We start from the raw sequence: 57671 nt of genomic DNA on the forward strand, positions 1-57671 counted from the left end.
ACACAACGGTGACCTTGGGGTACCTGCCGGGCACTGTCACCTTGGATATTTACGACGACGGAGACGGCTTCGACCCAGGCGGCACCGCCCCGCCGTCGAAGACCGGTGGTTACGGGCTGCGGGCCATGCGGGCACGCGTGGAGCAGCTGGGCGGGGTATTCTCGGTGGAAAGCACGCCCGGCGAGGGAACCATCGTGGCTGCGCAGCTTCCCACGGAGGATATCGACGCATGACTTCCATTTCTGTTCTCTTGGTGGACGACCATATGGTGGTCCGCAGCGGGCTCAAGGCCCTGCTGGGCACCCAGCCGGACATCAGCGTTGTTGCCGAGGCCGCCTCGGGGGAAGCGGCCCTGCTGGCCATGGCGGAGCACAGTCCCTCGGTGATCGTCATGGACCTCGCCATGGGTGCCGGCATCGACGGCATAGAGACCATCAAGCAGGTGCGGCGGATCAACAGCCGGCAGGCCATTCTTGTGTTCACCACCTACGATTCCGACGCCGATATTGTGCGGGCCGTGGACGCAGGCGCCATGGGGTATCTGCTCAAGGACGCCACGCCCGAGGAGATTTTTGCCGCAGTCCGGGGCGCGGTGCAGGGGAAAAGTGTCATGAGCGCTCCTGTTGCATCCCGGCTGTTTCAGCAGCTGCGCAATCCCGACGAGGTGCTGACACCCCGGGAAGCCGAGCTGTTGAGCCTGTTGACGGAGGGGCTGAGCAACAAGGCGCTGGGGCAGCGGCTGTTCATCTCCGAGGCCACCGTCAAGACACACCTGGCCCATATTTACGCCAAGCTCGGAGTCGAAACGAGGGCGGCTGCCATTTCCACCGCCATCCGGCGCGAGGGCATGCGCTAAGCGTCCCGGATACTGGCAGCTGCGTGCCCTCTCCCGCGAGAGGCGGTGCTAGTTGAGGATGAGGACGAGCTTTCCAATGGTCCCGGCGCTGAAGTCAGCCAGTGCGGCCGGGACGTCTTCCAGCCGATAGGTCCGCTGAATGCTGACGGATGATGTGCCTGCCGCCTGATTGTCAGCAAGCCGGGCCAGGATGTCCGGCGTCGGGTTCGCGACGACGGGCACCACCTCGGCGGATCCAGCAGGCACCTGATCCGGGGAGCCGATCAAGAGAGACACCAGACGGCCTCCCTTGCGCACCACGGGCAGCAAAGCCGCAAGGTCGCCGGCGAGATGGACGACGGCGTCGACCCCGTCAGGATGGCGGGCCAGCACCGAGGCGGCCACGTCCTCGCGGTAATCCACCGTCTCCGCCGCGCCGAGCGTGGAAACATGGGCCTTTCCCGCGGCGGTGTGAAATGTGGCGATCACCCGGACCCCGGCGGCGCTGGCAAGCTGGATCGCCTGGCTGCCCACCCCGCCGGTGGCGCCGACAATCAGGACGGTGGATCCGGAGGGCGGTCCGGCGGCGGCGAGCGAATCCATGGCGGCGGTCCCGGCCAGGCCAAGTGTGGCACCCTCCGCGAAGCCCACATTATCCGGCAGCTTCGCCAGTCCCACAGCGACGGGGACCGTGACGAAATCACCAAAGGTACCATCGCCCAGGAAAGACTTGGTCACCACGCCAAAGACGCGGTCCCCCACCGTCTAGCCGTTGACGGCGGCCGCACTCACCCGGACGCGGACTTCGCCCTCAGCGGGTTCAGGGGTGTCGATGTCGATGAGGGCCGGGGCGGATCCAAACCCGGGAAGGACTACTGCACGCGTGGGCTTTCTCCTAGGGCTATTGCTTCTTGCAGGTGGCAACTGTGGGTTGATGGCCGGCTGGGATCTATTCTTTCGGCGAATGTGGGTGGCGGCAAACAAAACCTTGAAGCGGCGGCGCCACAGCGACAAACGGGGTCAGGATCCAGGCTGCTGAGCATGGCTGCTGAGCTACCAAAACCTGGGCGGGGTTCAACGCCTTGCCCGCGCTGCCACAAGAGGAGCCTCCCCAGTACAGGCAATATGTGACCCGGGTTACAACGATTCGGTAACGGCGCCGCGGCAGATTCCCCATAATATGCGAAAATCGTGGGATCGCTTCCACGGCGGTCATTCGCTTCCCTTGACAGCGCTCCCACACCCATTGCAGGATGGGATCATCTTCGTGGAAGCGCTCCCGCATCTCGATCAGAGTGTTGTTCAATCACACCTTGTTTCGTTGATGCGACGCCATGCTCGTCAGCGCTTTGAAGGATCTTTATCGGGACAGACAACAAGGTCAGTCCCACGACAAAGGAGTCAACATGCGTTTACATACCCGCAGGAATTGGGCCGCGGTAGCTTCCCTGGCCACAATTGCTTTGCTTGCTTCAGGATGTACCAGCACCGATACGCCTTCAGCGGACGCTGAAGCAGGCGGGGATGTCACTCTCACCATTGCGACGTTCAATAACTTTGGTTACACCGATGAACTCCTCAAGGAGTACACCGATGCCAACCCGAACGTCACCATCAAGCACCAGCAGGCTGCCACCGCCCCGGATGCACGCACCAACCTCACCACCCGCCTAGCAGCAGGAGGGGAAGGACTCGCCGACATCGAGGCCATCGAGATTGACTGGATGCCGGAGCTTTCTCAGCTCCCGAACGCATTCCAGGACTTGGCTTCCGCTGAGGTCGAAGGACGCTGGCTTCCTTGGAAGGAAGATCAGGGACGCACCACGGACGGCACCCTGATCGGCTATGGAACCGACATTGGGCCCCAGGCTGTCTGCTACCGCGAAGATCTAGTCAAGGCTGCAGGCCTGCCTTCCGATCCTGCAGGATTCGCCGAATTCCTCGGTGGCAAGGACGCCACGTGGGACGATTACTTCAAAGCTGGTCACACCTTTGCAGACAAGTCCGACAGCGCCTGGTTCGACTCCGCCAACGCCGTCTACCACAGCATGGTTGGCCAGGTTGCGAACGCCTATGAAGATCCCAAAACCAGTGAGCCCATCAAGCTCGCGGACAACAAGACCATCAAGGATCTGTTCACGAAGGTGTTGAGCGAATCTCCTGATCTCTCTGCTGGCCTGACCCAGTGGGAAGCCGATTGGGATTCCGCATTCCAGAAAAACGGATTCGCAACCATGTTGTGCCCCGCTTGGATGACCGGCCCCATCGAAGAGCGTGCTGGTGGAGTCACGGGTTGGAACATCGCTGATGTCTACCCCGGCGGCGGCAGCAACTGGGGTGGCTCGTTCCTGACGGTGCCCGCTTCCGGCAAGAACACTGTTGAAGCCCAGAAGCTCGCTACGTGGCTGACCGCGCCGGAGCAGCAGACCAAGGCCTTCGAAAACGCTGGCACCTTCCCGAGCCAGATCGAGGCACAAAGCTCACAGGCTCTCCTGGATTCCAAGAATGATTTCTTCAACAACGCTCCGACCGGCCAAATCTTCTCGGCCCGGGCGATTGCCCTCAATGAATCAGCACAGATCTTCCGCGGCCCGAACTACTTCGCGATCCACACGGCCGTACAAAACGGGATCACTCGTGTGGACGTGAACAAGTCTCAAGATGCTGAGGCCTCCTGGAATGGCGTGCTGTCCGAATTCTCAGAGCTCGGCTTCTGACCTCATCATTCCTGAGCTCGCCTAGGCGAGATTCGCTGCTTCGCTCGGGCGCCGTCGAGGTATCCACGGCGCCCGGCACAGCTCACCAATCTTCCGAAGGAATCTTTCATGTCAGTCCAAACGACTCCTAAGCCTGTGCTTGAGAAGGAGAAGGATCCCCGCCGAATCGCGTTCAGTCAGAAGCGCGGCAAGTGGGACGTCCAGCTTTCCCCCTACCTGTATATTTCACCGTTCTTCATACTTTTCGCCATCACGGGGCTCTTCCCTCTTGTTTACACGGCTTACGTTTCGGTTCATGAATGGCACCTGTTGCTCGGACAGGGAGAATTCGTTGGACTGCAAAACTATGTGGATGTTTTCAACCAGCCCACCTTCTGGAAGGCGCTGCGCAACACTTTCTCGATCTTCCTGCTCTCTTCAGTCCCGCAGGTCATCGTCGCGCTTTTGCTCGCGGCGGTACTCAATGCCAACCTTCGCGCCAAGACGTTCTGGCGCATGGGTGTTCTTTTGCCCTACGTTGTTGCCCCAGTTGCCGTTGGCCTCATCTTCTCGCGCCTTTTCGGCGACCAGTACGGCTTCATCAACGCCATCGTAGAAGCCCTCGGCATGGACCCGATCGCTTGGCATTCCGATGTCATCCCCAGCCACATCGCCATCGCCAGCATGGTGAACTTTCGGTGGACCGGCTACAACACCCTGATTTTCCTTGCCGCAATGCAGACCATCCCCAGGGAACTCTATGAGGCTGCGATCATCGACGGCGCTGGACGATACCGGCAGTTTATTTCCATCACCGTTCCTCAGCTGCGCGCCACCCTGATCTTCATCATCGTGACCGCCACCATTGGTGGCCTGCAAATCTTCGACGAGCCGCGTGTCTTCGACGCCGCTGGCACCGGTGGTGCGAGCAAACAGTGGATTACCGTGACGATGTACCTCTACGACCTCGGTTGGGGCAACCAAAAGAACTTCGGTCGAGCCTCAGCCGTCGCGCTGATCCTGTTCTGCATCATCATTTTGATCGGCATCATCAACTTCGCCATCACCCGCCGCATCTCGGACTCCGGCAGCACACGAGCCGGCAAGAACAAATCTAAACCCACTATCTCCAAAGCAACGAGGACAAAATGACTTCGCTTCCCGTCATTGCCCAGACCTCCGGTAAGGGTGCTGCGCGTTCAGCTGCACGCAAACGTCGCCGCCAAGCTGGCGGTGCCGACCGCCGTCCAGGGTGGGTCACCTACGCAATCCTCGGCGCTGTCCTGCTCATCTCGATCTACCCGCTCTACTACACATTCTTGCTGGCCTCCTCGGACCAGCTCACGATCTCGAAGACTGCAATTCCGAGCCTGATCCCTGGTGGGGAACTGTTCGCGAACTTCCAACGCATTTTGGCCTCGGACATCCCGCTTTTGAAGGGTTTGCTGAATTCCACGATCGTCGCTGTTCTGCAGTCCTTGTCGGTCGTCATCTTTTCGACTTTGGCCGGCTTCTCCTTTGCGAAGTTGCGTTTTAGGGGCCGTGGACCGCTCTTGGTTTTTGTTATTGCCACCATGGCGGTGCCCACCCAGCTCGGCGTGATTCCGCTCTTCGTCGTCATGTCCAACATCGGCTGGTCCGGAAAGCTAGTCGCCGTCATCGTGCCCGGCATGGTGACAGCGTTCGGAGTTTTTTGGATGACCCAGTACCTCGAGAACGCACTCCCCTACGAACTGATCGAAGCCGCCAGGGTCGACGGCGCTTCCATGATTCAGACGTTCTGGCACATTGCGCTACCCGCTGCCCGTCCCGCGGCCGCGATGCTCGCCTTATTCACTTTTATCGGCAGCTGGACCAACTTCTTCTGGCCCTCGATTATTCTCACCAATCAAAACCCGACCCTGCCCATGGTGGTACGCCAATTGCAGGCGGGCTATTTCCAGGATTACTCGCTCATCATGGCCGGCGTAATCCTGTCGACGATCCCGTTGGTCGTCGTGTTTATCTTCGCGGGCAAGCAGCTCGTCACCGGAATCATGGCAGGAGCAGTCAAGGGATGACCAGTAATTTGAACCTCAACAGCAGCGCAGGGATCGTGTTCCCAGAGGGTTTCCTTTGGGGAGCTGCCACGGCAGCGTTTCAGGTCGAGGGCGCAAGCCAGCAAGATGGCCGCAAGGACTCTGTGTGGGACACGTTCGCCCGAGTTCCGGGCGCCGTTCTGGGTGGCGACAACGGAGATGTAGCCTGCGATCAATACAACCGTTATGAAGACGATGTTGCCTTGATGAAGTCGTTGAATCTGGACGCGTACCGGTTCTCCATTTCATGGGCCCGGGTACGTCCGGATGCAGTTTCGGGGCCCGCCGGAGTCAACCAGCTCGGCGTCGACTACTACTCACGCCTGGTTGATGAACTGCTCGCCAATGACATTCTGCCCTGGGTGACCTTATTCCATTGGGATCACCCGGCCGCTTTGGAAGATAACGGGGGCTGGGCCAACCGCGACTCGGCCTACCGTTTCACCGAGTACGCGTTGACCATGCATGAGGCTCTCGCTGACCGTGTATCCATTTGGACTACTCTCAACGAGCCGTGGTGCTCATCGTTCCTCAGCTATGGTGCCGGCGTTCATGCTCCCGGTAAACGGTCTTACCCGGATGCGCTTGCTGCCGCGCATCACCAGATGCTCGGACATGGTCTTGTCACGCAGGAAATCCGGAAGCGCCAGCCGGAAGCGAACCTTGGGATTACCCTCAACTTCACAGTCGCCGATCCGGTAGATCCCAGCAACCCGCAGGACGTTGATGCAGCACGCCGCATCGACTGCCAAATGAACAGGGTCTTCACCGACCCGATTCTCTTGGGTGAATACCCCAAGGATCTGTTCACTGACTTGGCAGATGCAGGGCTCGGCGGCGTTCTCGAATCGTGCATCAAGGACGGCGATCTGGAGACTATCTCTGCTCCAATCAACACGCTTGGCGTGAACTATTACCACGGCGAGGAAGTTTCCTACCGTGAGTATCCTGACGCCGTCGACGGCAGCGCACCGGTCGCCCGAACCACCCAGTCACCCTTTCCCGCTGCGGAAGGTGTCAAGGTTCGCAACCGCGGACTGCCGATGACTGACCAGAACTGGGAGATCCAGCCCGAAGGTTTGACCAGGCTCCTCACTCGCCTGCAAAAGGACTACACCGGCCCCAAGGGCATCGCTTTGTACGTCACGGAAAACGGTTGCGCCTTCGACGACGTCCCGGACGAAAACGGCTATGTCGATGACCAGAACCGGCTAAACTTTTATGACAGTCACCTTCGGGCGATCAAGGACGCACTCGATGCTGGTGTTGATGTCCGCGGCTACTTCGCATGGTCCCTTCTGGATAATTACGAATGGGCCTGGGGTTATAGCAAACGTTTTGGCATTGTCGGAGTCGATTTCGAAACCCAGAAACGTACTGTTAAAGCTAGCGGCCATTGGTACGGGCAGGTCGCCAAGGACAATGCGGTTCCCGCCGTACTGGAAACAGTAAAGTAACCAGCAACATCACTGGAAAGTTAGCTTTGTGATCATACCGAACCGAAATTTGCTCGCAGAGACCCCGCCGCCAACTCTCGATGAGGTAGCGGCAGCCGCCGGAGTCTCCCGTTCGACCGCGTCTCGCGCGATCAACGGGGGGCTCCGGGTCTCCCCCGAGGCCCAGGCATCTGTTGACGCTGCAGCGAAGCTACTGGGATATATCCCCAACCGTGCGGCGCGCTCCTTGGTCACTCGCCGCACTGATTCAATCGCTTTGGTTATTCCGGAGCCCGACGAGCGGGTACTTTCGGATCCGTTCATCGGCGCCACTTTGCGTGGCATCAGTGCTGCGCTCGCCCCGACAGATATGCAGCTGGTTCTTTTGCTTGCCCGCCCGGATGAGGACGGGGGACGGATCGCGAAGTACCTGCGCAGCGGGCACGTCGATGGTGCCGTTATCGTCTCGCACCACCGTCAAGACGGACTGGAAGATGCTGTCCTTGGCTCGCGTATTCCTGCTGTTTTTGTGGGCCGCCCCTTCCACGATGCAGATCTGCTGCATTACGTTGACGTCGACAGCGTCGCTGCTGGCCGACTGGCGACCCAGCACCTCATTGACCTTGGCCGCCGTCGTATTGCCCACATCGCAGGGCCGCAGGACATGACCGCAGGATTGGACCGCGCAAAAGGCTGGCGCGAGGCCCTGCAGGGTGCAAATCTGTCGTCGGATCTGATTGTCCAGGGTGACTTCACAACCGCGGTCGCCTACCAGGCCATGACCGATCTGCTACGCCAAGATCCCGACATCGATGCCTTGTTCGTGGCATCGGATCTCATGGCGGTTGGCGCACTGACTGCGCTGCGGGAGCATGGAAAATCCGTGCCTCATGATGTTGCCGTTGTTGGCTTTGATGATCTGGGCGCTGCCGCGAATGCCAGTCCCCCGCTGACCACTGTGCGCAACCCCGTGGTCGAGATGGCCACATCAGCGGTTGAGCAGCTGCTGCATCTTCTGGGCCAGGGCGCGGCGTTCAGTGAAATCCCTGATCCGCTGGTCCTCGCCCCCGAGCTCGTTGTCCGGGCCAGCACTCGCGCCAACTGACGGCGTAGCGTTTCCATGTAGCAGACGTTGTTCGTTTGAATGCCTGGTCCCAATCACAAGGAATTAGAACGATGACCATCCCGGCACGGCTCCTGACTCTCCCGTTCCGGGCCTCTGGGCCTCTGTCGGATTCGAACCGACGACCCCCGCTTGACCGACAAAGGGCTATTTTGAGTTGCCCATAGGCAGTTTTGGCCTTTTTCTATATGGCCCGACTGGAACAACGAGTGGTACTAAATACTCTCCACTTTGCAGTGATATGGATGAGTTTTGTATGACGTGGTGGGAATTCCCGCCCGACCGCTGGACGGCTCGCGCATGGCCAGTAAACCATCGCATCGTTCTTGTCATTTTACTCTTGAATCGACACGTATCAGCATGCGAGCCGCTCTATTCACGAAACAGATCTTCAGGGTCCTGACACGGGCGTGCTCGTTGGTTTGCACGCCTCACGCTGATCATGGACACGTTGCGGCCATCGATAGGACCGTTGGCTCCACAGGCGAAAGCACGACCAGAAAATCGGCGGCATGATTCCCGGGACGGTTCATGCCCCACCGTGGCTGCATGATGCGCTAAGAACGGCCGGAGCACATGGCCCCGGCCGTTGCTGGACTCAGTTCGCGGTCGGACCGCCGGCGCGAAGGAAGCGCACAATGGCTTCAGCCTCGGCACCGCCGATCTCCTTGCTAATTGCAGCGCCCAATTCGGCCCACGTTGCTGGCTTCCAGATAAACTTGGCTTTTTCCTGAAGCTTGAAAGCGACATCGTAGCCCGGGATCCTATTTTTATCTGCTGAGTAGAGACCTCTGCGACCCCAGGGCCCCACATTGTCGACGTCAGGGTTACCCTCCCCGAGCCACACGAAACGAACGCCCTTCGCGGAGTCCAGGCGTTTGTCTATGCACCCGTGGGGGTAGCAGATTGCTTGGCTTGAATATGGCAAATGGCCGTCCTCATGGCGGTCCTTCTCCTTGGTGAAGCCGCAGTAGCCGTTGCCGGCATTTACCCATGCACCGTACTTGGCCTCAACCGCGACAACCGGTAGCCAATGCTGACTTCCAGGGGACGGTACCTGGTCATCGTTACGGTCAACGACCACAAGATCAATGCTCCTTCGGGCCTTAGTGACGGAATCGTCCCGGAACTCCCCTCCGGAAATCAATTGCAACTGGGATCGGTAGTCCTTGTCGAAATCTGCCCCGGCCACAGCGCAGAGGTATTCGATAACTACCTGCTCTAGCCGTCCGGTAAACATCGTCATGAACGTCGTTACTTGCGATTCGATGGCATGATTTCTTTCGCCGCCCAGCAGGAGCTGGTCGAACCGCTCCAGCTTTCGACGATGCTTCTTGACGGTGTCAGAATGGAGAAGTTCCTTCTCGACCAGATACTCGATGGTGATTTCTGTGCTGTCCATTTTTTCTTCCTTTGATTAAGTTGAGGCGTGTTGGTTTCTCGTTTGCTAGAGCCACATGACTGAGCCGCCGGCACGTGGTTCGTACCGTTTCCCAACCAAGCTTTGAGCGAAGAGCAGGTCCTCATCAGATGAGCTCTCCTGGAATGATTTCTGGAAGGACCGCAGATCGCTTGTGAGTCGGCCCAGCAGCTCGAGCTCGAAGCGGGCTTTTCGGGAATCCCCAGACGGGACGGCCTTGATCACCTTAGTGACGCCGGTGATAACCCCGCCGAGCCCGACAAGCAGGTAGCCAACCTTGACGATGCGTTCCGGGCCGGCGCCGGTCCAGTCGCCGCACTGGGCGTTCAGCCAGTCTTCATCGCTGAGCGCCGGAGCATCTCCCCACCACTTGCGCCAGTTGGGATCTTCGACCGCTGCTTCGGCCGGTGCCGTCTGGACCAGAGGGATCTGCTTGCCCGCGGAGACGAAGTCAGCCCTGCGGATCGGCTCCAAGGAAGACATCGACAGGTCTTGCAGATAACCGGCGTCTAGGAGCTTGGCGATGTTACGGCGGGCAGTTCCGAGGTGTGACGCCGCAGCGTTCGGCGTGAGCACCTCATCGATGAACGGTGCAGCGGGAGTGAAGGTGAATTCCGGGATGGTCATTTCTTCCTGCTTTCAGTGTTGTTATTGTAACCATATACAACAATGTGCACATGTGTCAATGACTCAGTGAGCGTTCATCTGTACGCCACACACATATTCATGGCACATCCGTTTCAAATAGCGACGCCCTCACAAGTATCGCCATTGACGCCCGCCATCCGCGAGTCCGCATAGGGGCAGACCAACAGCCAGGATCGCTGGTCGACAATGAGGGATGGTGTTGGCTTGGGGACTGCCCCGGGTTTCCTTGGCTCTCTTTCGGCACACCTCGGTACGAGTTGCTTCATGAGCCCGGAACGGATCGCCGAATGTGCAGCGCACGCGAGTGGGCCGAATAGCTGGCCCGAACTCGACGAGCCCACAAGGGTCGGCTCGTGTAAGCGGGTCCATGAATTCACCGTCGCGCATAGCGTGTATGCTTCACCTCTGGTGGCCGGGCGTGCAAAGGGGTGTTGAGTGTCGACCTTGTTTGTGTTCGGCAATGGTTTCGACCTGCAGCATGATCTGCCGACCAGGTACGACCCTGACCTGAAAATACTTGCCATCGCAGCGGAGCGATTCTCCGGGGAATGGGAGAGCTATAGTGTTGGAGGCGATCTCTGGTCAGACGTGGAAGAGCAACTTGCATACCCCGATGTCGACCTGGTCTTGGAGCACTTGGGCGCGTTCAGCCCGGATCTCTTGTCGGATCGGGAGAGCGACCGGGACGGGATCATTCACGAAGCGGAACAGCTCCTCACTTTTCCCTTAGAAGAATTCGCACAAAACGCAGACGACAAGCTCGAGGATGTTCTGCCGAAGGCGATGTTCAGCGACTTGTTCGGCCCAGATGACTATTTTCTGACGTTCAACTACACCCACACTCTTCAACATCTATACGACGTAGATCCTTCGCGGATCCTGCACCTGCACGGAGAGGTTGGGGTGAGCCGACTCATCCTTGGCTACGCACCTGGCTCGCTTACGGGGACTGAGATCTTGCGCCAGTACGATGACGAGGAGAATTACGAGTACTATCATTCGAAGGCTTACGGGGCGTTTGCACAACTCCTGGCTGGCTTCGAAAAGGAATACCAGCACGAGGCCGTGATTCAGTTCATCAATCAGATTGCGCAGCCCCCGAATCGAATCTTCGTATACGGACACTCCTTCGGAAGCGTCGACAGGCCGTACTTCGAGCAATTGGTGCGGAGTTTCAAGGATGTGCCTTGGACGGTTTGCGCATACAACGATGACGCACTCGATGACGTCTGCAGCGCTCTGGATGCCTATGCTTTGGGGATCGTACGCGAGCGTCACGTCTTGTGAAAGCGGAGGGATTCGCACGCGTGTCAGCCGCCTTCGGCTCGTCGACCATCCCGAGCGCGTTGCTTTCGAGCAGAGATCCCGCGCGGGACTCATCTAGCCCCTACCCGCCCTTGGACACTCCCTCGAGGCGGAGAGCAAGAGAATCGACAACGTGTTCGAGCGACCTGCGGACAACTGGCGAAGCAGTCTAGTTCCCATGGAATCAAGGGACTCGACGGCCACGGATGGAGTGTGGTGCACTTATGGGCATCCCGACTTTGGTCCCGCTGCGCGGGAGTCGTATTCGTGACCTCAACCTCGCCGCGCCGTCTTGTATCCCTTGGGTTTCGAGGCACTCAGGTCATGAGACAGTTGCCATGGAAGGCAGTCGGCAAATAGCGGAACATGAACAGTCCCGGGAATCATGCCGCCCCTAACAACAAGAGGCATGGATCGGAGCATTGATCCCCACGGCACCACGACAAGGCCATCTACCCGATCAGACTCACTCAAAGTACGCGGGCACTGTGACCAGGTACTCCATTCGAACCGAAACAGTAAGAGGGCCGGGAACCCTGTCATTCGAACCGTTATTGCCAGCTGGAATATACGGGCGAAATTGTGCGATCCAGTTCAGGCTGAAAACTATCGCCGCAGGTCAGAGGCATATTTGGCGCCTGACACTTATCAATAGTTATCAACGTTCCTTAGCCCCGCTTGATCTACAAAGGGCCATTTTGGGTTGCCGGTGGTCCGTTTTGACCTGTTCCTGCATGGGACGATTGCAACAACGAGTGATACTAAACACTCTCCACTTTGCACTAATAAGGATGAGTTTTGTGTGACGTGGTGGGAACTCCCGCCCGGCTGATGTACGCCCTCAGCCAAATCAATCAAACCTCAATACTCCACTTTTCATTTTACTCTTGAATCGCCGCTATCCGCTCTGACGTCGTCAAGCTCAAAATCCAGCTAGGGTACACGCCCATGGTTTCTCGCAAGTTGATTCTGAACGGTTTGCGTCCTTGGGTCGTCCTGGTTGACCACGCGCGTCAACGCTAGTGAAACAGCTGCGCCAGACCCGGGGCGGTTCAATCTCCGCAGTTGAATCAACGCACACCCCCTGCGCTACAGCCCAGGGGGTGTTTTTTCTGACAAAAATCACCTCCACGCCAACAGAGGCAACATGGCTTAGTTGCCTCTTTCGGGTTGCATGTGTATATTTGAAATTGTTGAGAGGAAACTTGCAAGAGTTGCCTCTCTGTAGGGCAAGAAGTCGATCGCAACCACAAGAGCTGCGAAGAGGCCCGGAAATGAAAAGGATCAACAATGAGCTATCCAAATCGCGGCGAGGCCCGTGAAACCTTCATTAATCTTGCCCGAATGACAACGCCTCCGGGGATCAGCATTGAACCCTCACCTTTGACCCTCACGCAGGGTGATGATGTGTATGCCTTGTCAATCACTAGTCGAACCTCGGCTACTGACTCACGGCAGATACCCATCACGCAAGCTGCCGTGGAAAAGGCAATTGGGGCCTCCCCGGATGCCAACGGGGCAGCACTGCTATTTACCTGGATTGTTGCCAATAATGCCATCGGCATGGTCGCCCTGACGGTCGAGCAGCATGATGAGCTGGCCAAGTACGTCAACAGTGGATTTTCGACGACCATCCGTGACAACGGGCAAAAGTATTACTACCTGCAGCGCGCTGTACCGGGCTCTGAAGAAATGGCCGCGTTCGCTGAGCTGGAAACCCAGGGGAAAATTTTGTTCTATACCTCACTTCAGAACAGCTTCAAGGCCTAGCTGGCGCCTTGTACCTGGCACCCCTGTCGGTCCCGTCCACACACGTGGCGGTGATCAACGGGGGTGTTATTGTGCCCTGTCTAAACTGCCTTTAAAAAACATCGAGATCCGCAGGTAGCCCAGCAAAACTGAGCCCGAGTGTGGCGTCAGGCTGCCAAAGAGGATGCCCACAGCGAGTTCAACGAGCTCGTCCAGGAGCAGCGTGATCTAGCTGCCTAAGAGGCTCGGCAGTCAGCACTGTTAACGCCAACCGAAAATAGGGCCGATAGCGCTATTTGAAAACAGGGTCGTTGGTTGTGCCTGCTATGTACGGTCCGGACACAAACGTTCAGAACATGTGGCTCACCTTGCGACCCCCTGCACCCATAACTTAGCGATCCTCCGGGTCAGAAGCTTCCATCCCCCGCATTCACTGCTCTGGTTACGACGTTCGATTCTTGTGCAATGGGAACGGCCCGGGATTAGGATCGACGCATGACTAACGAGCCAGAGCCACCCCAGCAGGGAGAGCAAAACCGGGCATCGGCACACCTTGAATGGCTCGCAAAGGTCAGCGAAGACATTCAGGCGGAGTACCTCGCCTTGTACCAACGTCTGTCGGCGGGACCACAGAACATTCAGATGGCAGGGCACAGCGGGGAGGACTCGTGGATCAGGCTCCTTCAAGACTGGCTCCCGCCCCACTACGAGGTGGCCAAACGCAAGTACATCGTCCCCGAGGTAGGGGATTACAACCCCAAAGAAACCGACATCGTCATCCTCCGCCCGGGATATCCCAAAAGTCTGCGCAGCCGAACTGATATACTTGCGTCAGGCGTTGCTGCAGCATTCTCGGTCAAGTTATCACTGGATTCCTCTGGAATCCGCGAGGCGGCATTCGAAGCATCGCAATTGAGGCGCGCAATATATTCTCGCGATGGTGATCCTCGGTCTGAGCTCCAAAGCCCAGTTGCGTTTGGGATCTTAGCTCACACACATAGTTGGCGGGGTCGAAATTCTAGGCCTGCGTACAACGTTCTTAGCAATCTAAGTAGCTTTGACCGACAGTACTCCCAACATCCGAGAGAGACCCTCGACTTCACCTGCATCGCTGACCTAGGCACGTGGACCAAACATATAGTTCCCTATCATGGCCCGAACATGCGGCAATTTCGCCATGAAGCGCAATGGGCAAACTACACAAATGGATTCGTTGAAACTTCAGTTTCCGCAGGCCCTAGTCCATACGATGGACGCCCTCCCACTCCGCCCATTGCAAGATTCCTGGCGGCTCTTTATCGCAGGCTGGCACAGACTGATCCAGAGCTTTCAGCATTGGCTGATGGCTTCCTCTACAACCAGTCCGGGGGCCCGACCACTGGATTCCGACGAATCTGGGATGTCAAAGACGTCTACTCTCCGCATGTTCTCGACAAGATCCCGTTCACTCCAGGACCGCCCAATTCACGATGGGCACAATTCTATTCGTAGATTGTGCGCTGGAGCCCGTGGGGTGGTCTGTCCCGGATTTGCTTGACTATCACCCAAAACCGGGTCAGTCCCCAACGACCGCCTTCATTCCGCCCTGGAGCATCAAACGCCAGAGGAATACGAGCAGCCCTACTATGATTTACAAATCGGCTCTTTACCCGACGACGCCGCCCACAAAACGGCGGCATGATTCCCGGGGCGATTCAATCTGCGCCGACCTACGAACACGTGGGCTACGATAGCGCGAAGGGGGTATTGAATCGACAATGGACGATCACAAGGTTTCTCGCAAGACAAGTCACGAGTCTCGCATGACGCTGTATCGGCTGACTGGGCTAAGAAATCTCAAGGACGCAATCCGCGAGAAATATCTTGAATCCGAAGGCTTTACCGAACAGAGCGTTACCGTGGGTGATCGAGCCGCACTCCTCATCACCGGAAAGACAGATGAAAAAGACCCCGGGTGGAGCAAGGTACTCGCCGGAATCAGCGGCAAGCCCGTAGTCCTAAAAAACTCCGTGGCCGCTGCCGCCCTCATTATCGAAGACAGCAGGGGCCCTGAGCCATCCACTACTGATCCCCACGCCCATGTCGGTTCCGATGAGAACCTAGAACTCACAGCGTGGGCGCTAACCTTTGGCATGGGGTTTCAACTGCTTGATCAGCGTCACGTTGACAACGGTTTCGGTCAGCGAATAGCTGTCCGTTGCGCTGATCCCTTAGGGCTGAACTCCATCAGCAAAACGACGCTCGATGAGCGTCCTCGTATCGAGCGATCAACCATTCCTTCGGGTGCGCCGCTGCGAAGCTTCGGTTTCCAAGACCTGGGCGACCTTGCCACGCGTCTCGTCGTCGACGGACGAGTCGATGGGATCGGAACTACAACCAGAGCTGTTAAAATTCGCGGTGCAGATGCATTGAGCCTGCCCCTGTCTAAGGAAGCTGACCGCCTCATACGCGACCTCGACCAGGTCAAGGCTGCCTTGGCCAAGAAGCCTGCTACTGAAGAACTGGCTGCGCTCGAACAACTTGCGCAAGTGAAAGACAAAGACAAAATTGCAGAACTCGATGCAAAACTTATGGAAGCCATTGGTGCAGACGATAGCCCGCTACTGACATTGTCCTTCCCTCACGAGCTGATTGACGAGTATGGATCCGTCGGAGCATACAAACTTTTGGGCACTCGCGAACGTAAGGCGCGCGACTACCTACCGACCCTTCAAGACATACTCGAACCTGTTAGAGAAGTTGTTGGAGTCGAGCGGCTACAGAAACTCGATCGCCTGGCAGTTCTTCTTTTCGAGAACGCCGATGATGACGCTCCGAGTAGTCCGAAAATCCCGGCCAAGAAGTGGCTCGCGTTCCAGACTGAACTGGAGGAAAGAAGATTCTTCCTCCACAACGGTCGTTGGTTTCTAATGGACCGGGCATATGCCGAAGTTGTAAAACGTCGAACCCGCGCAATTTTCGACCGCGGTCCCTACCTAAGTGAGCTGCCCGATTGGGAGTTGGTAGAGGTTCCCGGCGACGAAAAGGAACAGAAGAAACGAAATGCGGAGCTCAGTTATAACCAGAAGCTAGCGCAGTCGCTCGGCGGCCTGTGTCTTGATCAGAAGCTCGTCAGAAGTGAAATCCACAAGCACGGAATCGAAGCTTGCGACGTGCTCCTCAATGATGGAACGTTCATCCACGTCAAGCATGTAGATGCTTCTTCCCCAGCCAGTCACCTGCTGGCTCAAGCGCTTGTATCGACGGAGGTTCTCACCTACGACAAAACCGCACAAAGCAACCTCGCTGCGCGGATCTCAGAACAGGGAGGCGCCCCCGAAGAGTTCCAGCTCAAGCCTTCACGAGTTGTGATCGTAATGGCACGTGAAGGAAAACTTCTAGATGCGGACTCGCTCTTCACATTCACGCAGGTGAATCTATCTCGGCAGGTCGCCCAGCTCGAGCAGCAACACGTCGACGTATTCATCGCACCAATCTTGCGTACTCGCCAATTGGTTTCCAAAGAATGAACCTGTTGAAGTAGGTCGCGTAGACCACGGCCCTCGGTTTTTGTCTGGGTCAGGCAAGATGTACTGAACCGTTCCAGGTCTCATGCCGCTCACGGACAAGAGTTCAGTATTGTTGTGCGCATCGTATTAGACACACCTACAAGCCTCCCGTCTCCCAATGAGTTTTGACGAATAGGGCTGAGGAACACGCGCCGGAGATTTCACGAGCGCTATATAGGATTCGCGTCGTTGTCTAGTCAGCCGTCCACTTGGAGTTCTAGGAAACAACCCACTTCTTCTGCCGGCGGCCGCCAGTACAGGGAGACGTAGGTGACAACAGAGACGGGAGGTTTTCAGTGCCCATGAACCCCAGCCTCACCGCGTCCGCCCGCCACCAGTCGGCGGCCGCCGCTGCAAATTGGGAATCCATGTACCGCCCGATGGTCCTCTATGACCTCGCCGCGGACACCGAGCTCGGCTTCTTCCTCGCCTACTACCGCAACTTCGCCATCCCCAGCATCGCCATCACCCTGCAGCACAACGGCGAAATCATCGAACGCCCCATGAAGCGCTCCCACGACACCGCCATCGTCACCTACTAGCTCATCACCTGCGGCTTGAACAGCGACCGTGGCCGCCACATGATCCGCCTCCTCAACCACGCCCACCGCCACGTCCCCGGCAACCAGGACTTCTTCCTCTACGTTCTCCTCACCCTGCTCGTCGTCCCCATCCGCTGGGCACGCGCACATGCCTGGTGGGCACCAATACCGGCAGAGGAAACCGCAGCAACCCGCTTCTGCCAGGAGCTTGGCACTCGCACGAACATCGCCGGCATCCCCACAAAATTCCAACACGCAGAACAATTCTTCGACAGCTACGAGCACGACAACATCGTGGACTCCCCCGCCGGCGCACAGCTGATGGCAAGCACTCTCCAAGTCCGGAGATCCAGGCTGCCTGCCCCCACCCGGCCGTTCACCAGAACGATGTTCGCCGCCATGTTCGACGACGAGCACCTCACCGATGCCCTCGGCCTCCTGCCTGGCAACGCAATAATTTGCTGTGAAACCAGAAGGTAAAGAATGGACCGTCTTGGCCACGCCCGAGTAAATACCTTCGCCCAACCATCCTGTGCTGGACTGCTCCAGACCCGGCCCATTCAGCAAATGAATGAGTAGAACAGACCGGATCCCGCACGATACCTACGGAGCAACATGAGACAAGGTCAGCGCACTCTCGGCAAACCGGGCCACTGGACATTCGAACCGATATTACTTGTCGGGATAGGCAGTCTAAATTCTCCGGTCCAATGCATGCAGAAAAACGTCGTCGCAGGTCAGGGGCACATTCGGCGCCTGACACTTATCAATAGTTTTCAACGTTTTACTCCCCGCTTCACCAACAAGCGGCCATTTTGAGTTGCCTATAGGCCCTTTTGGCCTGTTCCTGCATGGGGTGATTGCAACAATGAGTGATACTAAATACTCTCCACTTTGCACTGATAAGGATGAGTTCTGTATGACGCGGTGGGAACTCCCGCAGGACTGCTGCGCGGCCTCGAGTTTGGCAAGTCAGCCACGAATGCTCTGCTCCTAATTTTACTCCTGATTCATCCAGGCTGCCCGACGGGTTAGGTGCACTCGTAGTGTGAGAGATTTCAGAAATGGTTGCTCGCATCAGTAGTACACCTCTCAGGTTGCCCTGTAGCCAATGGGCTGGTTGCGGAGTAGTAGTGCGGAGGACTAAAGGTCCAGAATCTGATGACCGTCACAGGGCTCCTCGACAGGACCAGTTGACCAACTGACTTGTTGTCAGGGCCTCCAACTACCCTAGGACTCAGACACGAGCAACGTGCACCACGACATGCAAGCACGCGGACAGGACGACGAGATGCCACGGACTAGGGTTTTCGCAGGCAATAGCTGCGAGATTTGCGAGCAAACGATCCCCGCCAACGGAACCAGAGTCGCGCAGCAGCGCAAAGCGCGATTCTGCTCAATGACCTGTCGCCGCGCCGCATCAACCCGGCATGATTCAACCTGTGAACAATGTAGCAAGAGCTTCAGTGTGACAGCCTCACATAGTAATCAACGATTCTGTTCCGTCGCATGCCGCAGCGCTTCCGGCTGGAGCGACGTCGTATGCGAGCATTGCGGAAAAACGTCGCGCTTCAAAGCCAACCGGGCAAGAACACGACGATTCTGCAACCGGGCCTGTATGTTTGCGGCCTTGGGGTGCACAGTATGCTCCAAGATTCGCCCCTCGGCTCGGCAAACCGAAGGAGATAAGTACTGCTCGGACGGATGTACCATGACGGCGATGCTCGAGGAACTCGCCACTCGAACCGGAAAGCTCCTCGCTGTGTGCAGTGGATGCAACATGCTGCATCCGGCTGACCACTTCACCAAAGAGCAGGGTACCCGAAATGGGCTATCCGGAACTTGCAAGGATTGCGCTCGTGGATACTACGAACAAAACAAGGATAGTTACCGGCTCCGACGCTACAGCTATCAGGCTGCACCGGGTGGCGTTGTTGTCCAATTCGCTCCAGCCGAAAAATTGGCCCGATTCGCCCTTTGGGGCGGACGCTGCTGGATCTGCGGTATCGAGGGCGCAACCCAAGAAGACCATGTGAAGCCCATCTCGAAAGGCGGGTCCCATTGCCTGGCCAATTTGAGGCCTATCTGCCACTCATGCAACGCGTCTAAGGGCGGCCGCTGGCCACTCACACAGACAGAGCTAGTCGCCAATTTCGTCCGCCTAAACCCGCGGGCCGGCCAGGACAAGAAAATCGTTCGTCGGCCCCGAGTCGAATGGACCTGCCCGCAGTGCAGGTCCACTTCACGCATCAGAGCTCACCTGATAGCAACCATCAAACACTGCTCGAAAGCCTGCAGCATCGAGGCCCGACGCGCTCGACTGCTAGTCAAGACATGCCAAAATACACAGTGCGCTAAGCAGTTTCAATTGCCGGACCAAAAAGGGAATAGAGAGAGAAAGTTCTGCTGCATTGAGTGTGCGTGGATTGCGCGGGACCGTCCAGCGCAATGGGGCCCGGCTGCCACCGGTCAGCTAAAGCTGTTCTAGGAAGCGCGTATTCTTGCCGAATGAGTAAAGACCCAGGCGATATCTTCCGGCATCAAGAACAAGACCTTCCAGTGACCTTATACACTCAAGCAGACTGGGACGACGCCGATGCTAACGGCCTGATCACCGCGGCCCATGTATTAGACCGCTTGCATAGAATGCTCGAATTTGCATTGGGAAACGAAAATCCGAACGCCCGCTTTGATGAAGAAGGTTTCGTCGTCGCCTTGGTGGCGGCAAGTATCAAGCAGGACAAGATCAAATTGACCGTCTACACCAACGACCACAACCCTCCGCACTGCCACGTTGATGTCAAAGGAGAGAGCCACGGAAAACTGCGAATTGACTTATCTACCGGTGAGTTCATGGAAGATGTTCCGAAAAAAATAAAGTCACAGCAAACTCGAATAATGACCTTGTTCACTCAAAACCAGGAGGCTTTGAGCAAGCTATGGGACGGCTACCAAAGCAACCAATCTTAGCGGACGTATAAAAGGCCCAATCAAGAACCGCCAACCGGATTGAGCCCTCTCTAGCCGATGGCGCTCTTCTATATTCTCAACATCACAGAGACTCATCAGATATCGAGACACGGCAATGGAAAAACCATTCGTATTGACCACCTGCGAGTGCGGGCGTCCCCAGGCACAATCGGCCGCCAACGGCGACCCCTGCCGAGAGATGCCAATTGACTGCCCCCACCAGAACATGCTTCTTCTGGTGCCCGCGGGGCACTACATAAGCCCACGTCGGAGCAACATTCCACCGGCAGCAACCCAGAGACCTTCGAACCGATATTGCTTCATGGGATAGACGTGTGAAATTATGCGATCCAGGTTGGGCTGAAGACTATCGCCGCAGGTCAGAAGCATATTCGAAGCCTGACGCTCATCAACAGTTTTCAACGCTTATTAGCCCCGCTGTCCTGCCATAGGTCCATTTCGGGCTGTCAATAGGCCGTTTTGACCTTTTTCTGCATAGTGGGATTGCAACAACGAGTGATACTAAATACTCTCCACTTTGCACTGATTAGGATGAGTTTTGTATGACGTGGTGGGAACTCCTGCCTCGGCCGCTGCACGACCTCGAGTAGAGCTATTGAGTCACCCATACCATGGGTAACATTTTACTCTTGGCTCATACCGGCTTGACAGCCCGAGCCAATATGTCATGAAAGAGCCTACGAACAAGGCCTCGTGAGGCCAATAGCGAGCACCTGGCAGCCTTTGGGGATTCTCCCAAGTCAGGAGTCAAGTAAAGCCGGGGCAGCCCCGACTAGACTCGCCAGAATAGCTGAGCATCAACCACAAGAAACCCTACGTAAGGTTAGAACGTGAAACCGCTTGAACAGACTTTGCAAGCTGTCGACTGGATCGACAGCACGGTCCAGGGACCACACGGGCCTATACCTGTCCGATGGTATTCACCGCAAACCGACACTAATCCAGTCAGTACCACGCCGATCGTTTGGATCCACGGGGGAGGATTTTTCAAAGGTAACCTGGACCAATCGGAGTCTCACGACGTCGGCCAAGCCATGGCCGCAGCGGGATTCCGAGTCATCACCGTTGCGTATCAACTCGCAAGCGTCTCGAGATTTCGCCGGTCGACCAGTGGGTCGCGGTGGAGCCCTCCCGTCCACTATCCGGTGCCGGTGGATGAAGTCGTTGCCGTAGTCCGGGAAGTGCAACGTGGGGCGCCCAACGGGGTGATTCTGGGCGGCGCAAGCGCCGGTGCTTGTTTATCGGCCGCAACCGTGCTTCGTTTGGTGCACGATGGCGCTGACGCTCTAGCAGGCGTCTTTTTTGCGTATGGACTTTTCCACGCTGCGCTGCCAACTCGGTCGCGCGAATTGAGGCGCCGCCTCCGTGGCCTGCGCCGATTTGCCCACGCACCGGCGGTACTCAACCTGATGAATCTCCACTACGCAGGCCGGCCATCCGCGCTCTCGGAACCCGATGCATTTCCCGGCGGACACCCGTTGCGAGGATTCCCGCCAACGCTCATGATTGATGCCGATCACGACTCAATGCGCGCATCTGGCGGTAAGTTTGCTCAGGAACTTTCCGCAGCCAGGATCGAAGTGGACTACCACGTGCTGCAAGGGGCATTCCATTCCTTCCTTAACCGACCACACGACCCTAGCTTTGCAGATAGTCTAGATTTGATTGTCGATTGGGCCCGGCGACTATAGCCTTGATTCCGCGCCGACCAAGGCTGGCACCAGAGCCAAGGTCGCGCCGCTGCGCCGGTGTTGGGCGCCGACGACAACAGCCTGCTCAGAGCGGCAACTCGAGTTAGTTGTAAGTTGCACCCGGAAAGCTGCATGAGCAATCACCACAGCAGCCCATTTCCTAGGAAGTTTGATGATCCAGCTTCGCGCCAACGAAAGTGACTTTTCCGACGCCCTTCAGGCACTCAGCAAGCTGCAAGTTCCATGTAGAGTCCTGTCATGAAACGAGTCCTAATCACTGGAGCTTCAAGTGGAATCGGTGAAGCTACCGCACTTCTTTTCGCTAAAAAAGGGTACGAGATTGTCCTCGCATCACGTTCGACAGCCAGACTTGATGCCCTTGTTGAGAGTCTACGTACTGTCGGAGGGATTGCCCATTCACTTGCCTGCGATCTATCGACTCCAGAGGGCTGCGAGCGACTAGTACCTGAGGCTATGAGCCTCATGGGCGGCATAGACGCCTTGGTCAACTGCGCAGGGGCGACTGGAGCGCACTCGATCGAATCAAGCACGCAAGAGGTTCAGTATCTAATAAACCTGAATTTGATTGCACCGATTGTCCTCATGCGTGACGCTATCACCGCGTTCAAAATTCAGGGTCACGGAACGATTGTAAACGTCGGATCGATGGCAGGCGAAATTGGAATCCGAGGAACATACTCGGCTTCCAAATTTGGCCTAAGAGGAATTACAGACTCCGTCCGGAGGGAAGTTGCCGGGGACAACATCAACGTCTCACTCGTAGTTCCGAACAGGGTCCTAACATCCATGAGTTCAGGGCGAGGCCGCGGACTAGTTGGTGCGGAAGTCGTTGCCCAGGCTATTGAGCGGGGAATGCAACGCACGGCTCGCCGCATAGTGATTCCCCGTTCAAGGCGCCTTCAGATTCTTGTAGAAGCTGTTTGCCCCTGGCTAATCGACCTCGTCACCAACACGAGACCCACCAGAAAAACGCTAAGTCAATCCGACTAGTAGACGGAGGGATTTGTCAGACCTCCCTCCAATACTGCCGGTATGAGGGTGTCACTACCGACCGACAGAGAAAAATCTGCACAAGGCCGACAGAGTGGCTGCGTCCTCGATCGCGCCAGCGGCTATCAGCCGGTGCACTTCGGCAACAGAAAGTAACTCGCTTTGCCAGTTCTCACCAGTTTCAAGGGCAGACGATCCATGAGAAGTGATTTTTGCCTGGAAGATGTGGCACCGGGTAGAACTTATGGCAGGTACTTGTAATACGTGCCCTAACGAGTGTGTTTCCGCCACGCTGTATCCGGTCTCCTCCCGGCATTCACGAATTGCGGCATCCTCGGGGATCTCTCCCGGTTCCACTATTCCGCCTGGCAATTCATAGGAAGCCCGAGACCCACGGCCACGATGCCCTCGTATGAAGAGGATCTTCTCGCTGTTCGTCGTGGCCAATACGACTGCAGTATCAGCGGCGTGAATTCGGAACCACGATCGATCCCCCTTTGATTGTTCGGTCACCCTGAACCAGGGATTTTGATGTACGACAATTTCCATTGAAATGTCTCCTTTGCGTTGTATCGGGCGCGAGACGCGCCCTGCTCTAGGCGTCCCAGTGGACTAGACGTTGTCAGACCGCTATCCGAGGGTCGCTTGTCGGAGTGGTTTGAGGGTGAGCGCGTAGCAACCGGTCAGCGATACTAGAACCCCACTGCACAGAAAAGCAAAGCTTGCCCCTGCGAAATGCGCAATAAGGCCCGTTGCGGCGTACGCAACTGGCGCACCTCCGATGCTTGCAAGTGTTACAACGCTCAAGACCCTGCCGAGTTGGGCAGGGTCCGACATCGTGATGACGAAAGTTTGGATCAAAGTCCCACAGATTCCACCGCAAAAGCCCAAAACTAATCCTGCTCCAGCTGCTAGCCAAATTTCCGCCGCAGCTCCAACAACGATAAGTGCCGGGCCCATGAGCACTACAGAACCTAGTGCGTAGAGCCCTGGATGGGGTAACTTTGGTCCGAATGTTATGTAAAGTGCAGTTGTCATCGCCCCAAGGCCAACGCAGGCCAGGACAGTGCCTACTCCTTGCGCCCCCCAACCACGGTCATCCACAAGCACTGGTATTCCGGCCGTGATAGGGCCTGCAATGGCAAGCTCCGAAAGGGCGATGATCAGAAGCATTGGCCTTAGTACGGGATGGTCATACACATATTCCAGGCCCGTCCTGGCGTCGAGGAGGAGGCTGATGCGCAGCATTCTTAGCGTGTTTTTATTGCTTTGGGAACGGGCTGATCCGCCCGGTCTGTCCCCGGGATCTACATCAGCTTCCAACTTAACTGCAGGCGAAGAAACGCGCGTGTAGAAGAGTAGACACGTCGAAATCGCGAGGATCGCTGTAAGTATGGCGAACGTAGCTCCCGCGTTAATATGCGCCAGTAGATAACCAACCAAAGGAGGGCCCGTCACCATGGCTAGCCGCTGAAGAAGTGACCGCGCGCCTTGTAGGCGGCTTAAAGACGACCTATCAGCAATGTAGGCAGGGAGTGCTGCGACAGCAGGCAGAAAGAGTGCGTCAGCGATTCCGAAAGCGATTGTAAGCAGAACCAGCAGCCATATATCAGAAGCGCCAGACGAAAGGCAAATTGACATGGCTGCAATTACAACCGCACGTCCCACGGAACTGGCGATTGCCGTCCTTTTCGGACCGTATCGATCGGCGATGGCACCGCCGAAGAGGAGCAGGAGTGCACGCGGCACCGCTCCAGCAGCAAGGAGAAAACCCACCTGAGCTGGCGTTGCGAATCGAGTCGCAGTCCAGGCTAGAGCCACGAAGTACATCTGATCACCAAGGACGCCGCTTCCATAGCCGGCCAACCAGAGCACGATGTTGGCTCGCCGTGATCGCTTCCTCACTTCAATATCTTGGTCCCTAGTGATACGTGACCTCGCCCATCCTACTAAGTTGACTCGTTCTTCGGTTTCTTTTAGTTTTAGTGACTGCAAGCGCGTCTGGGGCCTTCACTTCGTTCCATACGAGCACAAATTCGACCCTCACTTATTTTGCTGCCGTCACCAAAACTCGATTCCGTTTCGCTTTAGCGGACTCGAAGCTCAGCGCCGCTATGGTCTGCGTGGCGATTTCATTGGGCAGTGATTGGGTACCGAACCGAGGTGAAAACGACCAAGCAAAGACCCAGTCCGAAGCCTGTTTCTGGATCTTCAGCCGAATGGGAGTCGACGACGTGCCCCCTGATGGTTTATACATCGGTTGAACAGGTGAGGCGGTAAATCCGTCAGACTTCCATTTCGCAGGATTGAATGAACCAAAGAAGTTTACGAACGCGTGTCCGCTAATTTGTTGCTGAAGTGGCAGGTTTGATTGGCTCCTTACCCTTTGAAAGCTTGCCGGCCACGAGTCCGCGGCAGACTTCGTAGCTTCGACGTCTGCTGCATGATTTGAGTTGTTGAGGATGAACGGCAACGCATGAGCCACCCAGCCCCCGGCGCCTCGCCGCAGCGAATCACAACGGCCGTGCACAGCAGCATCAATACGAATATGGTCTAACGAAGTGGACTCCTGTACTGCCTGTGCCAACGCTGAAATTGCAAGCCCCTCGTCGAAGTTTGAGGCGATGTCGGCTCCGTTGATTCTGTCGAAACGTTGCATCGCAGCAGAACCCTGATTGGCATCTTCCGACTGGAGTTGTGGAATTTCCGAAATGCTGTCCCAAGGACGCTGCATCCACCAGTTCTCATCCGCTCCAGGGGTTCGCAACCAGTGGGACTCTAGCTCACGAAGAAATTCAACATAAGTATCTTTCATGCTTGGAGCGCATCGCTCCCTTGCATACGAGCGCGTGAAGGTTCGCACAAACTGTGCTGCTGAGACGAGGTCTGCCAAGACATGATTGAAGACAAAAACAACATAGTCACGACTTTCACCTACAACATGAACAGTTCCCCACGTCTTGCCATCCACGACGTCGAACTGCTCAGCCATTGCTCGGACGTGACGATCCATCGCGTATTGAATGTCGTCACCATCTGGAAATACGGAGAGATGGATAGCCCGGCTTTGCCCGCTGATGTGATCGGACACCACTTGCCTTGAAAGAGACACGGATGTCAACGATGTCAGTGAAGTTCGAAGAGCCGGATGGCTGCTTTCCATGTTCTGAGCGGCGACTTCAAACCGCCTACGGTCAAGGCGTCCTGGTGCCGTAATTGCCATCGCTATGACATATTTGTTCGAATAATCTGGCCCATAAGTGCCGCGGACTAGATCCGACTGACCTAATGTAAGTACTTCAATCCCCATTGTGAAATCGTAAGACATAAATCGCGCTTGGTCATACCGAAGGGCACCTACAAAGACGTTTATCTAAATGAGATGGCGCTAGACGAAGTGATGCGGTTGCATCTTTCATCATATGTTGGTAAGAACACTAGATAATTGAGTCAAGAATCCCGAATACTATCCATTTTGATGAGGCAGGCACCAGGAGCGACTATCCGATTGGACATGATTAACGCCTAAATATATGCGCTATTACTGATTACAACTGTCCTTTCGTACCAATTATTTAAAGACCATTTCCAAGAAGACGATTTTCCAGCTGTCACTTGGCGTACTATGAACCCAGCTACCGTTCTATAAATCCGATTATCGAAGCAAATGGGATCCTGCACGGAGGACGTTCTGAGCGAACGGACGCCGCCAGGGCGTAAGGCGCCAAGTCCTGGCGAATGCGCAAATCCCCTGTCGGCAGAGATGTGGTCAAGGCCCAGCCTAGGCGGAACTTGTCCGCAAGACTGGCCCGATCTAGGCGGATACGTGCCTTCTGGGGGTGCCAATTCCCGTGTGCGCAGATCAGGCGCCGAGAAAATTTACCCCCTGCGATCGGCAACTCTTCCCTAGCTGTCCTTGTCGTCGCTCTATTGATAAAGGGTCATATGGCCTTTCATCACGGCGGAAGTGGTCAAGAAATTAACCATGTTCATTAAAGCCTCCCCAAATTTGTGAGACAAAACTCACAAATCGAGTACGAAATAAATGTATGAGCAGATTCGGACCCCAATAGGAGACCGCTATACCAATTCTAAATCACGTAATGACAACACGATTCGAATAGTTGAGATGTACTGGACCTTGAGGCGGCTCGTGCGCTAGGCTCCTGAAACATGCGCTGAAAACGCTTATGCATTTACAGCGCTAGCTAGACATAGACAAAGCAAGCTCAATAAAAAATGGGGTAAAATGAGAAAGCACACGCTTAAGATTAGCTACGTGGGAGTGGCCGCGGCGGTATTGCTGGGCACCGTTGGTATAGCTCCAGCTAACGCAAGCAATAGTTTCGATCCGATTGAATCGATCCTCAACGCAGCTCCCGAAGTACTCAAAGATTCCATCACATCTGCTTCAGTCGATCTCAACCGAGACGTAGTAAGCCGTACAAGTGTCTCGACTGGGGCCAGCGTTGAGCTATCTGCGCAAGCATCCGCCGGGGTAACGCTCAAATCCAGTGATGGAACCTCGATTTCAATCGGGTTGCCGAGCACAGACAAAAAACCTGTAGCTAAGAAGGTCCGAAACCAGGTCGCGTACGATAACCGCGACGGCTCGACGACGGTGCCAGTTACGAAGTCCGACGGTTCGGTTCAGATCACGACCGTGCTTGCTGACGCCTCTGCACCTCTGAGGTACGAATATGCATTGGGCCTCCCCGAAGGTACTCGTCTTAACCTTGATTCTTCAGGGAGTGTTTCCATTCTCAACAATGAAGGCGTATTCGTGGGGGGTGTCTTGCCGGCATGGGCAAAGGACGCCAACGGTGAAAGCGTAGCTACAAACTATGAAGTGTCTGAAAACAAGCTCGTTCAAGTGGTCACCCTAAGCGGCAATGAAGTTTTTCCGGTCGTGGCAGACCCTTGGCTGGGAATCGGACTAATTGACAAAGTCGTGAAAACCACTGATGCGGGCAAGGGTGCTCGATACCTAGTTTATCCAACCGTTTGGGGACGCGGCGGAGCCGGCATCGCAGCCCGGTGGGCCGCCTGGGGCGAGGCTGCAGAGAAAGGTGTGCCTCGGACCGCGACCTTGGAGAATCAATTCCTTTGTCACTACGACGCACGCCCTGTCACGACATTCAAGTCGAGTTGGAACCTCGAAGCTTACACCGCCGACAAAGGCTACTTCGGTTTCGTCGGCAACATGTGCAACTGAGATGAGAGCCTGTTATGAAAACTGAAGTGAGAAAAGTAGTTATTCCTTGGATACTCGTAGTAATTCTGGCAATCGCGACCTTCACGCTTGGTCTCGTCGCCGGATATGCGGCAGACGAAGTTGCCGGTTCACCCCAAGGTTCTGCTGAGCTGAATCCGTTGCTGATTGCCTCTGTGTGGATATTTCTCGCCGTGACTCTTCTGGTGCTGGCCTGGGCAATTTACAAGACAATACGATTCTCGTCGAGGAAGCCGTCCGCCGGCCAATAATTTGGCATGAGCGAGGGTATCTCCTTGCCTCAGGACACCGTGACGACCCTGTTCTTATGTCTGCCGCCAGGGCATGAGAACAGGGTCGTGTTATTGGCGTCGAGCGCAACTACTCGCACACGGTAACCGGCGGTTGCTGTCGCGGAATTTCCGAGACGAGCGTGGCCAGCGGGAGTATAGGTAGCTAGATTCGCTACAGTAGGGCTTCGTCATGGACGGCTGATTCGGTGGTCAATGCTGTTTAATGTGGGTGAGGATATTGACTCTGCGGACGGTGTAGATTCGGTCTGAAGCCACGGAATTCTAGGATAGATCTGGCCACATAATTGCCGAAGATGATCCCCATGACGGGACTGCCCGGGCTTTGCTTGAGAGAGTCACCGAATGCCGGAGCAGTCCCTACTTCCACGAGCACCAGCTCGACAGGTCAAGGAGTCAAGGAGTCAAGGAGTCAAGGAGTCAAGCAAAGCCGGGGCAGAACCGTTGGGTAGAAACGTGATCATGACGCAAATTGACTATCGACAAGAGGGGCGCGAGATCCGCGAAGCACCGTGCTTGTTGTTACCGTTCAGCAGAGAGCCAACCCAACCCACTTGATTTCGCCAAATCCCCGATGCGGTCAACACTTCCACCAATTTCGACCACAACGACAACTGTGATCCATCCGTCAGTACCACCGACTGCATGCTCAACCCGACTAACTGTTGGGCTGTATGACAGGGACGAATTGAGATGCATTTCAGGGGGCAAGAGGTCATCAGAAAAGGAGACTGCTTCCCCGATTCTGGGAAGCACCTCAGTCTTTACGGGATTGAGCGTGAGCCAACCCATAACTTTTTTGTTGTTGGTAATGTCGAGTCGTGGAGTCCATGTAACTGTCATGTGTTCAGCTTATGCGGAATGAGCCATACCGATTGATTGCGTCAAAGCAAACGGTGTCGCAAGATTGACGAATGGACAACTGGCATGCATCGGAGTGGCTTACATTTTCTGCCCTGATAGTAGCCGTGCTCTTGGCATTCGTAGGGGTATGGGCAAATGCGCAAATGGGGTACGCGCCGAGGAAAATTAATGGTTACCTATGTGTCAACCGTACTTCTAACTGCCTCTGCAGCCACCGAAGCCCTCTCCGCCGACCTTGAGGTGACCTGCAAAAACGTTCCTGTTAGGAATCCTCACCTAGTCAGCCTTGTACTGAAGAACATTGGACCCCACGACATAACGGAGGACAAGTTCGTTGATGACCATTTTGCCGTCAATTTGAACCAGACCCTATATGAAATCGTCAGGTGGGGAAGCAGGGATAATTTCCCTCCATCTATCTACTCGGAAAAGTTCGGATCTGGAAATGGAATCGTCGGCTTCAAACCGGCTCTCATACCAAAGGGTGCAGAGTGGGCCGTCGAATGCATCGTTTCAGGTCCAACCACTCCCGAAGTCATGGACCGTCTCGTGGACACAGACATCGTAGAAGGAGAACCTCAAAGTCGAGCGTTCCTCAATGCACTTTCTGATGCCCAATGGGGCGCAGCGGTTGCCTCAACCCCTTGGCCTCGGCGCCCTCTTGCACCTTTCATCGCAGGTATCCTTCGCTAGACCAATAATCCGTCGTTTCTGCCTGCCAATTATGAAGGTCCTGAACTCTTTTGGGTTCATCCCTGCCAACGGGCGTGCTTGTGCTCTTACGATGGTTGCGACACTTGAGGAACGTTTCCGGGCGATTGGCGACTACCCGAGCCGAGACCCTCGAGGCAGATTGTGAAGCATCCATGGAATCATGCCGCTGTCTTTGTTGAGAAAGATAGTGAGTATGCCCAAGAATTTTCCCCCTGAAGTCCGTGACCGTGCAGTGCGCATGGTGCTGGATCGATTGCCGGACTATCCATCGGTGAATGCTGCTTGCAAAGTGGTGACTCCGAAGCTCGGCGTTGGCACCGAGTCGCCGCGCCGCTGGGTCACCCAAACCTAGGTTGATGCTGGTGTAGAACAGAGCCCGAGCAGTTACGAGCTGGAGGAGATCAAGCGGCTGCGGCCGAGGTGCGGGACAGACAAGAGACCAACGAGATCCTCAGGCAGGCGTCGATTATCTTCGCGAGGGACTTCGACCCCCGCCGCCGCTAATCATCCTGACCCCAAGTACTCGGGCTGAAACCAAGGCCCCCCAAAAATTACGCTTTGCAGTCCAGGCCATGAGTTGGGAAGCATCCGGGTGGTCAACCCTACTTGTCGGCGCAGCAATCATCGCTGTTCCTGCTTTCACCAGCTAAGTGGCTCACCCCTGCTATCAACCACCGCGCAGGATCGCGCCCATTGAACAGCCCACCGAAGGTGCTTTCAAAATGTCGATGACCGCGACTGCCCTAGCAAACAGAGCTGGTTTCTGTCGACGCCCCGCATGGCAACAACGAACCTGGTCAAAGAAGATTCCGCCGACCAGGAACCCTGTGACTTTCGAACCGATATTGCTTCGTGGGATAAGCGGTCTAAATTCTCCGGTCCGATTCACGCAAAAACTATCACCGCAGGTCAGAACCATATTCGAAGCCTGACTGTTATCAAGAGTGTTCACCGTTTGTCACCCCGCTTTACAAGTATCGGGTAGCCATCACTTGCCATTACCCCGCATTAACCCATGTTCCAGAGAATTAGTTGTGACAATGGAAGGTATTAAACACTCTCCAGTTTGCGTTGATTCTGGAGAGTTTGTGGCGAGTCGGTCGTAATCCCTCGCTCCCATTCTCACCTGCAAAATACCTAAAAGCCGGGCACTAATGGAGAGGTTGCTCGCCACCGCCGACTCGACCGGGAAGCTCGAGGCCGCCTAGATGGTGAAGGAACAGGTCAGGACACTGCTGCGCACCGGTTCATTCGAAGACGCCAGCCTTCCAAAACTGACCTCGGCCACCTCGCGAAGGAAACCAATCAGCCCGAATCGAACAGACTCTGGCGGACTATTTACCGTGGACGAAAGAACTTGAGACCCTCACCGTCGCCAGGGCCACCACCAGCAAGGTTGAAGCCAACAACACCAACAGCAAACACATCAAGAGGACTTACCCAGAGTTCATCACAGCGCGAACCATAAAACTCGAATTATGCTCAGAAGCGCCTGCCCAACAGCAGCCAACCATCTAGCGCAATAGTGGAATTCACCACGAAACGCGGAGAGCCATAGACCCTCTCAAAATTGAGAGGGTCTATTGTTTCGATCACTCACTTTATGCAAAACTTCTTTGACATCTTGAAATTAATTCACGACATTTCGCTGCCAAGAAGAGCAACTCCAACTGATCATGATTCATCAACATCTCCTCTTCTTTGCCAAGCGGAGCCAGAGGACCATATCTTCATCGTCGGCGTTAACGAAGCAATTTCGATTAACGCATCACGCTCAATCCAGCACTTCCTCTTTTCATCCGCCAACCAATTCTCCAGTAGCTCCTGCAACTTACCAATCCCGGGAACTAGCGTCTTCCCCCAAGGGCTCATCCAGTCAGCGATAAAAGATAAAGTAGCCATTTCCCCAAAAACCGAGTCAATCTCACCATCTATAACGCGCTTTTCGAGTCGATTGAAAATTGCACATAAACCAGAACCAGGAAGGAAAAGCCTATTTCCATTCACAAAAACAACGTCCGTATCTTCTAGACCAGGAAGCAAAACATCGCCGCTAGTTGAAAAAACATTATTAAGACTACTCCGATTGCGGAATTCACGAATATGTGAAGCCATCTCCTGAAGTCGTCTATATTCTGTTGCAAATTCAGCGACATATTTCCGATCACTGGACCACCGGCCGGCTGTCTTCTCGAGTGTAAGAAATAAACTCGTTCCACTCTCCAATGATCGAATAGAGGAAGGCTCAAGTGTCTCCCAGAGTAGCTCGTCGTAGGCAAAAAGAGCATCCTGTCCGCCAAGAAGTGGCACGGAATCATCGCCCACATCGGTCAGCAATCCTCCGTCCTGGAGCAAGCTCAATAGACCCTTGGGCTTGGGCAACCAGTCCAAGAATCGTGCAGCATCATCTGCTGCAGGACCGATCAACACGGCAACACCAGAACTTTCAAGCTCAATACTGGACATGGCCTCTAGGGCTCCGTTAGCTTCAACTGGATGAAGCGGAGCGCTTCGAAGTACCTCCCTCAGGAAGTTGGGCTTCGTATACAACCGCCCTCTTTCGCCAGACATGGCTGCCCGATAGAGATGCGCCGCCTCCTTAAGCGCCAATCTCTTGGACACACGTTTTTCAATCACTCGCATTTCATCTTGGATAACAGTCATGACCGACGAATAGATGTTCTTAATCAACCCATCCAGAAGCAATCCACCTTCCAGATCCGTCCTTGCCACGTTGGTAGCAGGTGAATTTGGCCCATTCACATTTATGAGCATAACTGCGCAGTCGTCGCGAAACCCCGGGACAGATTCTGTTACTCGGATACCTTGCACGCTTACCCCAGAAACCGCCAAAGACTGCTGCCCAGGCAAGCGCCTTGGGGTGTCAAATTCAAGGTGGCTCCTACCTCTACGCAATATTTCCCACTCTTGATACAGGGCATTCCAAGATTGTGCTATGGCAATCTCAACCCCGTCTTTCTCAATTTTAGAAACACGTGTTCGTCGTGAATGAGTAGATGGCAATTGTTCCAGGATTCGCTCCAGCGCCAATTCTATAGAATCCGATCCAATCGCATGGCCATCATCACCATCCATATAGCAAGTTACCCTACAATTTGGGATAATTATCCACTTTTTCAGAATGTCTCGAATATCACCATTTATATCTGAACTTTTCCTCAACTTAAGTTCAATTTCTGTGCCTTGTTTACCTATGCGTCGTGCATAATCAGAATTTTGGTCAAAATCCTTAATTAAATATCGACCGTGAACTGATTTAAGTACCAACTCGCGCCCAATAGACTCACCCACAGGAATGGTTGCCACACGAACTTCGTCAGCAATCATAAAAGCCGATAAGACACCAATACCAAATCTTGATATAGAGGTGAAACTCGGATGCGTTTCTTTGAATTCTTTTGTTTGATAACTTGAAGAGCCAACCCTTAGGAAATGTTCTTCTATTGTTTCTTGAGTCATTCCGACACCATTGTCTAAAATTCTTAGCGTACGTAGTTTAGAGTCAAAAGTAATTCGAATATCTTCATCTCCAGGCAAAATTGCCAATGAATTTTCATTTTTCCGAAGCCTAACGGCATCAATCGAGTTCTGAACAAGTTCTCTAATGGCTACACTCGCATCATTGTAGAGCGTATGACCGGTTAGAAGATCAAGAACCCTCTGCTGATCAAATTGGAATGTAAATTGCCTACGGTCAAAACCATCGGCTTCCACCTGTTCACGATCAATTGCATTCCAGCCAAAGACGTACTTTCTTCCATTTGAAGCTGCCTCTGAGCCTTGCATGGCCCACGCATGGCTGAGCTTTAACTGCAGCTCACAGTAGTCCAAATACTCCATTAGAGCAAAGAACCCCTCTGCATTCTCAAACCTTGCATGTATTTCTATTACATTTGAGTGTCCTTCTTTCATTGTACGAGGTGCGACAACACGGACTGCCTGCTGCTTACGCCATTCTTTTTGACCCATGGGGTCAGAGGGGCTTGCCAAGCGATACTGAATGACCGGGGTTCGATCCCTCGTCATGTGAAGCAAATCGGCAGTGCGCAAAATGATTGCCGCGTATTGTAGATTGGCGCAATCTTGCTCGTCCGTCCCATATTTGCGTTCGATTTTATATTTTGAAAGGTCGTCCAGATCATCCAAATGATGACTGCGCGCTATCATGGCTATGTCGGTTCGCAAGACCTTGTCCAGAGGGCTAAAGAGTTTTTCGATGATCGCTACAGCGTCCGATGAATCTCCATACGTCAAATATGGTTTATTTGAAATCCAGGCCTCGATGCGCTCGGCGTGATGCTCTCTTACAAATTCTTCATACAGAAAGTGTTCTCGATCGTCTTCCTTCAATGCATCCAGACGATCTCTAAAGTCAATTCCCTTATCAGTGTCGTCTTTTAGGATCTGAGCCTTAAAATCCAAGAACCCCGTTTGACTGCGATTTTCATATTCACTTTTGGTGACCAGCATCCCTAGGTCGTGAACATATATTGATAGTGTAATTAGCAAGGCGTCCGCCACGGTTAGTTGCTCAAGTGTTTCAGTCGGAATTATCCAGTCTGCGGCAGCCAATAGTGCGTCGATATGTGAGATATCGTGTTTAGTGTAGGTCGAAAATTCGGCTGTTCTCCCAACGGCACCAAGCATTTCAGTGAGAGTCTGGCGAGCACTATACATGTTATACGCCCCAAGTGACTGCCGATTCAGCGCCTCTGATGCAAGTTTTTCAAGTTTACTGCCACCGAGTTTCAGATTTTCCATGTTGCTTCCTTGTGTTAATTAGTGCCTAAAAGACTAGTTGCACGTCTTGCGATATTTTTGCGCCTATCTTACCTTACTATTTGACATGCAGTATTCTTCTGAAGTGCATTTGCTTCTTTTTGCGTGTCCGACTTACCAAGTGGCGCGAATGAAAATTCACCGTAGCTGCATTTACGCTTGCAAAACCAATTTGGCGATCGCCTGGGAGTTTAGTACTGAATACGACGGGTTACCTATGGAGCCATTGCCCTGATGCACCAGGTGTTCAACCGTCTTGCGGGGGCGCGATGATTCGTCGCAGAACAATCGCCGCTTGGCCCACACGACTTCCACCGGTCCGGCCACGGGTATGTCTTTGACTCGTTGCTGCCGGCCAGAGTGACGACGGGTGCCGATGACCCCGCAGCCAGGGCACCCTGATTCAATGGTGCTTTCAATGTGAATTCTTCTCTGGCCGAAACTCAACGTCTGGGTTCCCAGGACGCGGTAATCGTGAAGATTGAAGACGGTGGTGGCAGCGTCAGGGTGCAGCAAAGTAAGCTCGTTCAAGGCTCGTAGTCCTGTCATCGATGAATGCGTCAGAACATCCGTCACAACAGGGCTACGAGCCACCTTTGTTCAAGGACACGAAACCAGAATTCACCACGAACCGCGGAGAGCTCCCAAGGGTCGGGCGATTCATGATTCACACATTGGTCGGAGGAACCAGTACCACTGTGTCAGCCAGCCCCAGGCCACCACCACCACCACCACCACCACCACCACCACCACCACCACCACCACCACCACCACTTACAGATGGTTCAGCTCTCAGCTAGGTGTGATCAAGAGCAGTGTCTGGCTCCGACGGAGAGGGCTGGGATTAGTAATTTTCGGCGACGTAGGAATAGGCGCGGTCGAACAGGTCCCCCTGAATCGGGAATCCGTAGTGGGTCAGGACTATGCGGATGGAATTGCGCACCCGGCGGTCCCCGCCACGAGTTTTGGCCCAGCCATCCCACCCTGTACTGACCTCACGGACCACTTCATCGATCTCGGCCACGACCTTGTCCAACATGGCAGGGGTGTCCTCCGGTTTGAACTCGAGGAAGATCTGGGTGAGTGCACCGATCTTCGGGCTGGGAAGCAAGTCCAGACCGGCCGTTCCGCCCGTGTCCTCGGCTTTCTCGGCGGCAGTGACGTCAGTAGCGATCTCGAGTGCTGACTTCAGTATCTCCAGATTGTCCCGAGCCTGGGTAACCCTCCGTTCGCGCAAGCGATCCAAACGCTCTGCGATGGATCGGTACACCTCGTGGTTTCCGTTATGTCCGGCAAGACGCTTCTTGAGTCGGTTGGCGATGGTGTCGATGACTTCCGTGGTCGAGACCGTCGTTGTCCCTTTGGGGTCTTTTTCCGGATCTAGAGCACCCTGCTCGAAAAGCTGCTCGATGGTGTCTTGGTCGACGATGACTAGGTCCACGGCAGCATTTTCGATGGTCACATCACCTATGTGACCATGCACGAGTTCGAGGGTTTTGGCGCCAAGACGCATCCACAACAATTCGTCTATCGCATTCGAGGGCGCCAGTGTCGCGTAAATCTTGGCAAGCCACTTGTAGTCAGCTTGATACTTTTCGAGACGCAGGTTCGGCCAGGCGGCCTCCCACAGGCCCTGCAACATCCCGAACTGCACGGTGAACTCGGAAATCTCATCCAGGTTCGGAAGCCGCTTGTCAGCCTCGGTCAGTGCAGCATTGGAGAAGTCGGTTCGGTCGATCCCGACAAACCGCACCAGGGTGGTTTTCAGCTCGGCCTCGAACTGGTCCACCAGTGACTCCGCATCCATGAGCTCCCGTGCGTGCTCGGGGTCGGCCGGGCTCATAGCGCGGGAAAAGCCCTCGCCCAAACCAACGTAGTCAACGATCAAACCGTGCAGTTTTTCCTGTTTCGTGACGGGGTTACGCCAAGTGCGGTTGGTGCGCGTGATCGTCTGGAACAGGGTGTGCAGCTTCAGTGGTTTGTCCAGGTACATGACGCCTTCGATGGGCGCGTCGAACCCAGTGCCGAGCTTGGAAGTGACAACCAGGAATTTCAGGTTGTCCCCGTGCGCCCGGAACCGGTCAAGAAGTACTTCTTCTTCCTGGTCGGTAAGCTTGAACTTGTTCCAGTCCGGGTTTTCCTTGCCGGGGAGGGACATGACGACAGCGATTTCGTCAGGCGCTCCAGCGTCGGATCGCACGGCCAACTGCCTGTTGAGTTCCTCGTAGTAGTCGACGCACAGTCCGCGGTCGAAGACGACGATCTGGGCCTTCATGCCGAGCGGATCGATCGCGGAGTAGAAGTGGTCAAGGATGTCTGCACAGACCTTCTGGACCCGTTCCGGGTTGGCGAAGAACGTCCGAGTGCGGGTGGCCCGTGTGGCGAGGAAGTTCTTGGCTGCTTCATCCAGGCTCTCCTCGTCAGCGAGGTCATCGAAGGCCTGGTCCAGTTCTTCCTTGCGGACATGGAAGTCGACCAGGCGCGGAGAGACGTGGATGGGCACGGTGGTCCCATCAGCAATGGACCTGTCCGAGTTATAGGTGTTCATGGCATGGCCGGGATCTTCCGGATCCCCGAACAAGGCGAAGGTGTTCCGGTCATCATCAGCGATGGGAGTACCGGTGAACCCGAAGAACTTGGCGTTGGGAAACGCGGCACGCAAGTGCTGTCCGAGCTGTCCTTCCTGGGTGCGGTGCGCCTCATCGACCAGCACCATGATGTTATCCCTGGCACTGAGCAGGCCGAAATTTTTGAACTTGTGCACGGTAGAGAAGATGATGCCGCGTCGGTCTTGTGCGAGCAACTGCCTCAGTGCGGGCGAATCTTCGGGCGCCTCAATCGACTCCATGCCGGCGCGCTCGAATTGGCCGTACATTTGGGAGACGAGTTGGATCCGGTCCGCGATCACGATGACAGACGGGTTACGCAGCGCTGGCTCATTGACGAGTTTCGCGGCGGCAAATAACATCGCTAGGGTCTTTCCAGAGCCTTGAGTGTGGTGAATGAGCCCTTGGCGTTTGGTGCCGTGTAATGCACGTTCGTGGATGGCGGTGACGGCCTCCACCTGCGGGTAACGCGGGACGATCTTGATCAACTTGGGGGCACGGCCTGGCTGTTTGACGGTTTCAAAGATGGTGAATTCGTTCACGACGGACAGGAGCATGGCTGGAGCTAGCAGCAGTTCGACGCTGCGTTTTACGCGTTCCCATCCGGAGAGTTGGGCATCGTCCTCGGTGGATCCCCAGACGCCCCACGAGTCGATGGGCTGCCCAATAGAACCGTAATGGAGCTCCCGGCCGTCGGTGGCGACAGAGAGAGCATTGGGTACGAAGAATCCCGGCCATCCTGGTTCATATGCTGCGTGGATGTCCTTGGCGGCGTTCAGCCAGGTGATGCGCGCGTTCATCCGGGTCTTCGTCTCGATAACCACCAGCGGTAGGCCGTTGACCCACAGAACCAGATCGAAGCGCGCGGCGGACTTCGGGGTCCCGAAGGTGACCTCGTCCGAGACGATGAACGAGTTGCGGGAGAGGTCCTTGAAGTCGATGAGGGTGACGGGATGGAACGGTTTGGTGCCCCGGTATTGGTGGGTTTTTAGGCCGCGGATCCACTGCACGAACGCATGGTTGGTTTGGACGGTGCCATCTTCGCGGGCCGAGAGGATCCTGCGCTGCAGGATCGTCAGGATCTCATCGGCCCGGGATGGATTTTCGCTGATCATAGGGTTCAACATGGCTAATGAGTCCGCCAGCTCGCTAGTCAGCAACGTGTCCTCGGTGTGCCGGGGCAGCTGGTTGCCGGGCACATGCTTCCAGCCTGCTTGCACCAACAACTCCAGAATTGGCTGCTGAACAGTATTTGCTTCGTTGAACCCTGCCACGCAATTTCCCCCTACGAATGGATTTCCGTGCTTAGCCTACTCAACGGCCGAGTGAACACCACGGAGGTTACCGAGACTCTATGCGTCGGCAGCTTCCAGGAGCTCGTCATAGGACTCTGGAATGGTGTGCGCCCCGGACAACAGCGAGGTAAAAATTTCCGATCGCAGGGCGCGCGCAGAAACCACATGATCTTGGGCCGCTTCGTAAGCATCGAGAAAAGATTCGGCTATTTCTACAATACGAAATTGTTCATCGCGCGTCGATGGAATCCTCACAGAAACGCCGGATAAATAGTCGGAGATATTGAGATTTCGGATCCCCGTAGTGAACTTTTGATAGGGAAGTGATGCATCGGCCCGATACAAGGCCCACATAATCCAGAAGGCGAGAGCGGAATCAACGACTGCAGGGTCTGGGCGCAGCAAGCGCATAAAATCTGAAGGCACGACGTTCGCCTCGGTCGCGTTCATGCGGATGACGCGTCCGACAGGCTGCGTCGGGGATCCACCCGAGCGCTCCAGGACTATGTCACCGAGTTCTAGCGAGCGGATCTTTGCCCTCTTCGCCGAGAGGGACCTTTCGGTTGATAATGACAAGTCGACATAGATGCGGGAATCAGCGTAGGATGACGGACCGATCGCCCGAACCTTGGTATCTTCTTCCCCAGGAGGTGACCCCCAGGCACCCCCGATGATATGGCAAAACATCGATTCAGCTTTAATGGGATCAGCATCGACAAGTGCGAGTTCTGACAGAATTGCCGACGACCAAGACTGCGCACACTCATCGGTCGCCTGCTGAGCAGCCTCGATGACATCATCCAGTGCGCCGATCAGATCAACAATGCGCCGCTGCTCGGTGATAGGGACCAACGGTATTGGAAAGTTACGCACCATAGTCCCATTAATGTTCCGCTGAGTAGCTCCACGGCCCATTGAATCAAGAATGATCTCGTTGGAGCGAATCCAGCTGAAAATAAATTCAGGGAGGAAACCCTCTTTTGCCACACCCCAGATGATCGCTTGGTTTGTCGCCACGGGTATCCGCGCGATTGCAGATCTGCCGATCGATCCATACATAGTCAGCAAGACAGCTCCTGGGGGAGCGATTCCGCCGGCCGCTTTGACACCAGCAGGCGTGATCTTTTTGGCGGTATCCCACAACTCTGAGTTATTCACATCCTTGATAACGGCCCACGGAACTGAACCACCAGCGTAGAATTCTTCAGCGCCGGAGCGCGGGGTTCCTCCCGATCGCCAGACTGCGACGTCGCTGAGGGTTCCTATGTCCCAGTTAGAAGTCATATCCAGCCGCTTTCATCTTTTGAGCTAAAACTTCTTCCATCGCAAACAGTCGATTGCGCGATTCCTTGTATGCGATCAATGCTTCTTCGACATTGGCTTCAGCCGCGGTTTCACCCTTGAGGTAACGCCCGATGTTGAGGTCGAACCCGTTCTCTTCGATCTCGGCCAGATCGACCAAGCGCAAGCTAAGACCGTCGTCACCGTCAATGTCTATGCCGCGCTTGTAGGCAGCATCAACCATCTCGACATCTTTTTCAGACATGGTGTTCTGGTTCTTGCCCGGAACGAATCGCTTGGTGGCGTCGATGAACAGGACCTTGCCATTGCGTTCCGCGGGCTTGTTCCGACGGAACACCAAGATGGCAACCGGAATCGACGTCGAGTAGAACAGATTGTTCGGCAAGCTGATTACCGCTTCGAGGACGTTGTCACGAAGGACCGCCTCGCGGATTGCTCCTTCCTTGCCCCCACGGAACAAGGTTCCGTGGGGCATGACGACACCGACACGGCCCGTGTCGTCCTTCATGGAGACGATCATGTGCTCAATCCATGCCCAGTCGCCATTCTTGCCTGGCGGCACACCATATGAACCACGCCCGTACGGGTCTGTAGCCCAGGTGTCGGCACCCCAGTTCTGGAGACTGAAGGGCGGGTTGGCGATGACGATGTCGAATTTCTTCAACCCGCCACCGTCCAGAAGCTTCGGGGTGCGGAAGGTATCACCGCGGGCAATGGTGAAGTCCTCGAGACCGTGGAGGTAGAGGTTCATCTTGGCGATGGCACTGGTGGTTAGGTTGATCTCCTGGCCGTGCAACTTCAAGGTGAGCGGGTTTCCGCCGGATTCCTTGATGGCATTGACGGTCTCCACGAGCATTCCACCGGAGCCACAGGCAGGGTCGCCGATGCTGTCACCTGGTTTGGGGGCAAGCAATTTCACTAACAGGTGCACCACATGGCGCGGGGTGAAGAACTCACCCGCCTTCTTGCCGGAGGCCTCAGCAAATTCGCGCAGCAGGTATTCGTACGCGGAGCCGAGCATGTCGCCTCCGACCGAGTCGGGGTCGAGGCGCACACCGTGGAAGGAGTTGAGCAGCGCGGTGAGCGCAGTTTGTGGGAGCCGATCCTGGTTGGCCCAGTTCACATCGCCAAAAACGTTGGCGAGCGACTCCGGGTTGGCCAGCTGCAGCTGTTGCAGGACTTGGTCGAGCTTGGCGCCGGTGTGCTGGGTCGTTTCAAAGACATCGTTCCAGTGGCAGCCATCGGGGACGACGAAAGCGTGCCGGTCCGCTTCAACTTCGGAGGTCAACTGGTCCCCGTAATCTAGGACCGCCAAGTTGTGTTCGTAGTCCCAGTTGTCGCTGATCCATTTGAAGAACATGACGGGGAAGACGTAGGCCTTGAAATCTCCGGGATCGACCGGGCCACGTAGCGCGTTGGCCGCAGCCCACAGTGTGGATTCCAGCTGCTGCTGGGTCAGATGTCCCGGGTCGAGTGGTGCGAGCGTCAATTTAGTCCGTTCTTAGTTTTCATCTGGAAACTGTGCCGGCGAACCGGCAGATCATTCAATTCAATCACGCACAGATTGAGCAGGAAGCCCGCCCCGAGAAGGCTGGGCGCGTCTGCCACATTCGACTGATCGCCAGCACCATCTTAGGCAATATTTTGGAGCGGAAGAGTCAGAGTCGTCGTTCACGACCACGGATCACTTGGACGCGGTCGCAGGGTGTCCGCACTATGGCAACTAAGACTTCTGCGCGTCTGAGCCTTACCATTGAATGCAGGCAGGAGATGTTCGTGGCGGTCACAGTTATCGAAGCACGACGAGATCTCGTGGGTCTCATAGAGCGCGTCAACCTTGACCACATCGAGGTCGAGATCGTATCCCAGCGGTGGAGCAGCAGTGCTGATGATTCGGGACGACGATCCCAAAGCCAGTTGACCCGTCTTCCTTACTTTGGCGCTTTCACTACCGCGATGCCTAGCTGCGAATCATCTCTGCGGACACGGCAAAGATCCACACCATGATGTCCGTTATGGTGCGGGAGAAGGATAGGGCCAGAACGCCTCAATGCTTTCCTGTTCTAGAAGCATCTAGAAACGTGTCGTAGGCAGAAAAATCTTTCCAGTACATCTCACGATCCATGTTTGCGAGCGAGAACATGAACCGATCTGAGTCGCGTAGCGCCAACTTCAATTGTTCTTCACCCACAAGTTCGAGGAGCAATAGGATTTTCAAGACCCAGCGTCCCGACGAAGCCATCACGTAGTACCGGCTTATTTCTGAATCTCCGAATTCGTCGTGGTTCTGCAGTCCATGGCTCTGGACGTTTCTCAGGTCTTTCATATCCTTGATCCACGCGGACTGCGAGGGGCCCAACAGCCCTGGGGCTACACCCTCGATACGTGGTAGGACCTCGACGAGTCGAGCAGCGTATGAAAGCTCACCCATGTGGCCGAGTGCTTCGTTGTAGGCGGCCTCTGCATCGGCTTCATCAATGACGCCAGCAAGCACCTCAACAGCAGCTCGAGTGGCCGCCCTTCGAGCTCGTCTCAGCAGTCCATTTGACACCGACATCTGGAACCGTTGGGAATCTGGATACAACCGGCGGTGTATTCCCTCCAAGGCCGTGGCAAGCATCTGTGCGTCTGACTGTAACGGAGCTCCATCGTAAACTGCCATGAACGGCACCGGGCCAAGGGTCGGCGCTAGTGTCAGCCACTGACTCACAATTCCGAGCGTGAGTTTGTTTAAGGCAAGAAGTGGTTGCGTCAGAATTGTCGAAGGATCAGTAGTTGATTTGAGCGTGCACCATCCCACATTCTCGATTCGGACCTCTATCAAGCAAGCAGACGTCTCCTTTTCCGTCCAAAGTTGGAGGAGCGTGGTCACGACTGTTGGGAATTGTTGTGTCAGGTTGTGCACCGAATTCGATTGCGCTGGCTCCCAGACCAGTCCGGGTCGATTCGGGTTGGACCAAGCGCTGAGCTGTCCGTCGTCCGTGAAAAGGGTTTCCTGGTTAGACCACCCGAGTCCACGTATGGGAAGGGCAATCCGGACCGCTTCTGCGGGACTATCAAATCCCACAATATGTGCATCCCACAAGACGTGCTTTGCCTCGTAAATCTGCGGAGGATGACCGAAACTGGAACCTAACTCAATGGTCATACGGGCGTCAAGAACTGTGAATGGTCGGCCGTCCTCGACTCCCCAGAGCACGCGCGGCTGGAAATCAGCAACTACACCGAGCCGATTCCCAAAGGCCATGGATACGACAGTGTCGTCTCTCCTCTCGATTTTCACTTGCTGTGGCTCTTCGACCCACTTTTCCGGGAGTAGAACGTAGCGATCATCTTGTAAATCCAAGTCTGCTGGAATAGTCGGTTCTTGACCAGACACTCCTAACAACACGTGCCTTTGCTCAACCATTCTCGTTCTGACTTCCGGTGTTGGAGATAGGGGATGCCCTGATTACTGCTGCCCTGGGCGGTGGCCCGAGCGGCTGGTGCCTCGAAGTCGCATTCACAACGGCAAAAATAATCGAAAGTCCGTGCCTGCTCAAGACAAACGCTTTAGGTCGTGTTGACTGAACACAGTGCTGCGGCCGTACCATGTGCAAACGCAAGTAGGACATTCAATCTTCCAATCGTCTGACCCGGAGCCTTCGATCATCCGCCCGACGTTTTTGCCGCTTTCCGGGCAGACAGTGCCGGATCCGCTAGTCTTCACGAGGTCCACTTGTCTATCCGTTCTCTGTAATTGCTTCGAGTGGTTCTACCGTCGGGTCCGAACTCCTGAACTGCTGCGTCACCATCTCGACGAGGAGCTCGTCCAAGCTCCAGACTGCAAAGAAGGGCTGCCGGGGAAGCAAGATACTAACCCTGCGGATGCCCAGTGAATCGTCAACGTCCAGCAGTGCATAACCAATGAGCTGGAAGAGGGTTTCTCTGAGCCAGGGGTTCGTGATTTTTTCTGTCGTTTTGAGATCCACTAAGAGATCTCCGACAGCCCAATCCGCGTCGGCCCCGCCCACCGCTGAACTTCCTAGGAAGCTTGGGTTTGGAGCATATTTATCACCCGCGGTGATGTCCTGATTCCATTGTGCCAAGAGGGGCTCAACGGCGTTACGCATGACTGCGATGTCGATGATGAGTGAGCTATCGATACTCATCATGAGATCAGTGGCGTTCTTGGAACGCTTGATATGCCGGCCGAGTTCCCCGGAAAGCACAGCCGTAGGGCCGCTCCTCAAGATACTTTCACACCAAGCGAGAAGCACGGAAGCGCGGGACAGACTGAGAGGATGACTGTTCTTCTCCTTGAAGGTGAGATAGGCGAAGCCAAGCGCTTCCTCGAGGACTTTATGTATGTGTTTTCCCCTGGGGACCAAGGACGGATCCGCGGCGAAATGATCGAGGGCGAGCAGAGCCGTCGTGTTCGCGAAATCGAAATCAGGTCGATCCATCCGGAGACGGTAGTCCAGAGCCATGCCGGCGACAATTGCGTGGCCCTTTCGATTCGTTACCTCTTCGGGAACAGGGATCTGCGTTTCTAGTGCAGTAAGTTCATCGAAGCCAAAGAACTCGGCCATCGCTTTACCATCGCGTCCAGCCGTTCCGGCACGAGCGAGCTCCGGGGCGCCTGCATAGATGAACTGCCGAACAGGTGACTGCTTGTTAGCAAGGTGGCTCGTGAGGGACATGCGGCAACCCTACCGTGGGCGTCGGACACTGTACCCGAGTGCCTACTTTTATCAGGCTCTTGGCGACAGGCGACCAAGATTTCGGTGCGAGGTTGATCTTCAACGGACCCGCGTCGTGGGAGGCGCAAGAAGGTACTTTACCGCTGTGTTACTGCTGGACGAATTTTGAACAAAACAAAACCCCCACTTTTCTTATAAACAAAGGGAAGCAGGGACCTTATCAATTGGCGGTGATGGTGGGATTTGAACTCACTTTATGAATTCGACCACCTAACATTTCGGGTATCGAAGCGTTTCCCCTTGGGAGTGACGCCTACCACAAACGGGCCGCATGGATTACAAATTTAGTGTCACTACGCCAATAAACAATTGCGTTCATTCTCGGCACACCATTTTCGTCAGTCCTTGCTTCCGTTTGCTGCGGGACGTTCGATTAGGTCGTCTAACTTCATTGGCACCATGAACAGACATGAGCCCAGAGGTTAGAGACTAGAAACCGCTGCCCTAACGGCCCAGCATCCTCAGCAGTCAGCCCAATATGGGGTATATGTCGATGGACCTTTATGAACACATGCCAAGCCACGTTGTGCCTTCTGGTACCCCATCATCGCAGGGCGGGTCCTCCACGCAACCAGGGCGCTCCGCGCCGGCCACTCCTCCAAAAATTCTTCCTCGGCGCTCCTGCGTCGCTTATTTCCTCGAAACAATTCTTGCCCCGTGCCCGGTACCCCAAGTTGCCCTCCGGCCCCTAAAACCCAGCGGTGATTCCTCTTACCAGAAGGCACCAACAGAGCAGGCGGCCGCGAATACCCAGCCACCGTTCACACAGGAGGAGCAGGACAATGGAACCGATCAGAATCAGCAGCCCGGCAGACGCCATCAGCTACATGGGCCACAGCCTCGGCTACTGGCCCAAGGAAAGCCTCGTCTGCCTCGCCCTCGAGGGCAAAACACTGGGCCCCACCCTCCGAGTGAACCTGCCCGGCACCGAAGACCTCGGCCAGAGCTTCGCTGAGCGCGTCGCCCACGCCGTCGGCATGGACCACGACGCCACCGCAGTCCTCATCGCCCTGTTCACCCATCAGCCATGGGGCAAGGGACACCAAAAGCCGTTCGCATCGATGGTCCAAGGGCTCAAGCGGCGGCTCCTGGCTGCCGGGCTGATCGTCCATGACGTGTGGGTCGTCGGCCCCGAATCCTTCGCCACCTACGACGGTGCCAACCCCACTGACTGCGGCAAGGAAACCCCGCTGGCCGCCCTCGAATCCTGCCTCATCAACGCCGAGCTGGTCTACCAGGGCAGCAGCGTCGAATCGAGTGACTCACCTGCCATCCCCGAGTTGTTCGTCTCCGTCGACCAGGACGCCGTCGAAGCAGCCCTTCAGAACATGACCACCAACCCGTCCAAGGGCCTGAACGCGGTCTACCGGCTCTGGATGAACCTCATCGACCATGCAGGCGAACCCACCCATGAGCAGTTGGCCGAGGTCCTGGCAGGGCTACAGCATGTCGGACTCCGCGACCAGATCCTCGCCGACATGCCCGGCATCAACGAACCCATGGCAGCAACCCTCTTCGGCGCCACGGACGAAGCCCCGCAGTGGGACCGAATCGACAGCTCCGAGAAGCTGCTGCGCCAACTGCTTACCATCGCCGCCCCAACCCACGCAGCCGCGCCGTTGACGATGCTCGGGCACATATGCTGGTGGAAGGGCAGGGGAACGGCGGCCGCGAACTACATGCACGTCGCCCTGACGTTCGATCCCGACTACCACCTGGCCAGGCTGCTGGACCAGCTGCTCGGTGCCGGCGTCGTGTCCGGCTGGGCACAACATAAGACCACCGCATACCGGAACCACCACCACCAGTAGTTCCACGCGACCCAGCACCAGAAAAAAGAGAGTGAGGTGGGGGAAATTAACGTCACTGTCTACAGCAAGCCCGGCTGCCAACAATGCAAGTTCACCTTCCGCAGCCTGGATCATGCCGGGATCACATACGACGTCGTCGACCTGACCGCCAACGCCGCCGCCCTCGAGTACGTCCAAGACCTCGGCTACTCCCAAGCGCCCGTCGTCGTCGTCAACGACCACCACTGGTCAGGATTCAACCCCATAGAAATCGAGCGACTCAAGCTCGCGATCCAATAATCACCGTCCAGCTGGAGATCCAGTGCCGCATGAAAACCTCATGCGGCACTCACCTGCGCCACCACCATCCCACCGATATTTCCCCTAACCCAACTCCGCAGCCAGGTCCCACTTCGATCAATTCCTCTGGCAACAGCACCCCGAAATACCGCGCAGTTTCCGCTACCAAAAATCCCCTCACACTTCTGGCACCGAAGCGGGTTGCCGTCACGGCACGCGTGACGGTAAATGTGAGGTTTGGTCATGATGTAAACCGGCCGAATCACCATGGACAGGTATGACTACACGAACCTGCTCCGAATGCACCACCACATTCACACCTTCCAGCCCCCGGCAGCTCTTCTGCCGACCGGCGTGTGCCCACCGCCAGCGGCAACGAAAGTATCGGCAGAGCCTCCAGGATGAAGAGCCGCGAATGACCGACCACGTTGACCGGCCCAAGACATACACCCAGGAGGCGATGGAGGCACTCACCGCACTCTATGAGGCGACGATCCGGAACCTGCGATTCTCGGAGCGGCGCAAGCTCATGAACGTCACACGGTCATTTGAAGTCAAGTTGGCCGCGGCCTACGAACAGCTCAACGAAAGCGCCCAGGCAGAATCGAGGGCGCAGTCGAAAGCCGATGATCTGGAACGCTCGGTGCGGGACTTGCGGCATGAAAGCAAGCAGCGTGAGCTCAGTGAACGGCTGGCCGTCAGGGACATGCAACAACTTGCCGCCCGGGTCCTGACATTGCATTCTGACGCGAATACGCGCCTGGACCCGTCGACGGCGGCGATCTTTGCACGCCGTGGCTGGAACACAGAAATGGGCAGGTCATGACCGTTTCCATAGCCCGCCTCTCTACCGATGCCGGTGTCTCCTACCTACTGAAGACCACCAGCCATGCCGACGTCGAAACCCGTGACCTGACCGGCTACTACACGGCTGGAAGCAACCCGTCCGGGCAATGGCTCGGCGCAGGACTTTCCGGCATCGGCATGGCTCCCCATGCCACCGTCACCGATGCCGCCGCGAAGGCCCTCTTTGAACGAGGCGAACACCCCTCCACGGGAGCACCCCTGGGCCGCACACCCAACCAGGCATCCACTGTCACCGGCGCCAACGGCCACACCGTGCGCCGGGCTGCGGTGGCAGGCTTTGACCTCACCTTCAGTGTGCCTAAATCCGTCTCCGTGCTCTGGGCCCTGGGCAGCGACGAGTACAAGGACAAGGTCATGGCAGCCCATCACGCGGCGCTGGAGGCCACGTTGGCCTGGCTGGAGTCCTCCGCCATCCATACCCGTGCCGGACACGGCGGCGTGGCCCACGTCGGTATCCACGGTGCCATCGCGGCAGCCTTCGACCACTGGGAATCCCGCTCCGGAGACCCCCAGCTGCACACCCACGTCGTCATTGCCAACAGGGCCCAACGCGTAAGCGACGGTGCCTGGACCACCCTTGACTCGCGTACGCTCTACAAGGCCACCGTTGCCGCCAGCCAACACTACAACGGGCTCCTCTATGACCAACTCGGCCGGGATCTGGGAACAGAGGCCGAATTCCGCACACCTACCAGTGCCATCCACAATTACAGTTTCGAACTCTCAGGTGTGGACGATGAACTCATCCGCGAGTTTTCTAGCCGGTCCCGGCTGATCGACATTGAGGCGGCCCGGCTCATCCACGACTGGTCCGAATCCCACGGGCGGGAACCGAGCAACGCCGTCAAACTCAAGCTGCGCCAGCAAGCAACACTGTCCACCCGGACGGCCAAGAACCAGGACGTCGTCCCCCTCAACACCCGCACTCGCCAGTGGCGCGAACGAGCCGTGGCCACGGGTTTCGACCCCGAGGACGTGCTGGCGGCAACCATCAACCGCTCGCACGCCCATCCGCTGACATTCGCCGACACCGATGCTGTCTGGATCGACAGCACTGCCGGTCTGGTGAAGGACCTGGTCGCCAGGCGCCGGGTGACCTGGAACCGGTGGAACCTGATCGCCGAAGCAGAACGGGTGTGCCTGGAGATCCGCTGCGCAACATCCGCCGACCGCCTGAACCTGATGGAGGCCATTGCCACCTCCGCCGAGGAGCAGTCCGTGGCGCTCAACGAGTTCCGCTACTCCATCCCCACAACCACAGCTCCCGAACTGGTGTTCAACGGCCGCAGTGTCTTTGACCTGGCTAGCGCCCACCTGTTCACCGATGTCTCCACGCTGGCGAACGAAGCGGCCATCATGAACGCCCACACGCACGATACCGGACCTCACCTAGAGCACGCGACCGTCAAGGATGCTCTCCAACAGTTCCTCAACGCCCGTGGCGAGCCGTTGGAGGGTGAGCAACGCAGGACCGCCGAGGCTGTTCTGGCCAGCGGGAGGCGGCTGGACGCCGTCGTCGGCCCTGCCGGGACCGGCAAAACCACCACGATGAGCGCCGTCAGGACCCTCTGGGAAGAGCGCTTCGGAACAGGTTCCGTCGTGGGGTTGGCCCCAGCTGCGGCCTCGGCCGACGTCCTCGGCCACGAACTCGGACTCGCCACGGACAACGTGAGCAAATGGCTCTACGAATCCACCGGACCAGGCGCTGCCATGCGTGCAGGACACTACGCAGAAGCAGCGGGAAGGTACCAAGCAGCCAGTCAATCCCCACGTCTGGATGAACAGGCCCGGAAGGTCTTGGAGCGTCTTGCGCAGCGCATGAGCTCCCTCACAGCGACCCAAGCACAGTGGCAGTTCCGATCCAACCAGCTGGTAATCATCGATGAAGCCTCCATGGTCTCCACCTACCAGCTCGCCGCCCTCGTCGACCAAGCCACAGGTGCCGGGGCCAAGATCCTGCTAGTCGGCGACCCGGCACAACTCGATTCCATCGACGCCGGCGGCGTCTTGGGCTGGCTGGACCGTACCGGCTGCGCCCAACGGCTCAGCACGGTCTGGCGCTTCACGAACGAATGGGAACGCACCGCGTCCCTGAAACTGCGTACAGGCGACTTCGACGTCATCACCGAGTACACAGTCCACGAGCGCATCAGCAGCGGCACCTATGACGCAATGGTCGATGACGCCTACAACCGCTGGGATGCCGACATTCGCACTGGCAAGACCTCGATCCTGATCGCCCCCGACAATGACACCGTCGCCATGCTCAACGAACGCGCCCAGGCAGACCGAGTCAGCTCCGGTGCGGTCGACGCAGAATCCACCGTAAACCTCAGCGACGGGCTCCACGCCGGACGAGGCGACACCCTCCTTGCCCGGCGCAACGACCGCCAGCTCCTCGACGACACCGGAGACTTCATCCGCAACGGCACCCTCATCGCCGTCTGTGAAGTGACCGATCCGGACGGCTCCATTGCAGGGATACGCCAGGACAACGGCGCACGAATCGTCCTGGGCGCCGGTTATCTCGTCGAGTCCGTGGAGCTCGGCTACGCCACCACAGCCCACCGCTCCCAAGGAATCACCGTGGACACCGGCCACACACTCGTCAACGAGGGGAGGCTGACCCGGGAGCTCTTTTACGTCTCTATGACACGCGGGAAGGCCGGCAACTACGCTTACATCAGTGAACCTGACCCCCGCGACTACCACGGCGTGGACCCCTCAGCCCTGCCGGAATGGCGGCAAATCCTCGCCGGCATACTCTCCATCGAAGGCGCAGAACACACCGCCCACGAGGTCCACGAGGAACAACGCAACCAGGCCAACTCCCTGTCCCGACTACTCGCCGAGCATGACTACCTAGCCCAGATCGCCGCAGCCGACGACGTCACCCACCTCATCAACACCCATTCCCCCAACCTTGTGGCAGAGATGCAAGCGTCCCCCTCCTGGGGTGCACTGGTCGCCGCATGGCGACGCACCGCAACCACCGACCGGCCCCTCGCAGAGCAAGCCTTGGCCGGCGGGCTGGAGCCAACAGCTGGCGCCCGCGACGTTGCCGCCGTCGTGTACTCCCATCTGCAAGCCCTCCAACAGCACCTCCCCGCCACGTCCTCACTGACGATGGCGCCATCCTCAGTCCCAACGGACCGGGAAGACCTCAGTGCTCTGCTCAACGACGTTCAGCAGCGGATCACCAAGCGGCTGGCCGCGGTGGCCGTCCACGCCTTCGCCAACGAAGAACCATGGATAGAGCAACTCCGTGCACAAACTGGCCTGCAGGCCAACGACCAGGCGTGGAAATCCCTTGTGCGGGACGTCGCCGGCTTCCGGGACCGCTGGGACATCGACAACCCTGCGCTGCCCATCGGCGCACCTCCCAGCGCAACGGAGTGGGATCACTCTGACCAGCGAGCCCGACTCGAAGCCCGCATCACCGCCACCAGGACTAGCAACTTTGCTGCAATGCAGGCGCCCGAACCAGTGGCTGGCGTCCATTCGCCAGTCCACGTTGTCGGACCCTCGCTGTAAAATCAGTAGATAGGCAGAGGTTGAGTCATGCGAACGAATCCGATGGTCAAACCCCAGACCTCCTCCGGCTGGGCAGTCACACTCACCGTGATCAGCTGCGCCTGCCTCTCCATAGCCACCCGGATGTTGTTGCTCCAGCCGACCGCCACGGTGATCGGCTGGACGTTGGTGGCAATCGCCGTCGTCCTAGCGGTAGTCTCGGCTGCCATTTGGTTCGTAAAGATCCGCCGTTCGAAGGCCTGGGTCACCCATGCGGTCCAACAATGGGAGTACTTCTCCACCGTCAAAACTCAGCTCGGCGTTACCACCGAAGTCACAGTCCTAGACATCCATGCGCTGGACCCCACTGGCACTTGGGTCACTATCAGATGGGACAAATTTGGGTATGTTCAACGCGCATGGATGGAGGCCATCTCCGACGAGATCTGGCGAGGTTCAGTCCTGCTCGTCTCGCCTGATCCGGCCCAGATTCAAGTCCATGGCCCCTGGCCCGAGATCTATTATCTGCTGGCAAGGGACTACCACGCTTTCGCATCGGCACAAGCGCTCCCATACTTCAGAGATCCTAAGCATCACTCGCTCGCCCGCGCCAACCAGTCCAAAACCAAGTGAGAATTCGACCAATTGTTGCCGCCCGCCAAACGGCAGGCACCAAATGAGTCGGTATGTTCCGGTCAACGCACACCAAACCAGCTGCCCTGATGAGATGGAAAAGTTTGGTGGCGGCAACCGTGATCGCTCGGCAACGTAATCCTTGGCCTTGAACTGACTCTTAGCCATGGGATTCAAGACGCTTAAGTTACGAGACACTCGATGGCGATTTCTACTCCTTCTCAGGCGACAGCAGAATAAGGGACGAAAGATCGCTGTGCGGAACCCGACAAGAGGAATTCCGGCAGTCTTAATCGCTATCGGTACGTGCCCGCAAGGGGAACGGCTACTATCGGAACCTAAGACCCCCCCTGGTGCGACGACCGCCTGAATTCGCCATCTTCGAGGGGCCGCACCATTAAGTTGGTGCGGCCCCTCGTTGACTGTAAGGCGGGGACCTCAACCACGATTGCTAGGTGAAGATGTTTTGATTTCAGCACATCCCACTTCCAAGGAAGTAGGACCCACCGGTTTGCACCATGGGCGCCTTGTCCGATAGCCGGTTGCTGGTCATGGCGCTTAAATGGCGAAGTGGCCCACCACTGGTAAGCCACTCATGCACAACTTCTTGCATTAAATCCGACGCCAATAAGCCATCTCCCGGAAGAGCCGGCACACGTCGCCAACCCACGCTCAGCGCGGGCTACTTATTGTCTCCAGCCTGTGATCCGTAGTAGAAACCAACCGCAGCGGCAGCGAGGGCTTGAAGTCCAGAAAGTGCCGCCACCACCGCAATCAAACGATCCGTATCCATTTCCGTACATAGGAAGCGTGCGACAACCGCAACGTAAAGGGCCAGTAAAACGCAGACGATAATCATGGCGAGTAACTTTTGCGTTCGTTCCCTGTGGGTAGGTGGCACTATCGCCGTCGGAACGGAAAAGCTTCCTGGCAGTGGAGATTCGTTTTCCGAAAGCTCTTCAACCACTGCGTCATTAGCTTGGGCCGGAGATGCTGCAGAAGCCTCGGCGCTCCCAAGGCGCGTGTTAGTCATTCAGCACCACCCCCTTCGACGTCGAACAAGACAAATACCCCGGTCAAGCCGTCATGGTGCGGGACATCATCACAAACCAACTCTTCGGCGATAGGGGATTGGTGTACCTCAGGTCTACACAATAGTGGCACCTCGGGGACCAAACCGGCAGAAGCAGGCAGTACCGCAACCAACCTGTTCGATCCCTGGTGGCTGGCAATCTTTAAGGCTAGAAAGAGAAGTTCCACAAGCTGAGTTGTGGAAATTCTGCCTTCGATTTTCTTAGAACAGAACAACCAAGGGTCGTCACTGGGCATTGGTCCTTCTCCGATCCCGGCCCCTGCCGGTGTTTCAAGTGAGGATCACGCCCCAGAACGATTGATGCTTACTTTCAGACTACCACTCGTGCGCATTGAATGCACTTTTGGTACACATCTCATGCAGATGATGCATGCTTGTCACGTTGACAATCATGGATCCCCGATACATAATGGGGTTGTAGTCATATAGACAGATAAGAACTAGAAGCAACGACGCAGTACGCAGTACATTGAATAACCACCTAAAAAACGCCACCACGCCACAGGACCCCACGAAGATATTTCTTCATGGACAACATCGCCGCTACCCAAGCACAGCTCAGAGAGTATGACACTCTTGAACTTGCTTGATAGGCGAAGTAGGAGCCACTTATGTCCTCGAAAATCGCAACTGACACCGCCCTCGTTAGATTGAATGTCAACCTCAACAAAGAGACCGCTGCCGCACTGAAGGAAATAGCCGCCAAGCAGCAGATCTCCCTGACTGAAGCGGTTCGCCGCGCAGTTGCCGTCTTGAAGTTCATCGACGAAGAGAAAAGTCAGGGTCGAAAGATCCAAACCATGGATAGTCAAGAACGCAATAAGCGAGAAGTTGTCCTAATGTAATATTCTCGCAAAAGCCGCTGTTGGAAGAAGGTGGAATCTTTTAGGTTCCACCCTCTTCGTTTTAAATCACCACCCCATGCTCACTGCATTTTCTTGGGCATGAGAGCTAGCGTCCGGAGGGGTGGACTCGGGCTGCCGCGATCTTATGCAGTTCCGCCTCATTCAAAATGTAACTCCTGAGACCTACACTGCGGGTTCGCCGTTGTTTGACTTCACGATATTCAGTCAGCATCCGTGAGTATCGTGGGATCACTTGATGGTAAGAATTTCCGTAATCCGCACCGAGGACGAAGTCCTTCTGCTCTGACCACTTGCCGCCCTCAACAAGGAACCGGACGTAATCGGACATTTGACTCTCTAGTAGGTCATTGTGATCAAACCCGTCAAAAGTCAGTGCCTTCCGCTGGTTTTCATCAACCATTGCGCCCTGTTTTTGTAATTCTTTGATGCTGTGAAGAGTAATGCGAAACATTTGAAGAACATCCAAGACGAAATCGCAGTGCCGAGGGCTGAGTTCTGGCTCAATGCCAATGAACTCCACGGAGTACTCCTTTGTAAATCCCCGCTCAAGAACCTTTGCCCGCTCAAGTTGATACTCTTTGTCACCGTCAACGTCGTTCTCATCCTCTGGTAACACACGCCCGAGAATTCTATGCAGCAGGGCGAGCGTATGCCGATCGAGAGCAGATAAGCTATCTGGCTCTAGATCGCCCCCTCGTCCCTTCCTCCTGTCTTTGTCATCCCTAAAATCAAAGACGGCATCCTGGAGGCGGTCACGAACGAATTCACTGAGTGTCTGGTGAACATCTTCCGCTTTCGACTGCAAAGCGTCCCGCACATCATCGTCAATGCGAACTGTGATCGTAGCCACGTCACCTCCAAGTAATTGTATTCACGTAAGACACATGCTACTACATGTAAGACGCGCATACAACGTATGTCTTTTGAAGCCCTCCCCGTTCCTGAGGAGTCCCAGTTCTAAGGAACTGGAACACTCGGATGGAACACATCCACAAAGGACTCTGTTGTGGCCAATGAGAAGTGTGACTGTTAGCTTGATAAGGCGGTTTTTTGCAGCTTGATATGGCGGTTTTGAGTTCTGCGAGCAGTGCCGCCGTGCGGGTCCGGGTTAGTGCCCGGCTCCTAGCTTTCCGCCCATGCGTTCCCGCATTTTGAGGCTGGCAGCATTCAAGCCTTCTATCTCGACGGTCTTGCCATATTTGGCGTATTTGGCGGTGATCGCATCCACCGCGGCGATAGTCGAGGCATCCCACAGGTGGGAGTTGTAGAGGTCGATGACGATCCTTTCGGGGTCTTCGGCGTACTCGAATTGGGTGTAAAGGTCATTGGATGAGGCGAAGAAAAGCTCTCCGTTGACCTCGTACTTGGCAATTGTCTCGCCGAAGTGTTCCTCAATGCGGCGTTCCACGGTTACTAGGTGAGCGACGCGGTTGGCGAAGAGGACCATGGCTGTCAGTACTCCGACTCCAACACCAATGGCGAGGTTGTGGGTCCAGACGGTGAAGATGACGGTAGCCAGCATGACCGTTGTTTCGCTCTTGGGCATCATGCGCAAGGTTGCGGGTTTGATGCTATGCCAGTCGAAGGTGGCGACGGAGACGAAGATCATCACAGCTACTAAGGCTGCCATGGGGATTAGTGCAACAATATCGCCCAGTGCTACGACCAGGATCAGCAGGAAGACTCCTGCTAGGAACGTGGAGATGCGGGTGCGGGCGCCGGAGGCCTTGACGTTGATCATGGTTTGGCCAATCATGGCGCAGCCGCCCATACCGCCAAAGAAGCCCGTGATGATGTTGGCGACACCTTGGCCCCAGGACTCGCGGGTTTTGTGGGAATGGGTGTCGGTGACGTCATCGACGAGTTTGGCTGTCATCAACGATTCAAGCAACCCGACGAAAGCCATGGCCAGCGCGTAGGGGAAGAGAACCTGCAGGGTTTCAAAGTTCAGCGGAACGTTGGGAACGAACAGTGACGGGAGGCTATCGGGCAGATCGCCTTTATCCCCCACCGTGGGCACAGCCAATGATGCAAGGACAGCGATCAGGGTAAGGACGACAATGGCCACCAGGGGCGCTGGGATGGCTGTAGTAATTTTGGGCAGGCCAAAGACAATCAACAGGCCAAGGGCGGTCAGCGGATAGACCAGCCATGAGACGCCTAGTAGTTCGGGAACCTGGGACATGAAGATCAGGATGGCCAGGGCGTTGACGAAGCCAACCATGACTTGGCGGGGGATGAACCGCATCAGTTTGGCCACACCCAGCACTGCCAGAAGGATCTGGAAGACTCCGGCCAGGATGACGGCGGCGATGAAGTAGTCCACCCCGTGGCTCTTGACCAAGGGAGCGATCACCAGGGCAATGGCACCAGTGGCCGCGGAAATCATGGCGGGACGACCGCCTAGGAAGGCAATGGATACCGCCATCGTGAACGAGGCAAATAGCCCGATGCGCGGATCGACGCCGGCGATGATGGAGAAAGCGATGGCTTCCGGAATCAAAGCCAGGGCCACCACCAGCCCAGCCAGAACCTCGGTCTTGAGCGGGCGAGGAGATTTCAGGGTGTGAAGAACGGATTGCCGTTCCTCCGGGGTCAGAACTTCGTGTTCTGCCGTTGTTTTCGTGGCCATTAATGGCTCCGTTCACAAAGATAAGGAGAGCGCGCACGCGCTCAGTTACGTAGAATCGTGGGGGTCGGCGCGTCCCTGCGCTAAGCATTGAACTACCTCGGCTAGGAATGGCCGAGCAATATACCGAACAACTTCAACTCTAACCTAACGTAAGGGTAGAGTTGGAATTTGAGGGATGAAGGAGAATTTTATGACTGACACACCGGCAGCTGACACCGAGCAGACCATGCATATCGGGGACCTAGCCGAAGCTACAGGACTCTCCCAACGCACGATCCGCCACTACGACGAAGTAGGGCTTCTACCAGCCACTACTCGCAGCGACGGCGGATTTCGGATCTACACCGAATCGGACCTGCAACGCATGCTCGTTATCCGGTCCATGAAACCACTCGGGTTCACGCTCGAAGAAATGGGCGAACTCCTCGACACCGTGGACATCCTGACCACCGATCCTGCCAACAATGCAGCACGTGAACTACTAGCTCACTACACCCAACGCGCCAACGAAAAGCGCGACAAACTTGCTCTCAACCTCAAACGCGCCGACGCCTTCATTCAAGACCTCAGCAACAAATGAACCATTAGCCCAAGCGGTAAGCAACACATCCAAGAGAATCAAAGCAGTTTTGAGAGCGTCCGAAAAACGGTCGTTAATGGAACACGCGGTTTCCATCTTCATTTGGCGTCCCTGACAACATGTTTCATGTAGCAAAAGCCAGTCTCATTTTCTATGCTCCACTTCTACCCCTTGCTGATGGGTATTGGTACATTGGGGGTATGGGACATCTATTGGGTTACGCCCGCGTGTCAACGGCTGACCAAGACGCTGCCCTGCAGCAAGATGCGTTGGAAGCTGCTGGCTGTTATCGGGTATTTACTGATACCGCATCGGGTGCCGTGCAAACCAGGCCGGAACTGACTAAGGTATTGGATCAGCTAAGGCCCGGTGACGTTTTGGTGGTGTGGAGGCTGGACCGTTTAGGGCGCTCCATCAGGCATTTGATCGATCAGCTGGCTGTTCTGGAAGAACGCGGGATCGGTTTCAGGTCATTGCA

At 56.1% G+C, this 57671-nt stretch carries 46 protein-coding genes (2 of these 46 running past the window's edge); 29 read left to right on the forward strand and 17 right to left on the reverse strand.

Annotated elements, in window-relative coordinates; all coding sequences use genetic code 11:
* Together CVS28_RS04955 and CVS28_RS04960 are read left to right on the forward strand one after the other, a co-directional pair.
* On the forward strand, positions 1–233 hold the 3' portion of the coding sequence (locus CVS28_RS04955; protein WP_103480847.1) for a sensor histidine kinase. The gene continues 985 nt to the left of window position 1, outside the view; 233 of the gene's 1218 nt are visible here — the last part of the coding sequence; its start codon lies beyond the left edge, outside the window; the stop codon is at positions 231–233.
* The gene (locus CVS28_RS04960; RefSeq protein WP_103480848.1) at positions 230–856 is read left to right on the forward strand and encodes a response regulator; all 627 of its coding nucleotides are present in this window, start codon (positions 230–232) and stop codon (positions 854–856) included. The genes CVS28_RS04955 and CVS28_RS04960 overlap by 4 nt, the downstream gene beginning before the upstream one ends.
* 48 nt (positions 857–904) lie before the next feature.
* Here the strand turns inward: CVS28_RS04960 and CVS28_RS04965 are convergent, their stop codons facing one another.
* Positions 905–1576 carry a zinc-binding dehydrogenase gene (locus CVS28_RS04965; RefSeq protein WP_243399698.1) on the reverse strand — a complete coding sequence of 224 codons (672 nt, stop codon included), beginning with the start codon at positions 1574–1576 and terminating at the stop codon, positions 905–907.
* Between the two features lie 665 nt (positions 1577–2241).
* Between CVS28_RS04965 and CVS28_RS04970 the strand changes: the two genes are divergently transcribed.
* The 5 genes from CVS28_RS04970 (at position 2242) to CVS28_RS04990 (ending at position 8150) form a co-directional block, all read left to right on the forward strand.
* Positions 2242–3552, forward strand: coding sequence for an ABC transporter substrate-binding protein (locus tag CVS28_RS04970; protein WP_103480849.1), 1311 nt, complete (start codon positions 2242–2244; stop codon positions 3550–3552).
* A 108-nt stretch (positions 3553–3660) separates the two neighbouring features.
* Positions 3661–4683, forward strand: coding sequence for a carbohydrate ABC transporter permease (locus CVS28_RS04975; protein WP_103480850.1), 1023 nt, complete (start codon positions 3661–3663; stop codon positions 4681–4683).
* The gene (locus tag CVS28_RS04980; protein ID WP_103480851.1) at positions 4680–5591 is read left to right on the forward strand and encodes a carbohydrate ABC transporter permease; all 912 of its coding nucleotides are present in this window, start codon (positions 4680–4682) and stop codon (positions 5589–5591) included. Before CVS28_RS04975 ends, CVS28_RS04980 begins: the two co-directional genes overlap by 4 nt.
* Positions 5588–7066, forward strand: a complete 1479-nt coding sequence (locus tag CVS28_RS04985; RefSeq protein WP_103480852.1) for a GH1 family beta-glucosidase — start codon at positions 5588–5590, stop codon at positions 7064–7066. Before CVS28_RS04980 ends, CVS28_RS04985 begins: the two co-directional genes overlap by 4 nt.
* Positions 7067–7094: 28 nt before the next feature.
* Positions 7095–8150 carry a LacI family DNA-binding transcriptional regulator gene (locus CVS28_RS04990; protein ID WP_243399699.1) on the forward strand — a complete coding sequence of 352 codons (1056 nt, stop codon included), beginning with the start codon at positions 7095–7097 and terminating at the stop codon, positions 8148–8150.
* A gap of 616 nt (positions 8151–8766) precedes the next feature.
* Here CVS28_RS04990 and CVS28_RS04995 read toward each other — a convergent pair.
* Positions 8767–9570 (reverse strand): hypothetical protein, encoded by an 804-nt coding sequence (locus tag CVS28_RS04995; protein WP_103480853.1) that lies wholly within the window; start codon positions 9568–9570, stop codon positions 8767–8769.
* Between the two features lie 45 nt (positions 9571–9615).
* Positions 9616–10215 (reverse strand): hypothetical protein, encoded by a 600-nt coding sequence (locus CVS28_RS05000; protein WP_103480854.1) that lies wholly within the window; start codon positions 10213–10215, stop codon positions 9616–9618.
* A gap of 456 nt (positions 10216–10671) precedes the next feature.
* Between CVS28_RS05000 and CVS28_RS05005 the strand changes: the two genes are divergently transcribed.
* The 10 genes from CVS28_RS05005 to CVS28_RS20405 all read left to right on the forward strand — a co-directional run bounded on the left by CVS28_RS05005 (position 10672) and on the right by CVS28_RS20405 (position 23073).
* Complete coding sequence (locus CVS28_RS05005) at positions 10672–11523, forward strand: bacteriophage abortive infection AbiH family protein (protein ID WP_103480855.1); 852 nt, start codon at positions 10672–10674, stop codon at positions 11521–11523.
* Between the two features lie 1308 nt (positions 11524–12831).
* The gene (locus CVS28_RS05010; RefSeq protein ID WP_103480856.1) at positions 12832–13311 is read left to right on the forward strand and encodes a hypothetical protein; all 480 of its coding nucleotides are present in this window, start codon (positions 12832–12834) and stop codon (positions 13309–13311) included.
* A gap of 621 nt (positions 13312–13932) precedes the next feature.
* Positions 13933–14781, forward strand: coding sequence for a DUF6602 domain-containing protein (locus CVS28_RS20390; protein ID WP_423716383.1), 849 nt, complete (start codon positions 13933–13935; stop codon positions 14779–14781).
* Positions 14782–15047: 266 nt separating this feature from the next.
* The gene (locus tag CVS28_RS05015) at positions 15048–16799 is read left to right on the forward strand and encodes a DUF6119 family protein (RefSeq protein ID WP_103480857.1); all 1752 of its coding nucleotides are present in this window, start codon (positions 15048–15050) and stop codon (positions 16797–16799) included.
* Between the two features lie 341 nt (positions 16800–17140).
* The gene (locus CVS28_RS05020) at positions 17141–17380 is read left to right on the forward strand and encodes a hypothetical protein (RefSeq protein ID WP_103480858.1); all 240 of its coding nucleotides are present in this window, start codon (positions 17141–17143) and stop codon (positions 17378–17380) included.
* Between the two features lie 15 nt (positions 17381–17395).
* The gene (locus CVS28_RS05025) at positions 17396–17860 is read left to right on the forward strand and encodes a DUF2236 domain-containing protein (protein WP_133159052.1); all 465 of its coding nucleotides are present in this window, start codon (positions 17396–17398) and stop codon (positions 17858–17860) included.
* A 1300-nt stretch (positions 17861–19160) separates the two neighbouring features.
* A complete protein-coding gene (locus CVS28_RS20395) occupies positions 19161–19868 on the forward strand; it encodes an HNH endonuclease (RefSeq protein ID WP_423716384.1) in 708 nt (235 codons plus the stop codon).
* Positions 19869–19888: 20 nt separating this feature from the next.
* Positions 19889–20350, forward strand: coding sequence for a DUF4160 domain-containing protein (locus CVS28_RS05035; RefSeq protein ID WP_165788069.1), 462 nt, complete (start codon positions 19889–19891; stop codon positions 20348–20350).
* An 851-nt stretch (positions 20351–21201) separates the two neighbouring features.
* Positions 21202–22062 (forward strand): alpha/beta hydrolase, encoded by an 861-nt coding sequence (locus tag CVS28_RS20400; RefSeq protein ID WP_207797162.1) that lies wholly within the window; start codon positions 21202–21204, stop codon positions 22060–22062.
* A 258-nt stretch (positions 22063–22320) separates the two neighbouring features.
* Positions 22321–23073: an SDR family NAD(P)-dependent oxidoreductase gene (locus CVS28_RS20405; RefSeq protein ID WP_103480862.1), complete on the forward strand. Its 753-nt coding sequence runs from the start codon at positions 22321–22323 to the stop codon at positions 23071–23073.
* A 54-nt stretch (positions 23074–23127) separates the two neighbouring features.
* Here CVS28_RS20405 and CVS28_RS05050 read toward each other — a convergent pair whose 3' ends face one another.
* From CVS28_RS05050 to CVS28_RS05060, 3 genes are all read right to left on the reverse strand, one after another.
* Positions 23128–23622, reverse strand: a complete 495-nt coding sequence (locus tag CVS28_RS05050; RefSeq protein ID WP_103480863.1) for an NUDIX hydrolase — start codon at positions 23620–23622, stop codon at positions 23128–23130.
* Between the two features lie 81 nt (positions 23623–23703).
* Positions 23704–24978, reverse strand: coding sequence for an MFS transporter (locus tag CVS28_RS20410; RefSeq protein WP_133159053.1), 1275 nt, complete (start codon positions 24976–24978; stop codon positions 23704–23706).
* 142 nt (positions 24979–25120) lie between these two features.
* Positions 25121–26383, reverse strand: coding sequence for a condensation domain-containing protein (locus CVS28_RS05060; RefSeq protein ID WP_165788070.1), 1263 nt, complete (start codon positions 26381–26383; stop codon positions 25121–25123).
* Between the two features lie 939 nt (positions 26384–27322).
* On the opposite strand from CVS28_RS05060, the gene CVS28_RS05065 reads away from it, so the two are divergent.
* Both CVS28_RS05065 and CVS28_RS05070 read left to right on the forward strand, forming a co-directional pair.
* On the forward strand, positions 27323–28288 hold the full coding sequence (locus CVS28_RS05065) for a DUF2599 domain-containing protein (protein WP_103480866.1): 966 nt from the start codon (positions 27323–27325) through the stop codon (positions 28286–28288).
* Between the two features lie 14 nt (positions 28289–28302).
* Complete coding sequence (locus CVS28_RS05070; protein ID WP_103480867.1) at positions 28303–28557, forward strand: hypothetical protein; 255 nt, start codon at positions 28303–28305, stop codon at positions 28555–28557.
* Positions 28558–29118: 561 nt separating this feature from the next.
* On the opposite strand, the gene CVS28_RS19360 is transcribed toward CVS28_RS05070, so the two are convergent.
* Positions 29119–29439: a hypothetical protein gene (locus CVS28_RS19360; RefSeq protein WP_133159054.1), complete on the reverse strand. Its 321-nt coding sequence runs from the start codon at positions 29437–29439 to the stop codon at positions 29119–29121.
* A 189-nt stretch (positions 29440–29628) separates the two neighbouring features.
* Here CVS28_RS19360 and CVS28_RS05075 point away from each other — a divergent pair, with 189 nt between their 5' ends.
* On the forward strand, positions 29629–30153 hold the full coding sequence (locus tag CVS28_RS05075; RefSeq protein ID WP_103480868.1) for a hypothetical protein: 525 nt from the start codon (positions 29629–29631) through the stop codon (positions 30151–30153).
* 214 nt (positions 30154–30367) lie between these two features.
* Positions 30368–30526: a hypothetical protein gene (locus CVS28_RS19605; RefSeq protein WP_165788071.1), complete on the forward strand. Its 159-nt coding sequence runs from the start codon at positions 30368–30370 to the stop codon at positions 30524–30526.
* Positions 30527–31848: 1322 nt separating this feature from the next.
* Here CVS28_RS19605 and CVS28_RS05080 read toward each other — a convergent pair.
* From CVS28_RS05080 to CVS28_RS05110, 7 genes are all read right to left on the reverse strand, one after another.
* Positions 31849–34956, reverse strand: coding sequence for an HD domain-containing protein (locus tag CVS28_RS05080; RefSeq protein ID WP_103480869.1), 3108 nt, complete (start codon positions 34954–34956; stop codon positions 31849–31851).
* Positions 34957–35127: 171 nt separating this feature from the next.
* Positions 35128–35505, reverse strand: coding sequence for a transposase family protein (locus CVS28_RS05085; RefSeq protein WP_243399700.1), 378 nt, complete (start codon positions 35503–35505; stop codon positions 35128–35130).
* A 313-nt stretch (positions 35506–35818) separates the two neighbouring features.
* Positions 35819–38854, reverse strand: coding sequence for a type I restriction endonuclease subunit R (locus tag CVS28_RS05090; protein WP_103480870.1), 3036 nt, complete (start codon positions 38852–38854; stop codon positions 35819–35821).
* A gap of 78 nt (positions 38855–38932) precedes the next feature.
* Entirely contained in the window at positions 38933–40159 is a 1227-nt protein-coding gene (locus CVS28_RS05095) for a restriction endonuclease subunit S (RefSeq protein WP_103480871.1), read from the reverse strand.
* Positions 40149–41666, reverse strand: coding sequence for a type I restriction-modification system subunit M (locus CVS28_RS05100; RefSeq protein ID WP_103480872.1), 1518 nt, complete (start codon positions 41664–41666; stop codon positions 40149–40151). The genes CVS28_RS05095 and CVS28_RS05100 overlap by 11 nt, the downstream gene beginning before the upstream one ends.
* A gap of 558 nt (positions 41667–42224) precedes the next feature.
* Positions 42225–43523 carry a HEPN domain-containing protein gene (locus tag CVS28_RS05105; protein WP_133159055.1) on the reverse strand — a complete coding sequence of 433 codons (1299 nt, stop codon included), beginning with the start codon at positions 43521–43523 and terminating at the stop codon, positions 42225–42227.
* A gap of 376 nt (positions 43524–43899) precedes the next feature.
* Complete coding sequence (locus tag CVS28_RS05110; RefSeq protein WP_103480874.1) at positions 43900–44859, reverse strand: hypothetical protein; 960 nt, start codon at positions 44857–44859, stop codon at positions 43900–43902.
* A gap of 842 nt (positions 44860–45701) precedes the next feature.
* Between CVS28_RS05110 and CVS28_RS05115 the strand changes: the two genes are divergently transcribed.
* The 5 genes from CVS28_RS05115 to CVS28_RS05135 all read left to right on the forward strand — a co-directional run bounded on the left by CVS28_RS05115 (position 45702) and on the right by CVS28_RS05135 (position 52022).
* Positions 45702–46730 (forward strand): DUF4192 domain-containing protein, encoded by a 1029-nt coding sequence (locus CVS28_RS05115; protein ID WP_103480875.1) that lies wholly within the window; start codon positions 45702–45704, stop codon positions 46728–46730.
* Between the two features lie 36 nt (positions 46731–46766).
* Positions 46767–47009 carry a glutaredoxin family protein gene (locus CVS28_RS05120; protein ID WP_423716380.1) on the forward strand — a complete coding sequence of 81 codons (243 nt, stop codon included), beginning with the start codon at positions 46767–46769 and terminating at the stop codon, positions 47007–47009.
* A gap of 415 nt (positions 47010–47424) precedes the next feature.
* Entirely contained in the window at positions 47425–47835 is a 411-nt protein-coding gene (locus CVS28_RS05125; protein WP_103480876.1) for a hypothetical protein, read from the forward strand.
* Positions 47832–51410, forward strand: a complete 3579-nt coding sequence (mobF, locus tag CVS28_RS05130; RefSeq protein ID WP_103480877.1) for a MobF family relaxase — start codon at positions 47832–47834, stop codon at positions 51408–51410. Before CVS28_RS05125 ends, mobF begins: the two co-directional genes overlap by 4 nt.
* Before the next feature lie 27 nt (positions 51411–51437).
* Entirely contained in the window at positions 51438–52022 is a 585-nt protein-coding gene (locus tag CVS28_RS05135) for a hypothetical protein (protein ID WP_133159056.1), read from the forward strand.
* A gap of 682 nt (positions 52023–52704) precedes the next feature.
* Here the strand turns inward: CVS28_RS05135 and CVS28_RS19365 are convergent.
* Positions 52705–53055 (reverse strand): hypothetical protein, encoded by a 351-nt coding sequence (locus CVS28_RS19365; protein WP_133159057.1) that lies wholly within the window; start codon positions 53053–53055, stop codon positions 52705–52707.
* A 671-nt stretch (positions 53056–53726) separates the two neighbouring features.
* Between CVS28_RS19365 and CVS28_RS05145 the strand changes: the two genes are divergently transcribed.
* Positions 53727–53960, forward strand: coding sequence for a ribbon-helix-helix protein, CopG family (locus CVS28_RS05145; protein ID WP_103480880.1), 234 nt, complete (start codon positions 53727–53729; stop codon positions 53958–53960).
* A 106-nt stretch (positions 53961–54066) separates the two neighbouring features.
* Here CVS28_RS05145 and CVS28_RS05150 read toward each other — a convergent pair whose 3' ends face one another.
* Entirely contained in the window at positions 54067–54831 is a 765-nt protein-coding gene (locus CVS28_RS05150) for a YfbU family protein (RefSeq protein WP_165788072.1), read from the reverse strand.
* Positions 54832–55089: 258 nt separating this feature from the next.
* A complete protein-coding gene (locus CVS28_RS05155; RefSeq protein ID WP_103480882.1) occupies positions 55090–56613 on the reverse strand; it encodes a SulP family inorganic anion transporter in 1524 nt (507 codons plus the stop codon).
* A gap of 190 nt (positions 56614–56803) precedes the next feature.
* Here CVS28_RS05155 and CVS28_RS05160 point away from each other — a divergent pair, with 190 nt between their 5' ends.
* Both CVS28_RS05160 and CVS28_RS05165 read left to right on the forward strand, forming a co-directional pair.
* Positions 56804–57193 carry a helix-turn-helix domain-containing protein gene (locus CVS28_RS05160; protein WP_243399701.1) on the forward strand — a complete coding sequence of 130 codons (390 nt, stop codon included), beginning with the start codon at positions 56804–56806 and terminating at the stop codon, positions 57191–57193.
* A gap of 200 nt (positions 57194–57393) precedes the next feature.
* A protein-coding gene (locus tag CVS28_RS05165; RefSeq protein WP_103480883.1) for a recombinase family protein crosses the window boundary here: on the forward strand, positions 57394–57671 show its 5' end (the start). Its footprint extends 319 nt past the window's final position; the window shows 278 of its 597 coding nt (coding positions 1–278); the start codon lies at positions 57394–57396; its stop codon lies beyond the right edge, outside the window.

It is taken from the genome of Arthrobacter glacialis (genome assembly GCF_002909415.1).
In the GTDB taxonomy this organism is placed as follows: Bacteria; Actinomycetota; Actinomycetes; order Actinomycetales; family Micrococcaceae; genus Specibacter; species Specibacter glacialis.

Coding starts and splice junctions, on each gene's coding strand:
- CVS28_RS04960 (WP_103480848.1), top strand. CDS start 230: ATGACTTCCATTTCTGTTCTCTTGGTGGACGACCATATGGTGGTCCGC.
- CVS28_RS04970 (WP_103480849.1), top strand. CDS start 2,242: ATGCGTTTACATACCCGCAGGAATTGGGCCGCGGTAGCTTCCCTGGCC.
- CVS28_RS04975 (WP_103480850.1), top strand. CDS start 3,661: ATGTCAGTCCAAACGACTCCTAAGCCTGTGCTTGAGAAGGAGAAGGAT.
- CVS28_RS04980 (WP_103480851.1), top strand. CDS start 4,680: ATGACTTCGCTTCCCGTCATTGCCCAGACCTCCGGTAAGGGTGCTGCG.
- CVS28_RS04985 (WP_103480852.1), top strand. CDS start 5,588: ATGACCAGTAATTTGAACCTCAACAGCAGCGCAGGGATCGTGTTCCCA.
- CVS28_RS04995 (WP_103480853.1), bottom strand. CDS start 9,570: ATGGACAGCACAGAAATCACCATCGAGTATCTGGTCGAGAAGGAACTT.
- CVS28_RS05000 (WP_103480854.1), bottom strand. CDS start 10,215: ATGACCATCCCGGAATTCACCTTCACTCCCGCTGCACCGTTCATCGAT.
- CVS28_RS05010 (WP_103480856.1), top strand. CDS start 12,832: ATGAGCTATCCAAATCGCGGCGAGGCCCGTGAAACCTTCATTAATCTT.
- CVS28_RS20390 (WP_423716383.1), top strand. CDS start 13,933: ATGGCAGGGCACAGCGGGGAGGACTCGTGGATCAGGCTCCTTCAAGAC.
- CVS28_RS05015 (WP_103480857.1), top strand. CDS start 15,048: ATGGACGATCACAAGGTTTCTCGCAAGACAAGTCACGAGTCTCGCATG.
- CVS28_RS05020 (WP_103480858.1), top strand. CDS start 17,141: ATGAACCCCAGCCTCACCGCGTCCGCCCGCCACCAGTCGGCGGCCGCC.
- CVS28_RS20395 (WP_423716384.1), top strand. CDS start 19,161: ATGCTGCATCCGGCTGACCACTTCACCAAAGAGCAGGGTACCCGAAAT.
- CVS28_RS05035 (WP_165788069.1), top strand. CDS start 19,889: ATGAGTAAAGACCCAGGCGATATCTTCCGGCATCAAGAACAAGACCTT.
- CVS28_RS20405 (WP_103480862.1), top strand. CDS start 22,321: ATGAAACGAGTCCTAATCACTGGAGCTTCAAGTGGAATCGGTGAAGCT.
- CVS28_RS05050 (WP_103480863.1), bottom strand. CDS start 23,622: ATGGAAATTGTCGTACATCAAAATCCCTGGTTCAGGGTGACCGAACAA.
- CVS28_RS05060 (WP_165788070.1), bottom strand. CDS start 26,383: ATGGGGATTGAAGTACTTACATTAGGTCAGTCGGATCTAGTCCGCGGC.
- CVS28_RS05065 (WP_103480866.1), top strand. CDS start 27,323: ATGAGAAAGCACACGCTTAAGATTAGCTACGTGGGAGTGGCCGCGGCG.
- CVS28_RS05070 (WP_103480867.1), top strand. CDS start 28,303: ATGAAAACTGAAGTGAGAAAAGTAGTTATTCCTTGGATACTCGTAGTA.
- CVS28_RS19360 (WP_133159054.1), bottom strand. CDS start 29,439: ATGACAGTTACATGGACTCCACGACTCGACATTACCAACAACAAAAAA.
- CVS28_RS05075 (WP_103480868.1), top strand. CDS start 29,629: ATGGTTACCTATGTGTCAACCGTACTTCTAACTGCCTCTGCAGCCACC.
- CVS28_RS19605 (WP_165788071.1), top strand. CDS start 30,368: ATGCCCAAGAATTTTCCCCCTGAAGTCCGTGACCGTGCAGTGCGCATG.
- CVS28_RS05080 (WP_103480869.1), bottom strand. CDS start 34,956: ATGGAAAATCTGAAACTCGGTGGCAGTAAACTTGAAAAACTTGCATCA.
- CVS28_RS05095 (WP_103480871.1), bottom strand. CDS start 40,159: ATGACTTCTAACTGGGACATAGGAACCCTCAGCGACGTCGCAGTCTGG.
- CVS28_RS05110 (WP_103480874.1), bottom strand. CDS start 44,859: ATGTCCCTCACGAGCCACCTTGCTAACAAGCAGTCACCTGTTCGGCAG.
- CVS28_RS05115 (WP_103480875.1), top strand. CDS start 45,702: ATGGAACCGATCAGAATCAGCAGCCCGGCAGACGCCATCAGCTACATG.
- CVS28_RS05125 (WP_103480876.1), top strand. CDS start 47,425: ATGACCGACCACGTTGACCGGCCCAAGACATACACCCAGGAGGCGATG.
- mobF (WP_103480877.1), top strand. CDS start 47,832: ATGACCGTTTCCATAGCCCGCCTCTCTACCGATGCCGGTGTCTCCTAC.
- CVS28_RS05135 (WP_133159056.1), top strand. CDS start 51,438: ATGCGAACGAATCCGATGGTCAAACCCCAGACCTCCTCCGGCTGGGCA.
- CVS28_RS19365 (WP_133159057.1), bottom strand. CDS start 53,055: ATGACTAACACGCGCCTTGGGAGCGCCGAGGCTTCTGCAGCATCTCCG.
- CVS28_RS05145 (WP_103480880.1), top strand. CDS start 53,727: ATGTCCTCGAAAATCGCAACTGACACCGCCCTCGTTAGATTGAATGTC.
- CVS28_RS05155 (WP_103480882.1), bottom strand. CDS start 56,613: ATGGCCACGAAAACAACGGCAGAACACGAAGTTCTGACCCCGGAGGAA.
- CVS28_RS05160 (WP_243399701.1), top strand. CDS start 56,804: ATGACTGACACACCGGCAGCTGACACCGAGCAGACCATGCATATCGGG.